Annotated in this window: 50 protein-coding genes, 2 tRNA genes, 3 pseudogenes and 1 riboswitch; of the genes and pseudogenes, 30 read left to right on the top strand and 25 right to left on the bottom strand. The window is 71.8% G+C overall.

The genetic code is table 11. The features are described from left to right. A partial coding sequence (locus tag AB0383_RS30335) for a hypothetical protein (RefSeq protein WP_366189176.1) occupies positions 1-180 on the bottom strand: 180 nt, incomplete at its 3' end. 183 nt (positions 181-363) lie between these two features. Then, positions 364-1,272 (bottom strand): ROK family protein, encoded by a 909-nt coding sequence (locus tag AB0383_RS30330; RefSeq protein ID WP_366189175.1) that lies wholly within the window; start codon positions 1,270-1,272, stop codon positions 364-366. A 215-nt stretch (positions 1,273-1,487) separates the two neighbouring features. On the opposite strand from AB0383_RS30330, the gene AB0383_RS30325 reads away from it, so the two are divergent. Together AB0383_RS30325 and AB0383_RS30320 are read left to right on the top strand one after the other, a co-directional pair. Further along, positions 1,488-1,703 (top strand): CbtB-domain containing protein, encoded by a 216-nt coding sequence (locus tag AB0383_RS30325; RefSeq protein WP_255638318.1) that lies wholly within the window; start codon positions 1,488-1,490, stop codon positions 1,701-1,703. Positions 1,704-1,718: 15 nt separating this feature from the next. Further along, positions 1,719-2,507 (top strand): CbtA family protein, encoded by a 789-nt coding sequence (locus tag AB0383_RS30320; RefSeq protein WP_366189174.1) that lies wholly within the window; start codon positions 1,719-1,721, stop codon positions 2,505-2,507. Positions 2,508-2,688: 181 nt separating this feature from the next. Here the strand turns inward: AB0383_RS30320 and AB0383_RS30315 are convergent, their stop codons facing one another. Beyond that, positions 2,689-4,155: a M1 family metallopeptidase gene (locus AB0383_RS30315; protein ID WP_366189173.1), complete on the bottom strand. Its 1,467-nt coding sequence runs from the start codon at positions 4,153-4,155 to the stop codon at positions 2,689-2,691. 77 nt (positions 4,156-4,232) lie between these two features. On the opposite strand from AB0383_RS30315, the gene AB0383_RS30310 reads away from it, so the two are divergent. From AB0383_RS30310 to AB0383_RS30300, 3 genes are all read left to right on the top strand, one after another. Further along, positions 4,233-5,333: a histidine kinase gene (locus AB0383_RS30310; protein ID WP_366189172.1), complete on the top strand. Its 1,101-nt coding sequence runs from the start codon at positions 4,233-4,235 to the stop codon at positions 5,331-5,333. An 18-nt stretch (positions 5,334-5,351) separates the two neighbouring features. Further along, the gene (locus tag AB0383_RS30305) at positions 5,352-5,993 is read left to right on the top strand and encodes a response regulator transcription factor (RefSeq protein ID WP_366189171.1); all 642 of its coding nucleotides are present in this window, start codon (positions 5,352-5,354) and stop codon (positions 5,991-5,993) included. An 84-nt stretch (positions 5,994-6,077) separates the two neighbouring features. After that, positions 6,078-6,767 (top strand): DUF4190 domain-containing protein, encoded by a 690-nt coding sequence (locus AB0383_RS30300; protein WP_366189170.1) that lies wholly within the window; start codon positions 6,078-6,080, stop codon positions 6,765-6,767. A 4-nt stretch (positions 6,768-6,771) separates the two neighbouring features. Here the strand turns inward: AB0383_RS30300 and AB0383_RS30295 are convergent, their stop codons facing one another. Together AB0383_RS30295 and AB0383_RS30290 are read right to left on the bottom strand one after the other, a co-directional pair. Then, a complete protein-coding gene (locus tag AB0383_RS30295; RefSeq protein WP_366189169.1) occupies positions 6,772-8,253 on the bottom strand; it encodes a cobyric acid synthase in 1,482 nt (493 codons plus the stop codon). Continuing rightward, positions 8,250-9,188, bottom strand: coding sequence for a cobalamin biosynthesis protein (locus AB0383_RS30290; protein WP_366189168.1), 939 nt, complete (start codon positions 9,186-9,188; stop codon positions 8,250-8,252). Before AB0383_RS30290 ends, AB0383_RS30295 begins: the two co-directional genes overlap by 4 nt. A gap of 36 nt (positions 9,189-9,224) precedes the next feature. Here AB0383_RS30290 and AB0383_RS30285 point away from each other — a divergent pair, with 36 nt between their 5' ends. The 3 genes from AB0383_RS30285 (at position 9,225) to AB0383_RS30275 (ending at position 11,761) form a co-directional block, all read left to right on the top strand. Then, complete coding sequence (locus tag AB0383_RS30285) at positions 9,225-9,830, top strand: bifunctional adenosylcobinamide kinase/adenosylcobinamide-phosphate guanylyltransferase (RefSeq protein WP_354876980.1); 606 nt, start codon at positions 9,225-9,227, stop codon at positions 9,828-9,830. A gap of 10 nt (positions 9,831-9,840) precedes the next feature. Further along, positions 9,841-10,860 (top strand): nicotinate-nucleotide--dimethylbenzimidazole phosphoribosyltransferase, encoded by a 1,020-nt coding sequence (cobT, locus tag AB0383_RS30280; protein ID WP_366189167.1) that lies wholly within the window; start codon positions 9,841-9,843, stop codon positions 10,858-10,860. Between the two features lie 145 nt (positions 10,861-11,005). Further along, positions 11,006-11,761, top strand: coding sequence for an adenosylcobinamide-GDP ribazoletransferase (locus AB0383_RS30275; protein ID WP_366189166.1), 756 nt, complete (start codon positions 11,006-11,008; stop codon positions 11,759-11,761). A gap of 32 nt (positions 11,762-11,793) precedes the next feature. Here the strand turns inward: AB0383_RS30275 and AB0383_RS30270 are convergent, their stop codons facing one another. The 6 genes from AB0383_RS30270 to AB0383_RS30245 form a co-directional block, all read right to left on the bottom strand. Continuing rightward, positions 11,794-12,744 carry a redoxin family protein gene (locus AB0383_RS30270; RefSeq protein ID WP_364178564.1) on the bottom strand — a complete coding sequence of 317 codons (951 nt, stop codon included), beginning with the start codon at positions 12,742-12,744 and terminating at the stop codon, positions 11,794-11,796. Continuing rightward, positions 12,745-13,950, bottom strand: coding sequence for an epoxide hydrolase family protein (locus AB0383_RS30265; RefSeq protein WP_366189165.1), 1,206 nt, complete (start codon positions 13,948-13,950; stop codon positions 12,745-12,747). Between the two features lie 138 nt (positions 13,951-14,088). After that, positions 14,089-15,114: an Rv2231c family pyridoxal phosphate-dependent protein CobC gene (cobC, locus tag AB0383_RS30260; RefSeq protein WP_366189164.1), complete on the bottom strand. Its 1,026-nt coding sequence runs from the start codon at positions 15,112-15,114 to the stop codon at positions 14,089-14,091. Then, positions 15,107-16,447 (bottom strand): cobyrinate a,c-diamide synthase, encoded by a 1,341-nt coding sequence (locus AB0383_RS30255; protein ID WP_364178556.1) that lies wholly within the window; start codon positions 16,445-16,447, stop codon positions 15,107-15,109. The genes cobC and AB0383_RS30255 overlap by 8 nt, the downstream gene beginning before the upstream one ends. A gap of 5 nt (positions 16,448-16,452) precedes the next feature. Continuing rightward, on the bottom strand, positions 16,453-17,067 hold the full coding sequence (gene cobO / locus AB0383_RS30250; RefSeq protein ID WP_364178554.1) for a cob(I)yrinic acid a,c-diamide adenosyltransferase: 615 nt from the start codon (positions 17,065-17,067) through the stop codon (positions 16,453-16,455). Beyond that, the gene (locus AB0383_RS30245; protein ID WP_366189163.1) at positions 17,067-19,052 is read right to left on the bottom strand and encodes a putative cobaltochelatase; all 1,986 of its coding nucleotides are present in this window, start codon (positions 19,050-19,052) and stop codon (positions 17,067-17,069) included. The genes cobO and AB0383_RS30245 overlap by 1 nt, the downstream gene beginning before the upstream one ends. 92 nt (positions 19,053-19,144) lie before the next feature. Here AB0383_RS30245 and cbiE point away from each other — a divergent pair, with 92 nt between their 5' ends. From cbiE to AB0383_RS30215, 6 genes are read left to right on the top strand one after another with little or no spacing between them, the layout of a single operon-like run. Then, positions 19,145-20,272 (top strand): precorrin-6y C5,15-methyltransferase (decarboxylating) subunit CbiE, encoded by a 1,128-nt coding sequence (gene cbiE / locus AB0383_RS30240; RefSeq protein ID WP_366189162.1) that lies wholly within the window; start codon positions 19,145-19,147, stop codon positions 20,270-20,272. Continuing rightward, the gene (gene cobM, locus AB0383_RS30235; RefSeq protein ID WP_366189161.1) at positions 20,269-21,030 is read left to right on the top strand and encodes a precorrin-4 C(11)-methyltransferase; all 762 of its coding nucleotides are present in this window, start codon (positions 20,269-20,271) and stop codon (positions 21,028-21,030) included. Before cbiE ends, cobM begins: the two co-directional genes overlap by 4 nt. Further along, positions 21,027-22,037: a Gfo/Idh/MocA family oxidoreductase gene (locus AB0383_RS30230; protein WP_364178543.1), complete on the top strand. Its 1,011-nt coding sequence runs from the start codon at positions 21,027-21,029 to the stop codon at positions 22,035-22,037. The genes cobM and AB0383_RS30230 overlap by 4 nt, the downstream gene beginning before the upstream one ends. Beyond that, positions 22,034-22,762, top strand: a complete 729-nt coding sequence (locus tag AB0383_RS30225; protein WP_366189160.1) for a cobalt-precorrin-6A reductase — start codon at positions 22,034-22,036, stop codon at positions 22,760-22,762. The genes AB0383_RS30230 and AB0383_RS30225 overlap by 4 nt, the downstream gene beginning before the upstream one ends. Further along, on the top strand, positions 22,759-23,403 hold the full coding sequence (gene bluB / locus AB0383_RS30220; RefSeq protein WP_366189159.1) for a 5,6-dimethylbenzimidazole synthase: 645 nt from the start codon (positions 22,759-22,761) through the stop codon (positions 23,401-23,403). The genes AB0383_RS30225 and bluB overlap by 4 nt, the downstream gene beginning before the upstream one ends. 30 nt (positions 23,404-23,433) lie before the next feature. Further along, a complete protein-coding gene (locus AB0383_RS30215) occupies positions 23,434-26,511 on the top strand; it encodes an arabinosyltransferase domain-containing protein (protein ID WP_366189158.1) in 3,078 nt (1,025 codons plus the stop codon). Positions 26,512-26,514: 3 nt separating this feature from the next. Here the strand turns inward: AB0383_RS30215 and AB0383_RS30210 are convergent, their stop codons facing one another. Both AB0383_RS30210 and AB0383_RS30205 read right to left on the bottom strand, forming a co-directional pair. Beyond that, a complete protein-coding gene (locus AB0383_RS30210) occupies positions 26,515-27,294 on the bottom strand; it encodes an MFS transporter (protein ID WP_366189156.1) in 780 nt (259 codons plus the stop codon). 171 nt (positions 27,295-27,465) lie between these two features. After that, positions 27,466-27,687: a hypothetical protein gene (locus AB0383_RS30205; RefSeq protein ID WP_364178528.1), complete on the bottom strand. Its 222-nt coding sequence runs from the start codon at positions 27,685-27,687 to the stop codon at positions 27,466-27,468. A 182-nt stretch (positions 27,688-27,869) separates the two neighbouring features. Between AB0383_RS30205 and AB0383_RS30200 the strand changes: the two genes are divergently transcribed. After that, positions 27,870-28,499 (top strand): AraC family transcriptional regulator, encoded by a 630-nt coding sequence (locus AB0383_RS30200; protein ID WP_366189155.1) that lies wholly within the window; start codon positions 27,870-27,872, stop codon positions 28,497-28,499. A gap of 42 nt (positions 28,500-28,541) precedes the next feature. Beyond that, a complete protein-coding gene (locus AB0383_RS30195) occupies positions 28,542-28,973 on the top strand; it encodes a heme-binding protein (protein ID WP_366189154.1) in 432 nt (143 codons plus the stop codon). 80 nt (positions 28,974-29,053) lie between these two features. Here AB0383_RS30195 and AB0383_RS30190 read toward each other — a convergent pair whose 3' ends face one another. Genes AB0383_RS30190 through AB0383_RS30180 form a run of 3 tightly spaced genes read right to left on the bottom strand, consistent with a single transcriptional unit; the run spans position 29,054 to position 32,330 of the window. Beyond that, positions 29,054-30,586, bottom strand: coding sequence for a precorrin-2 C(20)-methyltransferase (locus AB0383_RS30190; protein WP_366189153.1), 1,533 nt, complete (start codon positions 30,584-30,586; stop codon positions 29,054-29,056). Continuing rightward, positions 30,583-31,206 carry a precorrin-8X methylmutase gene (locus AB0383_RS30185; protein ID WP_220243175.1) on the bottom strand — a complete coding sequence of 208 codons (624 nt, stop codon included), beginning with the start codon at positions 31,204-31,206 and terminating at the stop codon, positions 30,583-30,585. Before AB0383_RS30185 ends, AB0383_RS30190 begins: the two co-directional genes overlap by 4 nt. Beyond that, the gene (locus AB0383_RS30180) at positions 31,203-32,330 is read right to left on the bottom strand and encodes a precorrin-3B synthase (RefSeq protein ID WP_366189152.1); all 1,128 of its coding nucleotides are present in this window, start codon (positions 32,328-32,330) and stop codon (positions 31,203-31,205) included. Before AB0383_RS30180 ends, AB0383_RS30185 begins: the two co-directional genes overlap by 4 nt. Before the next feature lie 143 nt (positions 32,331-32,473). Between AB0383_RS30180 and AB0383_RS30175 the strand changes: the two are divergent. The 7 genes and pseudogenes from AB0383_RS30175 (at position 32,474) to AB0383_RS30145 (ending at position 41,520) form a co-directional block, all read left to right on the top strand. After that, a pseudogene (locus tag AB0383_RS30175) lies at positions 32,474-33,332 on the top strand (ABC transporter ATP-binding protein). Further along, a complete protein-coding gene (locus AB0383_RS30170) occupies positions 33,332-34,213 on the top strand; it encodes an ABC transporter permease (protein ID WP_366189151.1) in 882 nt (293 codons plus the stop codon). Before AB0383_RS30175 ends, AB0383_RS30170 begins: the two are co-directional and overlap by 1 nt. A gap of 6 nt (positions 34,214-34,219) precedes the next feature. After that, a complete protein-coding gene (locus AB0383_RS30165; protein ID WP_364178509.1) occupies positions 34,220-34,453 on the top strand; it encodes a helix-turn-helix transcriptional regulator in 234 nt (77 codons plus the stop codon). Between the two features lie 10 nt (positions 34,454-34,463). Further along, positions 34,464-35,081: a hypothetical protein gene (locus AB0383_RS30160; RefSeq protein WP_364178507.1), complete on the top strand. Its 618-nt coding sequence runs from the start codon at positions 34,464-34,466 to the stop codon at positions 35,079-35,081. A 65-nt stretch (positions 35,082-35,146) separates the two neighbouring features. Beyond that, positions 35,147-35,216: riboswitch (cobalamin riboswitch) on the top strand. Between the two features lie 54 nt (positions 35,217-35,270). Then, on the top strand, positions 35,271-38,879 hold the full coding sequence (gene cobN / locus AB0383_RS30155; RefSeq protein WP_366189236.1) for a cobaltochelatase subunit CobN: 3,609 nt from the start codon (positions 35,271-35,273) through the stop codon (positions 38,877-38,879). A 279-nt stretch (positions 38,880-39,158) separates the two neighbouring features. Beyond that, positions 39,159-39,929, top strand: coding sequence for an alpha/beta hydrolase (locus AB0383_RS30150; RefSeq protein ID WP_366189150.1), 771 nt, complete (start codon positions 39,159-39,161; stop codon positions 39,927-39,929). Between the two features lie 382 nt (positions 39,930-40,311). Further along, positions 40,312-41,520 (top strand): chitinase, encoded by a 1,209-nt coding sequence (locus AB0383_RS30145; protein WP_366189149.1) that lies wholly within the window; start codon positions 40,312-40,314, stop codon positions 41,518-41,520. 84 nt (positions 41,521-41,604) lie between these two features. Here AB0383_RS30145 and AB0383_RS30140 read toward each other — a convergent pair whose 3' ends face one another. The 4 genes from AB0383_RS30140 to AB0383_RS30125 all read right to left on the bottom strand — a co-directional run bounded on the left by AB0383_RS30140 (position 41,605) and on the right by AB0383_RS30125 (position 46,665). Further along, a complete protein-coding gene (locus tag AB0383_RS30140) occupies positions 41,605-42,711 on the bottom strand; it encodes a dihydrofolate reductase family protein (protein ID WP_366189148.1) in 1,107 nt (368 codons plus the stop codon). After that, a complete protein-coding gene (locus AB0383_RS30135; RefSeq protein ID WP_366189147.1) occupies positions 42,708-43,940 on the bottom strand; it encodes an aldehyde dehydrogenase family protein in 1,233 nt (410 codons plus the stop codon). The genes AB0383_RS30140 and AB0383_RS30135 overlap by 4 nt, the downstream gene beginning before the upstream one ends. Positions 43,941-44,029: 89 nt before the next feature. Further along, positions 44,030-44,686, bottom strand: coding sequence for a M50 family metallopeptidase (locus AB0383_RS30130; protein WP_366189235.1), 657 nt, complete (start codon positions 44,684-44,686; stop codon positions 44,030-44,032). Between the two features lie 959 nt (positions 44,687-45,645). Further along, on the bottom strand, positions 45,646-46,665 hold the full coding sequence (locus tag AB0383_RS30125) for a hypothetical protein (protein WP_366189146.1): 1,020 nt from the start codon (positions 46,663-46,665) through the stop codon (positions 45,646-45,648). Positions 46,666-46,838: 173 nt separating this feature from the next. On the opposite strand from AB0383_RS30125, the gene AB0383_RS30120 reads away from it, so the two are divergent. The 3 genes from AB0383_RS30120 to AB0383_RS30110 all read left to right on the top strand — a co-directional run bounded on the left by AB0383_RS30120 (position 46,839) and on the right by AB0383_RS30110 (position 50,122). Beyond that, entirely contained in the window at positions 46,839-47,606 is a 768-nt protein-coding gene (locus AB0383_RS30120) for a methyltransferase domain-containing protein (protein WP_366189145.1), read from the top strand. 35 nt (positions 47,607-47,641) lie between these two features. Beyond that, positions 47,642-48,964, top strand: a complete 1,323-nt coding sequence (locus tag AB0383_RS30115; protein ID WP_366189144.1) for a M20 family metallopeptidase — start codon at positions 47,642-47,644, stop codon at positions 48,962-48,964. A gap of 111 nt (positions 48,965-49,075) precedes the next feature. Beyond that, entirely contained in the window at positions 49,076-50,122 is a 1,047-nt protein-coding gene (locus tag AB0383_RS30110) for a trypsin-like peptidase domain-containing protein (protein ID WP_366189143.1), read from the top strand. A gap of 122 nt (positions 50,123-50,244) precedes the next feature. Here the strand turns inward: AB0383_RS30110 and AB0383_RS30105 are convergent, their stop codons facing one another. Beyond that, a complete protein-coding gene (locus AB0383_RS30105) occupies positions 50,245-50,631 on the bottom strand; it encodes a DUF3224 domain-containing protein (RefSeq protein ID WP_366189142.1) in 387 nt (128 codons plus the stop codon). A 68-nt stretch (positions 50,632-50,699) separates the two neighbouring features. Continuing rightward, the gene (locus AB0383_RS30100; protein WP_366189141.1) at positions 50,700-52,247 is read right to left on the bottom strand and encodes a helicase HerA-like domain-containing protein; all 1,548 of its coding nucleotides are present in this window, start codon (positions 52,245-52,247) and stop codon (positions 50,700-50,702) included. 117 nt (positions 52,248-52,364) lie between these two features. Here AB0383_RS30100 and orn point away from each other — a divergent pair, with 117 nt between their 5' ends. Beyond that, the gene (orn, locus tag AB0383_RS30095) at positions 52,365-52,973 is read left to right on the top strand and encodes an oligoribonuclease (RefSeq protein ID WP_220243189.1); all 609 of its coding nucleotides are present in this window, start codon (positions 52,365-52,367) and stop codon (positions 52,971-52,973) included. Between the two features lie 74 nt (positions 52,974-53,047). Next, a tRNA-His gene (locus tag AB0383_RS30090) sits at positions 53,048-53,123 on the top strand. 263 nt (positions 53,124-53,386) lie between these two features. Here AB0383_RS30090 and AB0383_RS30085 read toward each other — a convergent pair. Beyond that, positions 53,387-54,628: an NADH:flavin oxidoreductase/NADH oxidase family protein gene (locus tag AB0383_RS30085; protein WP_366189140.1), complete on the bottom strand. Its 1,242-nt coding sequence runs from the start codon at positions 54,626-54,628 to the stop codon at positions 53,387-53,389. Between the two features lie 232 nt (positions 54,629-54,860). On the opposite strand from AB0383_RS30085, the gene AB0383_RS30080 reads away from it, so the two are divergent. Then, positions 54,861-54,933: transfer RNA gene (locus AB0383_RS30080), tRNA-Lys, on the top strand. A gap of 194 nt (positions 54,934-55,127) precedes the next feature. Here the strand turns inward: AB0383_RS30080 and AB0383_RS30075 are convergent. Then, a pseudogene (locus tag AB0383_RS30075) lies at positions 55,128-55,628 on the bottom strand (tyrosine-type recombinase/integrase); the annotation flags it as partial. Positions 55,629-55,973: 345 nt separating this feature from the next. On the opposite strand from AB0383_RS30075, the gene AB0383_RS30070 reads away from it, so the two are divergent. Continuing rightward, a complete protein-coding gene (locus AB0383_RS30070) occupies positions 55,974-56,495 on the top strand; it encodes a hypothetical protein (RefSeq protein ID WP_366189139.1) in 522 nt (173 codons plus the stop codon). A gap of 9 nt (positions 56,496-56,504) precedes the next feature. Here AB0383_RS30070 and AB0383_RS30065 read toward each other — a convergent pair. Continuing rightward, positions 56,505-56,613, bottom strand: a pseudogene (locus AB0383_RS30065) (IS5/IS1182 family transposase); the annotation flags it as partial.

The following is a 56,613-nucleotide window of genomic DNA, read 5'->3' as shown; positions in this document are numbered from 1 at the left end:
CGAGGTGTCCGCCCGGCCCGAGGTGTCCGCCCGGCCCGAGGTGTCCGCCCGGCCCGAGGTGTCCGCCCGGCCCGAGGTGTCCGCCCGGCCCGAGGTGTCCGCCCGGCCCGAGGTACGCGCGCAGGCGTTGTGCGCGCCTTGGCGAAGCGCGCCAGGCAATCCCCTTACCTGGCTGGGCAAACCCCCACCCTCCCGAGGGGGGCGTCCCGGCTCCAGTCTATCGACTACCCCCGACAAAACCCGTGGCCAAGCCGAAAACGGGCCGAGCTGTCCACAACTCGGTATGCCTGTGGACAAGCCGCGCAAACGTGTGCGCCGGCCTGAACCACGCCGAGCCCCGCGCCGGGAAGCCCGCCCGCGAAATCACCGGCCACGCAACAGATCCAACGCCAGCAACCCCGCACCGAGCCGCCCTGCTTCATCACCCAGCGAGGCCACCCGAAGTTCCGGCATCCGCTGGAAAGTCAGCGCCGAAGCCAGGTAGTCGCGCACCGGATCGAGCACGTAGTCGGCCGCGGTGAACAGCCCGCCGCCCAGCACGATCACCTCCGGCGCCAGCAACGTCAGCAGCGTCCGCAAGCCGTGGCCGAGGCCGTCGAGCGCGTCGGACACCACGGCGACTGCGGCTTCGTCGCCGTGGCGCGCGGCGTCGACCACGGGCTGCGCACCGTCGGCGGGGCGGCCGGTCCGTTCGGTGTAGCGACGTGCGATGGCCGAGGCCGACGAGATCGCCTCGAGGCAGCCCGTGGCGCCGCAGCCGCAGACGTTGCGGTGGCCCACGTCGATGTGGCCGATCTCGCCGGCCAGCCCGTGGGCCCGGTAGAGGCGCCCGTCGAGCAGCATCGCGGCCGCGATCCCCGTGCCCACGGCGATGAACGCCGCGTCGGTGCAGCCCTTCCCCGCGCCCACGCGGAACTCCGCCAGCCCACCGGCGCTCACGTCGTGGCCGAACGCCACCGGCAGCCCCAGCCGGTTCTCCAGCAGGTCGCCGAACGGCACGTCGCGCCAGTCGAGGTTGGCCGAGAACCGGGCGACGCGCGCCTGTTCGTCGACGATGCCCGGCACCACGACGCCGACCGCGCCCGGCGAGCCCGTGCCGGCCTGCGCCGCGAGCGAAGAGACGACATCGGCCACCTGCTCGGCCAGCGCCGTTCCGTCCGCGCTCTTCGCCGTGGGCACCCGGGCCGTCGCGAGCGCGTTGAGTTCCGCGTCGAGCAGGGCCGCCTTCACGGTCGTGCCGCCCACGTCCAATGCCGCCACCAATTCAGCCATACCGTGATTCTCACATCGGGCACCTCACATCGATGTGACATTGACGGGCGGTAGCACAGCAACCTACGCTCGGTCAGCCAGACGACGAGTTCCGGAACGCGGTGAGAATCCGCGCGGTCGCGCCACTGTGACCCCTCGACGAATTTCGAGGGGAAGCCAGACCCGGACCCGTCGTGTCGCTCCCGATGAGGCCGCGAAAAGCCCGAGGAGGCACAGTGACCACCCCCGCAGCACCCGCCGTCGCCACACCGATCCCCGTCCGGATCCCCGTCCGCCAGATCGTTCCGTGGGCAGTGCTGGTGGGCCTGCTCGCCCTCATCGCCCTCTACTTCGTGAGCGCCGAACAGGGCGCCACCGCGGTGTTCGCCAACATGTATGTGCACGAGTTCGTGCACGACGGTCGGCACCTGCTCGCGTTCCCCTGCCACTGAGGCGGGCGAACCACCGTGATGAGGCCCCTGCTGGTCCGCGGCATGCTCGCGGGCCTGATCGCCGGCGTGCTCGCGTTCGTCTTCGCCTACCTGTTCGGCGAGCCGTCGGTCAACAGTGCCATCGGCATCGAGGAGGCCGGCTCCGCCGCGCACTCCCACACTCACGACCCGGCCGCCGGCCAGGGCACTGGCGAGGCTGCCCAGCCGGCCGAGGAGCCCGAAGAAGAGCTGGTGCCGCGCGACATCCAGAGCACCGTCGGCCTGCTGACCGGCGTGCTCGTCTACGGCGTCGCGATCGGCGGGCTGTTCTCGCTGGCCTTCGCGTTCGTCTACGGCCGCATCGGCTCACTGCGCCCCCGCGTGACCACGGCGTTGCTCTCCGCGGGTGCGTTCGGCGTGGTGTTCTTCGTGCCGTTCCTCAAGTACCCGGCCAACCCGCCCGCGGTGGGCCAGCCGGGCACCATCGGGGAACGCACCGAGCTGTACTTCGGCTTCGTCGCCGTCTCCCTGCTCGCGGGCATCCTCGCCACGGTGTTCGGCCGCAAGCTCGCCGGCCGCCTCGGCGCGTGGCGCGGCGGCCTGCTGGCCTGCGCCGGTTACGTCGTGGTGGTGGCCGTGGTCGCGTGGCTGATGCCGGTGATCGACGAGGTGCCGCCGACGTTCCCGGCGTCCACGCTGTGGAGCTTCCGCACCGCGTCCGTCGGCACGCAGGTGACGCTGTGGCTCACCCTCGGCCTGTGCTTCGGCTTCTTCGCGGAGAAGGTACTGAAGCCCTCCCCGAAGGCCGTCGCGGCCGCCGTTTGAGGGCCCGGGTCACCAGTCGGGGTCGCCGGTCATTTCACGCCTTCCAGTGTCTTTTGCCTCGGCTCCGCCGAGGCGGCGAGATCGCCGAGGAGCCGGCGTCTCGATCAGACGGTCAGATCGGCCAGGGCCGATCGCACCGCCCGATCGAGACGCCGGCGCGATCTCGCGGTCGCCGGTCATTTCACGCCGTCCAGTCGGGGTGGTTCGGCATCGCCGGGGTGGTGGAGCCGTACAGCCAGTCGTGGAAGAACGCGCCCAGGTCGCGGCCGGAGACGCGTTCGGCCACGGCGACATAGTCCTGCGTCGCGGCCGGGCGGCCTTGGAACTCGTCGAAGAAGGTGCGTTCGATGCGGTCGAAGGTCGCCGGGCCGACGAGGCTGCGCAGCGCGTACAGCGTGAGCTTGCCGCCGAGGTCGGTGCCGAACATGACGCCCGTGGCGGAGCTCTGCTGGGCGACCGGGCCGTTCTGCTTCAGGATCTCGTTGTTCTGCGAGTAGCCGGACTTGGCCTTCTCGTCGAACGGTTTGCCGCCGTGCTCGGAGTCGTAGAGGTCCTGGTAGAAGGTGGCGTGGCCCTCGCTGAGCCACATGTCGTCCCAGTGCCGCACCGGCACGGCGTCACCGAAGTACTCGTGCGTCAGCTCGTGCGCCATGGTCGAGACCTCGCTGGGGTATTCGAGAGCCAGGGCGCTGTAGGTCGGCATCGCCGCGGTCTCCAGCGCGACACCGCCACCGTAGAGGCGGTTGACGCCGAGGGCGCCGGCGCTCGCGTACGGGTACGGGCGGCCCAGGCGCTGCTCCAGCCACGCGATGATCTCCGGGGTCTTGCGAGCGGTGTCGAGCGCGGCCGGTTTCGCCGCCGTGGTCACGTAGCTGCGCACCGGCAGGCCGTGCGGGCCCACCTGGTCGACCTCGGTGAAGTGGCCGGCCGCGAGCTGCACGACGTCGGTGGCCGTGGGCCGGTCGACGCGGAACACCGAGGTCACCCGGTCGCCCGCACGGTGCTTTCCGACGAGCGTGCCGCTGCCGACGCCCTGGACGTCGGCCGGTGTCGTGATCCGCAGGGTGTAGGTGGCCGGGTCGCCCGGCACGTCGTCGGACGGGAACACCGCGTGCTCACGGTCGGTCTGCCCCATCACCGCGAAGCCGTCCGGGGTGTTCTGCCAGACGCCCACGGCCTCGGCGAGGTCGGGCGGCAGCGGGAACTTCACCGTGGGCGAGGCCGGGCTCTTCGCGCGGTCCGCGATGTAGCCGATCCGCACGGTGAACGGCACGCCCTTGCGCAGCGCCCGCGCGGGCGTGACCACCAGCTTTTCGCCCTGCACAACGAACTTCGCGGCCGCGCCGTCGACCTCGACCGTCCGGATCTCGCCCACGGCCGAGTCGAGCCCGAAGGAAGACAGCGACTGCGTGGCGACGGCCCGCATCGTCACCGCCGCGTCCATCGTGGTCACCCCCGGCCGATAGTCGAGGGAGACGTCGTAGTCGCGGGCGTCGTAGCCGCCGTTGCCGAGCCCTGGGAACAGCCGCTCGCCCGCGCTCAGCGCGCCGGGAGACGCGGGATCAGCCGTGGCAGCGGTCGCGGTGCCGGCGGCCAGCACCGCGGCGAGCCCTGCCACCGCTGCGGTTTTCACGATCGTTTTCGCCATGCGGTCCACCTTGCCGAGGCCGCCGCCGTGCGCGCATCGGCCAGGCAGCTCGAACGGGCTAACCGGAAAGTCGTACGGTGATCGCCGTGCGACTGCTGCTGCTCGACGCCTGCCTGGCGATCGCGGTCGCGGGCGCGCTCGTGCTGGAGGCGCTCGCCGGCGTGACCCGGCCCCCGCTGTGGCAGCTCACGATCGTGGCCGTGCTGGTCCTGTTGGTGCTACGGCGTCGGTTCCCCCTGGTCACGATGCTCGCGTTGGCAGTGCTGGCCTGGTTCGAGCCGACGACGGAGATCGCCATGATCTTCACGCTCTACACGGTCGCCGCGCTTCGCGGGCCGAAGTGGCCGACGGCGGTCGCGGTGGGCGCCGACCTGGTACTGGCGCTGGCCACCTACCGGCCCGACGACCTCCAGGGCTGGGAGATCGTGGGCTTCGTCCTGGCCCTGACGCTGCTCCTGCCGCTGCTCGCGGGCCTGTGGATGCACCAGCGCGCCGTGCTGGTCGACGCCCTGCACGACCGCGCGGACCAGGCCGAACGAACTCGCGACCTGCTCGCTGAGCGCGCCGTGACGGCCGAGCGCAGGCGGATCGCGCGCGAGATGCACGACGTGGTGGCCCACCGCGTGAGCATCGTCGCGTTGCAGGCCGGAGCGTTGTCCGTGCGCGCGCCGAACGACGAGACCGCCCGGCTCGCCGAGGTGATCCGCGAGTCGAGCGCCGCCGCACTCACCGAACTGCGCGACATCCTGCGGGTGCTGCGCGAGGACGAGACCGAGCCGAAAGCACTGCCGAGCCCCACGCTCGACGGCGTCGCGCAGCTGGCCGGCGACCTCGCCGCGGCCGGCGCGGACGTCGACGCCGAGGTGCCCGATCCCCTGCCGCAGGTGCCGGAAAAGGTGGGCCGGGCGGCGTACCGGATCGTGCAGGAGTCGCTGACCAACGCGGCGAAACACGCACCGGGCGCGCCGATCCGCGTCCGGCTGTCGCTGGACAGCGGCAAGCTCGTGGTCGAGGTGGCCAACGCCCTCGGCGCCTCGGCGGGCCTGCCCGGCGCGGGCTACGGCGTGATCGGCATGCGCGAGCGCGTGACGCTGGCCGGAGGCGCGCTGCGCGTCGGTCCCGACGGTTCGGGTGACTACGTGGTGCGCGCGGTGTTCCCGCTCGCCGGCGGCGCGTGAGATGAGGAGGACGCTGCGGTGATCAAGGTCGTGCTGCTGGACGACGAGGTGCTCGTGCGCAGCGGCATCCGGATGATCCTCGAGTCGGATCCGGAGATCCGCGTGGTCGCGGAGGCGGGCGACGGTGCGGGCGTCGCCGAGCTCGTGGCGCAACATCAGCCTGACGTCGTGCTCACCGACATCCAGATGCCCGGCGTCGACGGCCTCGAGGTGACCCGCGTGGTCACGGCGCTGCCCGAGGCGCCGGCGGTGGTCGTGCTGACCACGTTCGACCTCGACGAGTACGTGCACACCGCATTGCGCCGCGGCGCCACCGGGTTCCTGCTCAAGGACACGCCACCGCGCGACCTGGTGAGCGCCGTGCACGTGGTGCGCCGCGGCGAGGCGATGCTGTCGCCGGCCATCACGCGGCGGCTGCTCGGCGAGTTCGCCTCAGGCGGGGCCACGGAGAGCGCGAAGGCGCGGCTGACCGCGTTGACCTCGCGCGAGCGGGAGGTCGCGGTGGCTGTGGCGGAGGGCTGGAGCAACGCGGTGATCGCCACCCATCTCGGTGTGAGCGAGGCCACGGTGAAGGTGCACCTGGGGCGGATCATGTCCAAAGTGGAGGCCGCCAACCGCACCCAGGTGGCCATCCTGGTGCACGACGCCGGTCTTGCCTGAATTGTTGTGGTGCAGGCGGTCTCGCACCGGTTAGGATTCTTGACGGGTCGGGGGATTCCACAGAGAAAGTTCAGGGGACCCCTCATGTCCGAATCTGTCCTGCCGCCCAAGCCGACGGGTCCGAGTTACCAGGACGCACCGCTGCCGCCACCGCCGCCGCGCGCGGCCGGCAACACCAACGGCTTCGCCATCGCCTCGCTGGTGCTGGCGTTCCTGCCGGCCACCCTGTGGCTGAGCGTGATCTTCGGGATCCTCGCGTTGGTCCAGATCCGGCGCAAGGGCCAGCGTGGCCGCGGCCTGGCGATCGCGGGGCTGTCCATCAGCGGCGCGTGGGTGCTCCTTATCGCCGCGGCCATCGCGATCGGCGTCGCGACCGGTGGCTTCGCGCCCGCCGCCGACAACGCCGCCGCGTCCGTCAGGGACAACAGCGTCTTCGCGGCGAAGAAGGGCGAGTGCTTCACCACCTACGACGAACGGACCAGCAACATCGAAAAGGTCCCGTGCGACAAGCCGCACCACTCCGAGATCTACGGGCTGGTCGTGCTGCCGGGCGACGACACGGACGCCTACCCCGGCGACGCGACGCTGTCGGCACAGGCCCGTCAGTACTGCGAGGCCGAGCAGAGGAACTTCTTCGCGACCACCGCGCCGCCTTCGGACCTGGTCATGGCCGTGTACTACCCGGATGAAGGGTCGTGGCAGCACCGCGGGCACTCGGCGGTCTGCACCTTCGAGTCCAAGTCGGGCACGCTGACGGCCCCGGTGGTGCACTAGCGGTTCAGGGCGCGCCGGGCGGGACGAACGGCAACCCGTCCGGCGCGCCGCTTTCCAGCAGTTGCAACAGTTTACCTGTGTCCACTTCGGACTCCACGGCGTCGGCCAGGCGTTCCAGCATGTCCTCGCGCAGCGAAGCGAACCCCGGCGCGCCCTCGACCGGCGCCCAGTCGACGCCGGCCTGAGCCGCCACCTCCGCGAGCCAGGCGCGGCGGAAGCCGTCGTTTTCGAACGCGCCGTGCCACGTCGTGCCCCAGACCGAGCCGGTGCGGTGACCGTCCAGAAAGGACTCCGCGGCGGCGCTCGACGCGGTGCCGTGGTGGATTTCGTACGCCTCGACCCGGTGCCCGCGCCACTCGCCGACCGGGCGGCCGAGCGCCTTCTCCCCCGCGAACGTCACGGTGGTGGGCAGGAGACCGAGGCCGTCGACGGTGCCGGCACGTGACTCGACGTCGTCGTGGATGGTGGCGGCGAGCATCTGGTAACCGCCGCAGATGCCGAGCACGGGCCGGCCGGCGCCGGCGCGCGCGGTCACCGCGTCCGCGAGGCCACGCTCGCGCAGCCAGCGCAGATCGTCCACGGTGGCCCGCGATCCGGGCAGCACCACGAGATCCGCCGCGGCGACCGTGTCCGGGTCGGCCGTGAGGCTCACTGTCACGCCGGGTTCGGCCGCGAGGGCATCGACGTCGGTGGCGTTCGAGGTACGCGGGAAGCGCACCACGGCCACGCGCAGCCCGCCGCCCCGCGGGGCTTCGTGCCGCCAGCCCGCCACGGCCAGCGCGTCTTCGGAGTCGATCCACACGCGGTCGAGCCAAGGCAGCACCCCGAGCACGGGCCGGCCGGTCACGTCTTCGAGGCTCTTCAGCCCCGGGCGAAGCAGGCCGACGTCGCCGCGGAACTTGTTGATCACCCAGCCCGCGACCAGCGCCTGGTCCTCCGGCGACAGCAGCGCGAGCGTGCCGAACATCGCGGCCAGCACCCCGCCACGGTCGATGTCGCCGACCACCACCACCGGCAGCGAGAACCGCCGCGCCAAACCCAGGTTCACGTAGTCGCCGCCACGCAGGTTGATCTCCGCGGGGCTGCCCGCGCCCTCGCACACGACCACGTCGAAGCGGGAGCTCAGGTCCTCGAACGCGCCGAACGCGATCTCCGCCAGCCCAGCGCGGCCGGTCGCGTACTCGCCGGCTTCCAGCGTGCCGAACGGTTTCCCGAGCGCGATCACGTGGCTGCGCCGGTCGCTGCCCGGCTTGAGCAGCACGGGGTTCATCGCCGCTTCGGGCTCGACGCGCGCGGCGCGGGCCTGCAGCCACTGCGCGCGGCCGATCTCGGCACCGTCGGCGCAGACCATCGAATTGTTCGACATGTTCTGCGACTTGAACGGCGCCACCCGCACGCCGCGGCGCGCCAGCCAGCGGCAGATCCCGGCCGTGACCAGGCTCTTGCCGGCGTCGGACGTCGTGCCCGCGACCAACAGCCCGCTCATCGCGCCACCGCCACCGCTGCTGCCACCAGGGCCGCGGCCGCGCCGACCACGCGCGACAACCGCACCGCGCGGCGCAGGTCGACGGGCTGCGGCGCGCGGCCGTCACCGAGCGTGCCGCGGTCCTCGATCTCGCCGCCGTAGCTGTTGGTGCCGCCGAGGCGCAGGCCGAGCGCGCCGGCGAACGCCGCCTCGACCTGGCCGGCGTTGGGGCTCGGGTGGTGCGAGCCGTAGCGCCGCCACGCCCGAAACGACGCCCGGACCTGCCCACCCGCGAGCGGCGCGGACACCGCCGTGAGCACGGCGCCGGCCCGCGACGGGACGAGGTTGACGAAGTCGTCGAGGCGTGCCGCCGCCCAGCCGAAGTTGCGGTGACGCGGCGAGCGGTAGCCGACCATCGCGTCGAGCGTGTTCAGCGCGCGGTAACCGAGCAGGCCGGGGATTCCGGCGACGGCACCCCACAGCAGCGGTGCGACCACGGCGTCGGACGTGTTCTCCGCGATCGACTCGGTGGCCGCGCGGGTGAGCTCGGCGGTTTCCAGCTCCGTCGCGTCACGCGCGCAGAGGTGCGACAGCCGGGCGCGCGCGCCGGGGACGTCGTGGGCGTCGAGCAGCCGCGCCATCTCACGGCCCTCCGCCGCGAGGCCGCGGCCGCCGAGCACCACCCACGTCGCGGCGGCGGTGAGGGCGAAGCGCGCGAAGGGGCGTCGGCGCGTGCTGAGCTGAGCGGCCACGCCCAGGCCCGTCGCGGCTCCCGCGCACACCGCCGCGTACGCCGCTCCGCGCGGCTTCGAGTCGGCCCACCAGCGGCGTTCCAGCGCGCCGGCCCAGCTGCCGAACACCGCGACCGGGTGCCCGCGGCGGGGGTCACCGAAGAGTGAGTCGGCCGTATATCCGGTGATCAGGCCGGCCGCTGTGACGGCTTGTCGGAGTGGCACGTGGCGAACGGTAGCGCGTGCACGAGAATGCCGGGTATGACCAAGCTGACGCACCGGCTCGCCGGGTATCTCGAGACCCTGGCGCGGACCCTCCGCCGGTACGGACGCGACGACGGCAAGGTGCTGGTCCTCGGCGGCGTCCGCTCGGGGAAGTCGAGGCACGCGGAGCGGATCGTCGCGCACCACACGCACCTCGTGTACGTGGCCCCCGGCCTCCCCCCGAGCGACGACGACCCCGAGTGGGCCGCCCGAGTCGCCGCGCACAAGGCCCGGCGCCCGCGCCACTGGACCACGGTGGAGACCACCGACCTGGCGACCGTGCTGCGCTCGGCGACGAGCCCGCTGCTCATCGACTGCCTCGGCACGTGGCTCTCGCGCGTGCTCGACGAGGTCGGCGCGTGGTCGGGCAAGCCGGGCTGGGAGCGCCGTCTCGACGACCGGCTCGAGGACTTCCTGGCCGCGTGGACCCAGGCACGCGTGCCCGTGGTGGCCGTGAGCAACGAGGTCGGCAGCGGTGTGGTGCCCGCTACGTCGTCCGGACGGCTGTTCCGTGATGTGCTGGGCGCACTCAACAACCGGGTGTCCGCCGAGTCCGACCGGAGTCTGCTGGTCGTCGCCGGGCGGGTGCTCGAACTGCCGTAAGGAGTCCGCCGTGCCGCGTTTCGACATTCCCGTGCCCGACGCCGCCGCTCGCGCCGCCGCGCAGGAGCGCCTCGACGGCCTGGTGAAGCCACTCGGCGCGCTGGGCCGGCTCGAGGAACTGGCCGCGTGGCTCAGCGCCGCCCACGGCGTGGTGCCACCGCGTCCGCTGGACGACGTGCGCGTGGTCGTTTTCGCGGGTGACCACGGGGTGTCGGCGCAGTCGGCCTACCCGCGTGAGGTCACGGCGGCGATGGTGCGGGTGTTCCTCGCCGGGCGCAGTGGCGTCACGGTGCTCGCCGCGCAGGTCGGCGCTCGCGTGCGGGTGGCGGACATCGCGGTCGATTGGGACGCTTCGGATGTTCCGGCTTCGGTGACCGCGCACAAGATCCGCCGCGGCTCGGGCGCCATCGACGTCGAGGACGCGCTCGCCCCGGGTGAGGCGCTCGCCGCGTTCGAGGCGGGGCGCGCCATCGCGGCGGAGGAGGCCGACGCGGATCTGCTCATCCCGGGCGACATGGGCATCGGCAACACCACGATGTGCGCGGCCCTGGTCGCGGCCACGCTGGGCCTGCCCGCGGCCGAGGTCGTCGGCACGGGCACCGGCGTGCCCGGGGCGGCGTTGGACGCGAAGACGGCCGTGGTCGAGGCCGCGGTGCAGCGCGCCGCGGGACGGGTCGCCGATCCGTTCGAGCGGCTGACGGCGTTGGGCAGCGCCTGCGTCGCGGCCACCGCGGGGTTCCTCGTGGAGGCCGCGGTGCGGGGCATCCCCGTGCTGCTCGACGGCATCTTCTCCGGCGCGGCCGCCCTGGTCGCCCGGGACATCGCGCCGGGTGCCGAGCAGTGGTGGCTCGCGGGGCACCGCTCGACGGAGCCTTCCCAGGCGTTCGCGTTGAAGGCGCTCGGGCTCACGCCGATCCTCGACCTGGGCCTGCGCCTCGGCGAAGGCAGCGGCGCTGTGCAGGCCGTTCCGACGCTGCGGGCGGCCCGGGCGATCATCGCGGACATGGGGTTGCTGGCGGACCTCGCGTGAGGGCTGCCCGCGAGGAGGTGAGGGCCGCCGGAGCTCGGCTCGAAGGATCCGGGTGGCCGTCAGCCGCGGCGCGGCGAGGCGCGGCGAGGCGGCCGGCGGCCGCTGTCAGGTGCCTCGATTCCGGAGGGCTGCGAGTGGGGCGCCGGTGAAGCTCGGCGACGCGCTGCGGCTGGCCGTCGGCACCCTGACCACCGTGCCCGTGCCCGCCCCGCGCGTCATCGATCGAGGGGTGGCCGGGGCGGCGATGGTCCTGGGCCCGGTCGCGGCGGTCCCCCTCGCGGCGGCCGCGGGCCTGGTCGTGGCCGGCGGCGTGGCCGTGGGACTGCCCGCGCTCGCCGTCGCCGCCCTCGCGCTGGGAGTGGTGGCTCTGGGCAGCCGCGGCCTGCACCTCGACGGGCTGGCCGATACCGCGGACGGGCTCGGCGCGTCGTACGACCGCACCAAAGCCCTCGACGTCATGCGCCGCGGCGACTCGGGCCCGACCGGGGTGGCGACGCTCGTCTTCGTGCTCCTGGTGCAGGTCGGTGCTTTGACCGGCGCCGTGTCGGCGGACCACGGCGTCGGGGCCGCCGTGGTCTCCGTGCTGGCGGGCCGGTGCACGCTGTCGATGTCGTGTGCGCGCGGCGTGCCGTCCGCCCGGCCGGAGGGGCTCGGAGCGACGGTGGCGGGGTCCGTGCCGCGGCTGGTCGCGGTGGCCGTCGGTCTGGTGGCCGCCGCGCTGGCCGCGCTGGCGCCCGGCTTGCCGTGGTGGCAAGGGGTGGCCGCGGTCGGCGCCGGGTACTTCGTCGCGGCTGCCTTGCTCGCCCGGTGCGTCCGGCGCCTCGGCGGAATCACCGGTGACGTCCTCGGCGCCGGAGTCGAAGTGGCGGTGGCGGCGACGCTGCTCACGCTCGCCGTCTGAGCCGCACCCGGTTCCGGTCGGCGACGGCGACGCTAGCCGAACGTGAACACGTACGCCTTGGCGCCGGGTTCGAGGAAGGTGATCTCCAGCGTCCGCTCGCGGACCTCGCCCTGCTGGCGCACGAGCTGGTAGAGGCGGGCGTCCCGGAGCAAGCCGTTCCCGTCCTCGTCGACGTCCACACCGTGTGCCGGGCCCGGAGCCGCGCCATCGAGGAACACGCGGAAGACAATCGGCTCTCCCGCACCGCGAGACAGCACGAGATGCGCGTCCCGCGCGTGGAACCGGTAGGAGATGCTCCCCCCGGCTCGGTCGAGCACGACGTTCTCGGGCCCGATCGTCCAATCTCCGGCGAGGGCCCAGTTGCCGAGGTGCAGGTGCGGCGGGACCCCGTAGGTGCGGCGTTCGTCGAACCCGACGCGGCCCGGCGACGCGAAGTGCTCACCACGCCCGTAGCCGAGATACGTCTCGGACGTCCGCAGGTGCTCCCAGTCGGCCTCGGCCTCCACGCCGCGCCCGGCGACGGAGACGAGCTCGCGCTCGACACCGAGCAGCCGCTGGATGAGGCGCTCCGACTGTTCGTAGCGTCCTTCACCGAAGTGGTGGTCGCGGATGACGCCGTGGGCGTCCACGAAGTAGAGCGCCGGCCAGTAGTGGTTGCCGAAGGCGCTCCAGATGGCGTAGTCGTTGTCGACCGTGACGGGGTAGTCGATTCCTCGTTCCATCGTCGCCTGCCGCACGCGGTCGATCTTGTGTTCGAAGGAGAACTCCGGCGTGTGGACTCCGACGACGACCAACCCGTCGTCGCGATAGGCCCGCGACCAAGCGCGGACGTAGGGCTCCTGGCGCAGCCAGTTGATGCAGGTCAGCGTCCAGAAGTTGACGACGACGACGCGGCCCTCCAGCTCGGCGGGGCCGAGGGGCCCGGAGTTGAGCCACTCGGCCCCGCCGAGTGCGGGCATCTGCACGCGTGCGGATACCGACATCTAGCGGACCGAACGCAATCCGGCGCGGACCTCGGAGGCGAACAGCTTCGGCTGCTCCCAGGCGGCGAAGTGCCCGCCCTTGTCCAGGCGGTTGTAGTGGACGAGGCGGGGATAGGCCTCCTCCGCCCAGCTCCGCGGCACCTGGTAGAGCTCGTCCGGGAAAACGCTCACCGCCACCGGGACGGAGACGCCCTTCGGGTCGAAGAAGCCGAGCTTGTTCTCCCGGTAGAGGCGTCCCGAGGAAACCCCCGTGTTCGTCAGCCAGTAGTGGGTGATGTTGTCGAGCACGTCGTCTCGGGTCAGGCCCTCGGCCTGCCCGTCGAAGACGCGTGCGATCAGCGCCAGACTGGCCGAGTCGTGGTCGAGCATCCAGGCGGCGAGGCCGACGGGTGAATCGGCGATCCCGTAGAGCGTCTGCGGGTGGGTCCCCATCTCGAGTGCGTAGGCCACGTCGGTCGCGAAGAAGTCCTTCAGCTTTTCGTAGAGGCGGGTTCCCTCGTCGGACAGATCGGGCGGCGCCGGGCCGCCGGACTGCACGGCCTGGGCGACGTCGGGTCGGACGGCGCCGGGGAAGTTGGTGTGGATGCCGATCAGGCCTCCCGGTGCCTGTGCACCCATCAGATCGACGATCTGCCCGCCCCAATCGCCGCCCGAGGCGACGTAGCGTTCGTATCCCAGGCGCTTCATCAGCACCGCCCAGGCGCGCGCGATGTGCTCGGGGCCCCAACCGGTGACGGCCGGCTTGCCCGAGAACCCGTAGCCGGGCATCGACGGGATCACCAGGTGGAACGCGTCCGCTTCGCTCGCGCCGTGGGCAGTGGGATCGGTGAGCGGATCGATGATCTTCAGCTGCTCGATGACCGAGCCGGGCCATCCGTGCGCGACGAGGAGCGGCAACGCGTCTTCGTGTTTCGAGCGAACATGGATGAAGTGGATGTCGAGGCCGTCGATCTCGGTGATGAAGTGCGGTAGAGCCTTCAGTCTCTCCTCGCACCTGCGCCAGTCGTACTCCGTCGCCCAATAGCGGGCGAGCGCCTGCATCGTCTCCAGCGGCACGCCCTGTGAGATGTCCGAGACGGGTTCCTTTTCCGGCCAGCGAGTGGCCAGAATGCGCGCACGCAGATCATCAAGATCCGCATCGGGCGTCTCGACCGTGAACGGCCGGATCGCTTGATCGTGCGCTGCTCCTTCAGTCGTGACAGACATGCGTCTCCTCGGTGGGCTGGGTGCGGTGGTCGATGGCGCGTTGCCGGACCAGACGCGAAACTCGGTACTGTGCCACCGGAGCACCGGCGGTTCCTCACCCGAAACGAGTGATACGCACGGTTTCGTCGTGCTCGCCGGCTAGAGCGAGCGGGCCAGCGCGGCGACGAACCCGTCGGTCACCTCGCGGGAACGGACCGCCAGGCGCAGGTGCCGGGGGCCCAAGCCGGGGAACGTATCGCCGCGGCGCACCGCGTACCCCGCGGAGCGCAGGCGAGAACGCAGGCCTTCGTCGGGACCCTCGATCAGCACGAACGGACCCCGCGGGTCACCCAGGACCGGAATGCCCAGTCCGCTCAGGCGGGAGACGAGGTAGTCACGGTCGGATTCGGCGGTGGCGGCCAGCTTTTCCGCTTCTTCCAGCGCGGTCGGGCGGCAGCAGGCGACGGTGGCGACCGCGGCCGGCGTCGACACGGACCACGGCGGCTGGACGGCCCGCAGCCGAGCCAGCTCTTGAGGCGGGCCGAGGACGTAACCCGCGCGCAAGCCCGCCAGCCCCCACGTCTTGGTCAGGCTGCGCAGCACGACCACACCGTCGAGCGACGAACCCGCCAGGCTCTCCGCTTCGCCGGGGATGGCGTCGAGGAAGGCTTCGTCCACCACGAGCAGGCGGCCGGGCTGTGCCAAGACACGAAGTACGTGAGCGGGGTGCAGCACCGAGGTCGGGTTCGTCGGGTTGCCGACGAACACCAGATCGGCCGACGCCGGGACGAGTCCGGGATCCAGCACGAAACCGTCCGACGACGGCAGGACCACACGCGACACGTCGTGACCCGCAGCGCGCAGGGCGGCCTCGGGTTCGGTGAACTGCGGGTGCACGACCACCGCGTGCCGCGGCGTCAAAGCCGAAGCCAGCAGGGTGAACGCCTCCGCCGCACCGGCCGTCACCAGCACTTCGTCCACCGGTCGGCCGTGCCGCGCGGCAACAGCTGCCTGTGCCGCCGACGGATCGGGGTACGCGGCGAGACTGTCCACAGCGGACACCAGCTCCCGCCGCAACCACTCGGGCGGGCGCGGCAGCCGGACATTCACGGCGAGGTCCACCAGCCCCGGCCCGACCTCGCGATCGCCGTGGTGGTGCAGGTCGTAGTCCGAGGTGTCAGCCACGCGAAGCCACCTGGGCAAAGGCGCGTACGTGGGTAGCGAACCGTTCCGCGAGCTCCGGGTACCCGGCCCAGTGCACATGCAGGTACGACGCGTGCAGCGAAGCCGAAGCGAACCCGTCCACTGTCCGCTCCCAGCCCCACGCCGGCGACGGACCGGCCCCAGGCGTGAGCTCCGTCCGGTGGAACTCGTGGCCGGTCACACGCTGGCCCGCGACCGCGAGCACGTTGTCCGCCAGCGAAACCGCCGTCCGATACCCCAGCTTTCCGCGCTTGGTCATCACCGCCGTCGCGTCGACGACACCGGCCATCGGCAGTCCGTCCAGCTCACGGCACAGGTAAAGCAGCCCCGCGCACTCCGCGCTCACCGGCATGCCGAGCCCGACCGCGTCCGCCACCGCCGTGAGCAACGGCTTGTTCGCCGACAGCTCCGCCGCGTGCACCTCCGGGAACCCGCCGCCGAAGTACAACCCGGCACAGCCCTCGGGCAGCTGCTCGTCCCGCAACGGATCCACGTCGACGACGTCCACGCCGAGCGAAGCCAGCTGCTCGATGTTCTCCGTGTACCGGAACGTGAACGCCGGCCCGGCCGCGGCGGCCACCACCGTCCGCGGTCCCTCGAAGTCACCAGGCGGTGTCCACACGGGACCAGTCAACGGCGGCGCCGCCCGCGCGACCCGGACCACGGCCTCGAGATCCACCCCGCCGGCCACCCACGACGCCAGCTCCGGCAGCACCCGCTGCGAGTCGGCAGCGCGCTCGGCCGCGGGCACCAGGCCGAGGTGGCGGCTCGGCGCGTGCACGTTCTCGTTGCGCCGCAACGCACCCAGCAGCGGCACGCCCGTGGCCTCCAACGCGGACGCGATCTCGTCCTCGTGGCGCTGCGAACCCAGCTTGTTCAGGATCACCCCGGCGAGACGCACGCGCGTGTCGTAATTCGCGAACCCGAGCACGGTCGCCGCGACGCTGCGCGAAGCGGCCGAAGCGTCGACCACCAGCACCACCGGCGCGTCGAGGACCCGGGCGACGTGAGCGGTCGACGCGTAACCCTCCGTGCCGAGGGCGCCGTCGAACAGTCCCATTACGCCTTCGATCACGGCGATGTCCGCGTCGGAGGAACCGTGCCGCAGCAGGGGAACCAGCCGGTCCTCACCCTGCAGGAACGGATCGAGGTTGCGGGCGGGACGGCCCGTGGCGAGCGCGTGGTAGCTCGGGTCGATGAAGTCGGGCCCGACCTTGTGGCCCGACACGCGGTGCCCGGCCGCGCGCAACGCCGCCATCAGCCCTGCGGCGATGGTGGTCTTGCCGTGCCCGGAACCGGGCGCGGCGATGACCACCCGCGCTACCACTCGATCCCCCGCTGCCCCTTCTGGCCCGCGTCCATGGGGTGCTTGACCTTCGTCATCTCGGCCACCAGGTCGGCGGCCTCGACGAGCTCCGGCGGCGCGTAGCGGCCGGTGATCACCACGTGCTGGTGCCCGGGCCGGGAGACCAAAGTGGACACCACGTCGTCGACCTCGAGCCAGCCCCACTTGAGCAGGTAGGAGAACTCGTCGAGCACGTAGAAGTCGTGCGTCTCGGCGGCGAGGCGGCGCTTGATCTCGGCCCAGCCCTCGCGCGCGTTGGCGGCGTGGTCGGAGTCGGTGCCGGACTTGCGCGTCCAGCTCCAGCCCTCGCCCATCTTGTGCCACTCGACGGGCCCGCCCTCACCCGTGTCGTCGTGCAGCTTCCCGAGCGCACGGAACGCGGCTTCCTCGCCGACGCGCCACTTCGCCGACTTCACGAACTGGAACACCCCGATCGACCAGCCCTGGTTCCACGCGCGCAGCGCCATGCCGAACGCGGCGGTCGACTTGCCCTTCATCTCGCCGGTGTGCACGGCGAGCAGCGGGCGGTTGCGCCGCTGGCGCGTGGTGAGCCCGTCCTGCGGGACGACGGCCGGTTTCCCTTGCGGCATCAGGCAGCCCTCCCGGTGTGTTCGCGGACGGCCGAGGCCAGCGTCTCGGCCGCGACCTCGGCGAGCGGCACGTGCTCGGCGCCGAGGTGCCCGGCCAGCTCCGCCGCCAGCCCGAGGCGCATACGGCCGCTCTCGCAGTCCATCACGATGGTGGTGACGCCGGCCAGCAACCCCGCCGCGGCCTGCGAGCGTGCGACGGCGTCGGCTCCGCTCGTGGCCCGCCCGTCCGTGACAAGAACCACCAGCGGACGCCGGCGTGGATCGCGGATCGCCTCCACTCGCAGCACGCGCGCCGCTTCCAGCAGCCCTTCCGCGAGCGGCGTGCGGCCGCCCGTCGGCAGTCCTTCCAGCCGCGCGGCCGCGGCCTCGACGCTGATCGTCGGCGGCAGCGCGAGCTCGGCCGAGTCACCACGGAAGGTGACGAGCCCGACCTTGTCACGCCGTTGGTAGGCGTCCAACAGCAGCGACAGCACCGCCGTCTTCACCTCCCGCATCCGCGTGCGCGCGCCCATGGAGCCCGACGCGTCCACACAGAACAACACGAGGTTGCCTTCGCGCCCTTCGCGCAGCGCGAACCGCAGATCCTGCGAACGCACCAGCAGTCCGGGACCGCTTCGGCCACGGGACCGTTGGTGCGGGGCGGCGGCACGCATCGTGGCGACGAGGTGCGGCCGGCCGTCGCGGACGCTCGGTGGCTGGACCCCGATCGTGCGGCCGGTGTCGGTGATGGCCCGCGACCGGCGGCCGCGCTCGCCTTCGCCGGTTCCCTTCACGCGGAACACGCGCGCCCGGAACGTCTCGCCGGAACCGACCGTGTTCTGTGGTCCGGAACCCGTCCCGTCGCCCGGTTGCTGCTGCGGTTGCTGCTGGGGCGGCGCCGGCTGGTCCCCCGGCGGCTGCTCACCTTCGGCGCTCGGGGACCCGGAACCCGAGCCGGGCCCGTCGTCCTCCGGGCCGGAACCGGGATCTTCGGACGGTTGCGCGTCCTGCAACGCCTGTTCCAGCTGCTCCTCGGAAATCCCCGGCGCGTCGAACGGGTTGCGGCGGCGCCGGTGCGGCAACGCGAGCCGCGCGGCCACGCGCACGTCCTCGGTGGTCACCTCGTTGCGCCCGGCCCACGCCGCGTGCGCGACGGCCGTGCGCGCCGTGACGATGTCGGCCCGCATCCCGTCCACCTCGAACGACGCGCACACCTCGGCGATCTGCCGCAGCGCGTCGTCGGGCAGCTTCACCGCGGGCAGAAGCCGTTGTGCCGCCTCGATGTCCGCGGCCAGGGCCGAGTCTTCGGCGGCGTACGCGGCCACGAACCCGTCGGGATCCGCCTCGTACGCGAGGCGCCGGCGGACCACCTCCACGCGCTGCTCGGGCTCCCGGCTCGACGCGACCTCGACGGTCAGCCCGAACCGGTCCAGCAGCTGCGGCCGCAGCTCGCCTTCCTCGGGGTTCATCGTGCCGATCAGCACGAACCGCGCCGCGTGCGACACGGACACGCCCTCGCGCTCCACGGTCGCGCGGCCCATCGCGGCGGCGTCGAGCAGGGTGTCGACGAGGTGGTCGTGCAGCAGGTTGACCTCGTCCACGTAGAGCAGGCCCCGGTTCGCCGCGGCCAGCAGACCCGGCTGGTAGTCCGTGACGCCCTCCGACAGCGCCTTCTCCAGGTTCAGCGACCCGACGACCCGGTCTTCCGCCGCGCCGACGGGCAGCTCCACCAGCCGCGCCGGCCGCCGGTGCGCGGGCGCGCCCGCCGGGTGCGGACCGTCCGGGCAGACGGGGTCGGGCGCGGCGGGATCGCACGAGAACCGGCAGCCGTCCACCACGTCGAGCTGGGGCAGCAGACCGGCGAGCGCACGCACCATCGTCGACTTCGCCGTGCCCTTCTCGCCCCGCACCAGCACGCCGCCCACGGCAGGTGAGATCGAGGACAGGATCAGCGCCAGGCGCAGGTCCGGCATCCCGACGACGGCGGTGAACGGGTACGGCTTCAAGAGCTCTCCTCGTGGTCGGCGTCCGGCCGATCATCGCACAGGAAACGCGTCGTCTAGCGTGGGTGAACGTGCGCGAAAAATCACCTCTCACAGTGGTCGGGATCGGGGCCGACGGCTGGGCGGGGCTGGGCGGAAAAGCGCGAAAAGCCGTGCTCGAAGCCGACGTCGTGCTGGGCGCGCCGCGGCAGCTCGCGATGCTGCCCGAAGGCGTCCGCACGCAGCCGTGGCCGAGCCCGCTGCTGCCCGGGCTCGACGACGTCCTCGCCGAGCACGCCGGACGCCGGATCTGTGTGCTGGCCAGCGGCGATCCTCTGCTCTCAGGCATCGGCACGACCCTGCGCGACCGCGGCCACGAGATCGACGTCTTGCCCGCGCTCTCGTCGGTGACGCTGGCCCGCGCGCGGCTCGGCTGGTCGTTCGAGGAGACCGAGGTGGTCACCGTGGTCGGGCGCGTCGTGGACCGCGTGGCCCGCGTGCTCGCGCCGCGCCGGAAGGTGCTGGTGCTGGGCGCGAACGCGGCCGACCTGCGGGAACTGCTCCGGACCCGCGGCTACGGCGAATCCACCCTGACCAGCCTCGAAAACCTCGGCGCCGAAGACGAGCACGTCGCCGACGGCTGGACGCACGAACCCGGCCCCCTCACCGTGTTCGCCCTGGTCTGCGCCGGCCCCGCGCTCCCGCTCACCGGCCTGCCCGACAGCGCGTTCGAGCACGACGGCCAGCTCACCAAACGCGACGTCCGCGCGTCCGCCCTCGCCCACCTCGCGCCCGTCCCCGGCGAGCTGCTCTGGGACGTCGGCGCGGGCGCGGGCAGCATCGGCATCGAATGGTCCCGCGCGCACCCCCTCAACCGCGCGATCGCCGTCGAACGCGACCCCGCGCGCGCCGAGCGCATCACCCGCAACGCCGCCACGCTCGGCGTCCCCGAGCTGCGAGTGGTCACCGGCCCGGCCCCCGACGCGCTGGCGACCCTCCCCGGGCCCGACGCCGTCTTCATCGGCGGCGGCCTCACCGTGCCCGGCCTGCTCGACGCGTGCCTCGCCACCGGTGCCCGCGTGGTCGCCCACGGTGTCACGCTGGAAGCAGAACAGATCCTGGCGAACGCCTACGCGAGCCGGGGTGGTGAGCTGACGAGGGTCACCGTCGACCACGCGCAGCCGCTCGGCGGGTTCACGGGGTGGACCCCGTCGCGCACCGTGACGTCCTGGAGTTCGAGATGACCGTTCACTTCATCGGCGCCGGCCCCGGCGCGGCCGACCTCATCACCGTCCGTGGCCGCGACCTGCTCGCGCGCTGCGGTGTGTGCCTGTACCCGGGCAGCATGACGCCGACCGATCTGCTCGCGTATTGCGCGCCCGAGACCGAGCGCGTCGACACGGCGAACCTGAGCCTCGACGAGATCGTCGAACGCCTGATCACGGCCCACCGCGCGGGCCACGACATCGCGCGGCTGGTGTCCGGCGACCCGTCGCTCTACAGCGCGGTGGCGGAAACCGTGCGCCGCCTCGACGCCGCCGGAGTGCCCTACGCCATCGTCCCCGGTGTGCCCGCGTTCGCCGCGTCGGCCGCCGTGCTGGGCCGTGAGCTGACCGTGCCCGGTATCGGGCAGAGCCTCGTGATCACGCGGGCGCAAGCGCGGTCGACGGCGTTGCCCGAGGGCGAGACGCTGGCGAACTTCGCCCGCAGCGGCACCACACTCGCGTTGCACCTGGCCATCAACCACATCGAGCGCGTCACCGAGGAGCTCGTGCCGTTCTACGGCGCCGACTGCCCCGCGGCCGTCGTGGCGCTGGCGAGCCAGCCGGGCGAGACCGTCGTGCGCGGCACGCTCACCGACATCGCCGCGCAGGCGCGCGAAGCCGGAATGACGCGCGCGGCCACCATCTTCGTCGGCCAGGTGCTCGCAGCCGGAGGATTCCCCGACAGCTTCCTGTATTCGAGCACCCGAGACCGCGCGAGCCAACCGGAGTCACTGTGACAGACCTACGCTGGGGCCTGCTGGCCGCCGGATCGATCGCCGCCGACTTCGCGACCGGCGTCGAGCTCAGCAAACACGGCACGCTGGAAGCCGTCGCCGCCCGCTCGGCCGACCGGGCGCGCGAGTTCGCCACCCGCTTCGACATCCCGAAGGCCTACGGCTCCTACGTCGACCTGCTCGCCGACCCGGACATCGACGCCGTCTACATCGCCACGCCGCACCCGATGCACGCGGAGTGGGCGATCCGCGCCGCCGAAGCCGGCAAGCACGTGCTGTGCGAGAAACCGCTCACGGTCACGGCGGCCGAGGCCGAGAAGGTGATCGACGCGGCGCGCCGCCACGACGTCTTCCTCATGGAGGCGTTTATGTACCGCCTGCACCCGCAGACGCGCCGGCTCGTCGAGCTGATCTCGTGCGGCGCGATCGGTGAGGTCCGGGCCGTCGACGTCTCGTTCAGCTTCGACACCGGCGCCAACGACGCCCCTCGGCTGGCCGACCCGGCGCTCGGCGGCGGCGGGATCCTCGACGTGGGCTGCTACTGCACGTCGCTCGCGCGGCTCGTTTCGCAGGCGGCGACCGGCATCGACGTCGTGGAGCCCACCACCGTCACCGGGATGGCGCGGCTGACCGACCGCGGCGTCGACGAGTTCGCGATGGGACTGCTGCGGTTGCCGGGCGACATCATCGCGCAGCTGTCCTGCGGCTACCGGCTCACGCAGGACGACCACATCCGGATCTACGGCACCACCGGGCAGATCCACGTGCCGAAACCGGCCTGGCTGCCGCAAATGCGCCGGGCGACGTCGTCGCAGATCGTGCTGACGCCGGGGGGCGGCGAGCCCGAGGTGATCGAGATCGAGGCGACGCAGAGTGTGTTCGCGCGCGAGGCCGACCACGTCGCCGCCCACGTGGACAACCGGCAGGCACCCGAGCTGACTTGGGCCGAGACGCTCGCGAACATGCGCACGCTCGACCGCTGGCGCGCGGCCGTGGGCTACGGCGGATGACCGTGCTGATCCTCGGCGGCACGGCCGAGGCGCGGGCGCTCGCGGCCGAACTGCACTCGCGCGGGGTCGCCCTGGTGTCGTCGCTCGCCGGGCGGGTCGCCCGGCCACGGCTGCCCGTCGGCGAGGTGCGGGTCGGGGGTTTCGGTGGTGTCGAAGGGCTGTCCGCGTGGCTTCGTGAGCACGAGGTGGCGGCGGTTGTCGACGCGACCCATCCGTTCGCGGAACGCATCGGTACCAACGCTTTCGCCGCCACGTCGGCCATCGGCGTGCCGCTGCTGCGGCTCGCCCGGCCCGGTTGGCAACCCGCCGAAGGCGACCGCTGGCACTGGGCCGACGACCTCGGCGCCGCCGCCGAACTGCTGCCCGGCCTCGGCTCCCGCGTCTTCCTGACCAGCGGACGACAGGGGCTCGCCGCGTTCGCCGAGCTCGACGCGTTGTGGTTCCTCATCCGCTGCGTCGACCCGCCCGAGCCGCCGTTGCCGAGGCAGCACGAGGTCCTGCTGAATCGCGGACCGTACGAAGTGGACGGAGAGCGCGCGCTGCTGGCCGAGCACCGCATCGACGTTCTCGTCACCAAGGACAGCGGCGGCCCGATGACCGCTGCGAAGCTCACCGCCGCCCGCGAGCGGGGCCTGCCGGTGGTCGTCGTGCGCCGCCCGCCGCGCCCGGCCACCGCCGAGGTCGCGGGGGTCGCCGAAGCCGTGGAATGGGTGCTGCGCCGATGATCGACGAGTTCTACGAAGTACTTCGCCGCCGCCGCGACGTCCGCGGCGAGTTCACCGGCGAGCCGATCGACGACGCCGTGCTCATCCGCGTGCTCGAAGCCGCGCACGCCGCGCCGAGCGTCGGTCTGAGCCAGCCGTGGGACTTCGTGCTCGTGCGCGATTCCGCCACGCGCGAGTCCTTCGCCCAGCACGTGCACGACGAGCGCGACGTGTTCGCGGCCGAGCTGGCCGGCGAACGCGCCGACACGTTCTCCCGCATCAAGATCGAGGGCATCCGCGAGTCGACCCTCGGCATCGTCGTCACCTACGACGCCGAACGCGGCGCGCCCGCCGTGCTGGGCCGGCACGCGATCGCCGACGCCGGGCTGTACTCGGTCTGCCTCGCCATCCAGAACCTGTGGCTGGCCGCGACCGCCGAGGGCCTCGGTGTCGGCTGGGTGAGCTTCTACCGCGAGCCGTTCCTCGCGTCGTTGCTCGGCATCCCGACCGGAATCCGGCCCGTGGCCTGGCTCTGCGTCGGCCCCGTGACCGCGCTGGCCGAGGTCCCGGACCTCGAACGCCACGGCTGGCGCACCCGCGCGCCGTTGGCCAACGCCGTGCACCACGAGCGATTCACGCCCCGCAGTGAGGGGCCTTCGTAGCCCCTGCGGCGCACCGGATAACTTCTCCCGATGCGTCCGATTGCCGTAGCGCTGGGGTTGCTTTCGGCGCTGTGCGCCCTGGCCTATCCGTTCCTGCCCGTCGTGCAGGACACCGCGTTGGTCGGCTGGCCGACCGGCTCCGACACCCGGTCCGTCAACGCGCCCTTGACCGGGTACTGGGCCCAGGACCTCGAGGCCGAGATTCCGTGCGCCACGGTCAAGTCGCTCGACGCGCGCACGAACGGTCCCGCGCTGCTGTTCGCGACGGTGCCGGACGGGCGCACCGACCCGCGCGCCGGCAACGGCGTCGGATTGCAGCTGCGCGTGGACAACGGCGTGCTGCTCGCGTCCAGCCAGGGCCAGCAGATCACGCAGCAGCCACTGCCGCCGGCCGGCTGCACAGTGACGCTGAAGTCGGACGCCACGCAGATGACGCTCGCCGTCGCGGGCACGACGGTGTTCCACACGACCGGCGACGTCCGCCCGCGCGTGGTCGGCATCTACTCCTCGATCAGCTCCGCGAAGGACCCGATCGCGGGCCTGCGCGTGACGGTCGTGCCGGACACCCGCTACCAGACTTCGCCGACGGCGTTGAAGATCGGCGTCGGCATCCTCGGCGTGCTCGCGTTCGTCGCCTGCCTGATCGCCGTGTGGCGTATGGACTCCGGGTTCGCCCGGCGCGCGCCGCGTTGGGCTCCCGTGGGCTGGTGGCGCCTGACCGGCCGCGACGCGACGGTGATCCTCGCGCTCGGCGCGTGGGTGTTCATCGGACCGGTGACCTCGGACGACGGCTACATCCTCACGATGGCCAGAGTCACGGAGTCCACGGGCTTCCTGACCAACTACCACCGCTGGTTCGGCGTCGCGGAGGCGCCGTTCGGCTGGTTCTACCACCTCTACGAGCTGATGACGCACGTCAGCACGGTGCCGCCGTGGATCCGGCTGCCCTCGTACCTGGTGGGCGTGATCAGCTGGCTGCTCATCAGTCGCGAGGTGATGCCCCGGCTGGGCACGCAGGTGCGCGGCAGCCGCGCGGCCGGCTGGGCCGCGGCGGCCGTGTTCCTCGTCTGGTGGATGCCCTACAACAACGGCGTGCGGCCGGAACCCGTGGCCGCGCTGGGTTCGCTGCTCGCGATCTGCGCCGTGGAACGCGCGTTGGTGACGCGCCGCCTGCTGCCGCTGTGCCTCGGCCTCACCGCGGCCGCGTTCACGCTCGCCGCGACGCCGACGGGGCTGATCGCGGTGGCGCCGTTCCTGGTCGCCGCGCGGCCGTTGTTCAAGCTCGTGCGCCAGCGCGCGGCCGGTGGCTGGCTCCCGATCCTCGCGCCGATCGCCGCGTCCGGGCTGCTCGTGCTCGTGGTGGTGTTCGCGGACCAGACGTTCGCGACCGTGCAGGAAGCCACGCGCATCCGCACGCAGGTGGGGCCGAACCTGTCGTGGTTCCAGGAGCTCGCGCGCTACCAGCTGCTGTTCGAGAACCTGCCCGACGGGTCCGCGCCACGACGGTTCCCGGTGCTGCTGGTGGTCCTGTGCACGGTGACGTGCCTGGTCGTGCTGCTGCGGCGCGGCCGGATCCCGGGCGCGGCACTCGGGCCGAGCCGGCGGCTGATCGGCACCACCGCGTTGTTCTTCCTGCTGCTGGCCCTCACGCCGACGAAGTGGACGCACCACTTCGGCGCGTTCGCGGCCGTCGGGGCGTCGATGGCGGCGTTGACCGCGTTGGCGACGAGTTCCACCGTGCTGCGCTCGAACCGCAACCGGGCCACGTTCCTGGCGGGGCTGCTCGTGGTCGGCGCGCTCGCCGCGACGGGACCCAACACGTACTGGTTCGTTTCGCGCCTGGGCGTGCCGTGGACCGGGCTGGCGCCGTCGATCGCCGGGATCCCGCTGTCGACGATCCTGCTGGTGGCCGCGGCGATCGCGGGGATCTACGCGTTCGTGGAGAACATCCGCGCCCACCGCCCGGGCGCGCCCGCGCCGCAGGAAAAACGCGGCCGGTCGCTGCGGCTGGGTTCGCTGTCGCTCGTGGTGGTCTGCGGCTTGGTCGCGGCCGGCGAGTTCTACACGATGGCGGCGGCGATCTACATCCAGCGGGGCAGCTACAGCCTGGGCGCCGCCGACTTCGGGCACCTGTTCGGCAAGAGCTGCAACCTGTCCGACCACGTGATGGTGGAGACCGACGCGGCGAAAAGTGTCCTGCACCCGCAGCCCGAGCAGCGGACCGTGCCGGCGAAACAGGAGGAGTCGCCGCTGCCGAACCCGGATCAGGGCAACGGCCAGGTGCAGACCGGCTTCCACCCGCGTCCCACCGAAGAGGACGACCCGCTTTCCGAGCCCCCGCACGGCTTCACGCCCGACACCGTGCCGATGTGGAGCAGCTACTTCGAGCAGAACCGCGCGGGCCGGCTGCGCAGCGAGTGGTACGCGCTGGCCGACAAACCCGCCGACGGCCAGATCGTGATCGCGACGGCGGGCCAGCCGCGGCGTCCCGCGTCGGTCAGCCTCGACTACGGCGTGGTGACGGCCGACGGCGTCAAGGTGCTGCGCAGCCAGTTCGCCCTTCCGCCGGGCGCCGGCACCGGCGGCTGGAACGACACCCGCATCAACCTGCGCGACCTGCCGCCGCAGACCACGTCGGTGCGCGTGGACATCGTCGACAACGACCTCACCGAGGACGGCTGGATCGCCGCGTCCGCCCCGCGCGTGCCGACCTTCACGACGCTGACGGACAAACTCGTGGGCAAGTCCGTGTACATCGATTGGCCCGCATCGTTCGTCTACCCGTGCGCGAATCCCGTGACCTCCCACGACGGCATCTCGCAGGTCCCCGACTACCGCATCACGGCCGGCGCCCTGGCCGACGAGGCGCAATGGGCGTCGGCCACCAACGGCGGGCCGATCGGCTGGCTCGAGGAGGTGGCGAAGGAACCCGAGGTGCCCAGCTACCTGATCGGCCAGCCGAGCCAGTCGTGGGGCCAGCTGCTGCAGGTGGAGCCGTTCAGCGAAGGCATCGCGCCCACGGTGCAGCACGGCCGGAAAACGGTGTGGGGCTGGTGGTCTCCGGGACCGGGGCCGGCACAGCCGAACGGGAAGGACCCGACGCGCTGACCCTCACGCCTTGACCGTCTCCTGTGGACGGTCCTCGTGGTGCGGTTCGGTCAGCCCGCGGGCCGCGACCGCGGCGAGCACCGGCAGCACGGTCAGCGACAGCAGCGCCCACTGCAGGCCCGCCGCGTTCGCGAGCCCGCCGACCGCGGGCGCGGCCAGGCCGCCGACGCTCACCGCCAGGCCGAGGGTGACGCCGCTGGCCGTGCCGTGGCGGTGGGGCAGGTAGTCCTGGCCGAGGGTGACGTGCAGGGAGAACGGGACGTAAGTGGCCACGGCGGTCAGCGCCACCAGCGCGTACACCGCGGGTCCGGGCACGAGCGCGACGCCGGCGACGGCGGGAATCGCGACCAGGTACGCCACACGCAGGGTGCGGATGCGGCCCCAGCGTTCGGCCAGCACTCCGCCGAGCAGGGTGCTCGCCGCGCCGGCGCCGAACAGCACGACCAGCGCGGCCCCACCCGCCGTCGGACCACCGCCGACCCGTTGCGCGACCCAGATCGCGAGGAACGTGTTCAGCCCGAACGTCACCATCGAGCGAGCGACGACCACGATCGTCAGCCGGGCGAACTGGCGCCAGTCGTCGCGCCCGGCCGCGGCGGCGTGGCTCGCGGCGGCGAGGGGACCCTGCAGCTTCCGCAGCACGGCGACGGTGAGCAGGCCCGCGGCGAGCGCCGGGACCGCCAGCAGCGGGGTCGCGCCGAGCCCGCCGAGGTGGAGCACGGGCGTGACGAGGATCGGGCCGAGCGCGAAACCGACGTTGCCGCCCAAGGAGAACCAGCTCATGCCGACGTGCCCGCGCCGCGCGACCCGGCGGGCCAGCCGCGCCGATTCGGGGGTGGTACGCGGCGACGCCGAGCCCGGACAACGCGATGGCCAGCCACGTGAGCGCACACGAGTTCCCGAGACCGGACAACCCGTGCCGGCACCGGCGACCGTCATGCCGGCCGGGACGAGCTACGGCAGCGCCCGCCGGTCGGTCAGCACACCGAACAGCGGCTGCACGACCGACGACAGCAGCGTCGCGGCCAGCGTGATGCGGGAAGCGGCGAGGTAACCGTAGGAGCGCTCGGCCACGAGGAACGGGACGAGGGCCGGCACGGCGCCCTGGTAGCGGTCGTCGACCGCGTGGCCGACGACGAGCATCACCATCGGCCACCGGGAGTTCGTTGAAGTCATTCGGGGATCGTCGCACCGGCCGAGGTGGTCCCGATTCCGTTATTCTGCCGACCTATATCGATTTCTCGCCATTTGCCCGCGGCGCCCACCTTCGAGCCGCGAGCTCCAGACCACTGAGGCGGTCGCGGCGCACTGGCACGACGAGAACCAGGTCGTCTACGCGAGCCGCGGCGTGCTCGCGGGTGCACACGGCAACCTCGCGGTGGATCACGCCGGCCCACCGCGCGCTGTGGGTCCCGGCGGGCACCGTGCACGCCCGCCGCGCATACGGCGTCACGCGGATCCACCTGGTCGGCCTCGCCCGCGCGCTCAACCCGCTGGGCCTGGTCGAGCCGACTGCACTGGAGGTCTCCCCGTTGCTGCGAGAACTCCTCGTCGCCTACACCGCGCTCGCCGACGATCGCGACAGCCCGGTCGGGCGGCGGATGCGCGCGGTGCTGCTCGACCAGCTCGCCGCCGCCGAGGAGCGGCCGGTACGCGTGCCGGAAGCCCGGGATCCACGCCTGGCCGCGGTCTGCCGGCTGCTGGAGGCCGACCCGTCGGACTCGCGCGGGCTCGACGCGCTGGGCCGCCAGGCGGGGGCGAGCGGCCGCACGTTGACGCGGCTGTTCCGGCAGGACACCGGCATGACGTTCCCGCAGTGGCGCACCCTGCTGCGGCTCTACCACGCGCTGCGGCTGCTCGCCGAGGACACGCCCGTGACGACCGTCGCACGCGAGTGCGGCTTCGCGACGGCGAGCGCGTTCATCGATGTGTTCCGGCGGTCGCTCGGGCACATCCCCGGGTTCTACCTCCGCGGCGGCGACGGCTGAGCCGCTTTGACGCTACCGACGACCGTGGCTAGGTTCGTTGTCGTGGCTGATAAACCTCGACTTCCCGGATTGACGTTGGCCGACGCCGATGAGCTGGTGCGGACGGCGCTGGCCGTCGGCGCTGAGCGGGGTTTCCCGCCGCTGGCAGTGGCCGTGATCGACGTGGCCGGTGAGGTGATCGTGCTGCGCCGTTCCGACGGTGGCATGCCGATCACCAGCCGCGTCGCCGTGGCCAAGGCGCGCACCGCCCTGCGGATGCTGCAGCCCTCCGGTGAGATCTCCCTGCCCGGCGAGATCGTCGAAAGCATCCAGCACCTGTACTCCGGCGACTTCGTGCCGCGAGCCGGCGGCGTGCTGGTGACCGAGGGCGACGTGATCGTCGGTGCCGCGGGCGCGTCCGGTGCGCACGGTTCCGAGGACGAGGAAGCCGTGCGCACCGCCGTCGCGCGGTGGCAGGAGAAGCGTCAGGCGTAGCTCTGCTGCTGGTTATCGACCCGACCACAGTCACGGCGGGAATGGTTGTCCAACAAGGTAACGTCCTGCTGGGTGCCCGCCTACTTCTGGTCGGATGGGTAACTGCGCGGCGTCCAGACGACCGTCGTGCCGTCCAGGCCCTCCTGCGCCACCGTTTTCGACGAGCCCACAATGAGCAGGCACCGCATGTCCACAGTGGACGGGTCCAGCTCGCCCAGGGTGGTCACCGTGATCCGCTCCTCCGGCCCGCCCACGTCACGCGCCACGACGACCGGAGTGGCCGGTTCACGGTGGCGCAGCAGGACTTCCCGCGTGGTGGCCAGCTGGGTCGTGCGAGTGCGCGAAGCCGGGTTGTACAGCGCCAGCACCAGGTCGGCCGCGCCCGCGGCGTCCAGGCGGCGTTCGATGACGTCCCACGGCTTGAGGCGGTCCGAAAGGGACAGCACGCAGTAGTCGTGACCCAGCGGCGCACCGACACGGGAAGCGGCTGCCTGCGCGGCCGTCACCCCGGGGACGATGCGCACGCGCACGCCGGCACCGCGGCCGGCGGCGACCTGTTCCAACACGGCGGAGGCCATGGCGAACACGCCCGGGTCCCCTGAGGAAACCACCGCAACCCGCGCCCCGGAAGCCGCCAGCTCCAGCGCTTCCACCGCACGGTCGGCCTCGACGCGGTTGCCCGACGCGTGCCGCTCCTGGCCGGCACGCTGGGGCACGCGGGCGACGTACGGGCCGTAGCCCACGATGTGTTCCGCCGCGGCCAGCTCGGCCGACGCTTCGGGCGTCAGCCACTCCGGTCCCGCCGGGCCGAGGCCGACAACCACGACCTCGCCGGTGCCGGAAACCGGCTTCGCCGCCTGAGGAACCACCGCCGGCTCACCGTCCACCCTGGACGCATACGCCGGGCTCGGCAGCAACGCCAGCGAGAAGTACGGCACCGTCGACGGATCGACGTCGGCGAGCGGCTCGATCCGCTGCTCACCCCACGTGGCGCGCTCGACGTACCACGCGTCGTCCAGCTTGCCCGCCTCCGCGAACGCCTCGCGGACGGCGCCGAAGGTGCGCCCCAGCTTCAGCACGGCCGCGGCCTGCGTGTCGGCCAGCCGGCGCGCCAGCTCGGGCGCCGGCAACGTGCCCGGCAGGACCGTGAACACCTCGTCGCGCTGCACCAGCGGACGGCTCAGCACCGACGACGCCGCGCTCACCGACGTCACGCCCGGCACGACCTCGGCCTCGAAGCGACCGGCGAGGCGCTCGTGCATGTACATGTAGGAGCCGTAGAAGAACGGGTCGCCCTCGCACAGCACGACCACGTCGCGTCCCGCATCGAGGTGCTCGGCCAGCTTTTTCGCGCTCAGCTCGTAGAAATCGGCGATCGCGCCCTCGTAGCCGCCGGGGTGGTCGGTGGTCTCCGTGGTGACCGGGTAGACCAGTGGCTCCTCCGGCTGCCCCTCGCGCAGGTACGGCGCGGCCACCGAACGCGCGATGCTGCGGCCGTGGCGCGCGCTGTGGTAGGCGATCACGTCGGCCTCGCCGATCAGCCGCGCGGCCTTCACCGTCATCAGTTCCGGGTCGCCGGGGCCGAGCCCGACGCCGTAGAGCCGGCCGGTCATTCGACCACGCTCGCGATCGCGTTGACGGCCGCCACGGCCATCGCGCTGCCACCCCGGCGCCCCTGCACCACCAGGTACGGCGCCGGAGCACGCTTCGCCAGTTCCACTTTGGACTCGGCCGCGCCGACGAAACCCACCGGCACGCCGATGATCGCGGCCGGCGCCCCGACACCTTCCTCGAGCAGCTCCAGCAAGCGGAACAACGCCGTCGGCGCGTTGCCGATCGCCACGACCGAACCCGGCAGCCGGTCGCGCCACAGCTCCAGCGCCGCGGCCGACCGCGTCGTGCCCATCCGCTCGGCCAGCCCCGGCACGCTCGGGTCGTCGAGGGTGCAGACGATGTCGTTGGCCGCGGGCAGCCGCTTGCGGGTGATGCCGCTGGCGATCATCTTCGCGTCGCACAGCACCGGCGCGCCCGCCTCGAGCGCCGCCCGGCCCGCCTCGACGACGTCGAGGGAGTAGCGGAGGTCGTCGACCAGGTCGACCATGCCGCAGGAGTGGATCATCCGCACCGCGACGCCGGCGACGTCGTCCGGCAGAATCGCCAGGTCCGCCTCCTCGCGGATCGTGGCGAACGAGTGCCGGTAGATCTCGGCACCGTCGGCCAGGTAGTCGATCACGGGTTTTCCTTCCTCACCAAGGAGTCCGCCAGGCGGGACGCCGCCAGCAGGCGTCCGCCGACACGGTAGCCGCCGGCTTCGGCGACCACGTCGAGGTGGGGGCCCGACGGCCGCCCGCAGCGCCGTGCACAGCCCGCCACGTGGGCGCGGACCCCGGCCGGGACCAGGCGCGCGGCGTCGGCGCGCACGTCGGCCAGCGACTTCGCGCAGCCGGGGCGGCCGATGCAGGCCGTGATCTCCAGCGCGGCGGGGTCGGTGCCCAGGCCGGCCGCGTGCAGGCGCGCGACGGCGTCCGGCGCGGCGTCCGGCAGCACGATCGACCGCCACGGTGTGACGACGGCGAGGTCGGCGAGATCGGCGAGAATCCGCAGCTGCGCGGCCGTGAGCTGCCCGAACCGGGGCAAGACACCGACGCCGTGGTCGCCGAGCGGCCCGACGGTCGGGTCTACGCGCACCGGGCGCTCCACGGGCTCAGCCCGCGATCCCCGGGGCAGCAGCACGGTGGGATCAGGCAGCTCCGCGATCCGCCAAGCCGTCCCCCGCTGCGCGGCGAACTCGCGCGCGACAGCCAGCAACGCGGCCACAGCTTCGTCACGCGGCACGGACCAGCCGGTGTCCACGCCCGCGAGCAGTACCGTGCCCGCGTCGGACGTCACCGCGCGCCAGCACACATCGGCGCCTTCACCCGCGACGTCACCCCGGCCGTCGTCGAACGCGAACAGGAACCGCCCCGGCAGCTCGGCCAGCTCCGGCTCGGCGCACAAGGCCACGTCCAGCTCCCCCGCCAGCCCGCGGACGTCAGCGGTCCCGCCGTGCACCCCGCTCAACGGCGAGGCCAGCACGTTGCGTACCCGCTCGTGCGTCGGCGAAGGCAACAACCCGGCAGCCATGAGCCTCGACGCGAGGCCGGGCCGCCGCACCCCACGCAGCTGGACGTTGCCCCGCGAGGTGAGGTGCACGTCGCCGTCACCGAAGTCTTCGGCGCAGGAAGCCAGCACCCGCAATCGCTCCGCGGAGACGACCCCGCCGGGCAGGCGCACGCGGGCGAGCGGTCCGTCCGCCGCGTCGTGCGTGGCGAAGACGCCGGGGCAGGCGTCGGCGCGTACGCGGGCAGGGCTGGACATGCCGCTCACTGTAGCTGGCTGCGGATTGAGCAGGATTGCGATCGTACGTAGTAGGTATGCTACATTTCGTCGCACACAAACGATGGGGGTGGATTCGGTTGAGGAATCCAGAGGAAGTCGTGCTGCGGGTCGAGGGCTTGCGCATGAGATACGGCACCAACGACGTGCTCCACGGCGTCGACTTCAAGGCCTACCGCGGCGAAGTGCTCTGCCTGCTCGGGCCCAACGGCGCCGGCAAGACGACCACGATCGATCCTCGAGGGTTTCCGGATGCGGTCGGCGGGCGACGTCGAGGTGCTCGGCACCGATCCCGCGCGCGGCGGTGAGGACTGGCGGGCACGGCTGGGGGTCGTGCTCCAGTCCTGGCGAGACCACGGGAAATGGCGCGTGCGCGAACTGCTGACGCACCTCGGCGAGTACTACGCGCCCTACTCGACCGACACGATCCGCCGCCCGTGGGACACGCGCGAGCTGATCGACGCCGTCGGGCTCACCCCGCACGCGGACAAGAAGATCCGGCAGCTCTCCGGCGGGCAGCGGCGCCGCCTCGACGTCGCGATCGGCATCGTCGGCCGGCCCGAACTGCTCTTCCTCGACGAACCGACAGCGGGCTTCGACCCCGAGGCGCGGCGCGAGTTCCACGACCTCGTGCACCGCCTGACCGACGACGAGGACACCACGATCCTGCTCACCACCCACGACCTCGACGAGGCCGAGAAGCTGGCCGACCGGATCCTCATTCTCAACGGCGGCCGGATCGTCGCCGACGGTTCCGCCGACGAGCTCAGCCGCCGGATCTCCGGCGAGGCCGAGGTGCGCTGGTCCGTCGACGGGCAGCACTTCGTGCACTCCACCACGGAGGCCACGAAGTACGTATTCGAGCTCTTCAAGCAGCACGGCGAGGCCGTGGCCGACCTGGAAGTCCGCCGCGCGTCCCTGGAGGACACCTACATGACCCTGGTGCACCGCGCCGAGGCCGGACTCGTGGAAGCGGGTGTGTGATGACTGCGATGACCACGCCGATGGCGTTCGCCGCGGCCGCGAAGCGAAGGGCCCTGCGCACCGGGTTGCGCCGCGGGCTGACCGAGTTCCGCCAGCAGTGGACCAACCGCGACGACGTGCTCGGCCAGGTGGTCTGGCTGGTCCTGATCCTGACCACGCTGTTCTTCATGCGCAACGCGCACCTGCCCGGCACGTCGTTCTCGCTGGGCACCGCGACCGTGCCGAGCGTGCTCGGCGCCGGGATCGTGTTCAACGGCCTCTCGGGCGCGGCCGGCCAGCTCGTGATCGACCGCGAGGACGGCACGCTGCTGCGCGCCAAGGCCACGCCCAACGGCATGCTCGGCTACCTCCTCGGCAAGATCGTGTCGCTCTCGCTCATGCAGGTGGCCGGCCTGGTCGTGGTGCTGGTGCCGTGCCTGTTCCTGTTCTCCGGGCTGGCCGCGGACGGCGTGTGGTCGTGGCTCGACCTGATCTGGGTCTTGGTGCTCAGGCTCCTGGCCACGCTGCCGCTGGGCGCCGCGATCGGCTCGCTCATCCGCGACCCGCGGGCGATGGCCCTGGTCATGCTGCCGGTCACGGGCCTGACCGCGATCTCCGGCATCTTCTACCCGATCACGGCCCTGCCGGTCTGGGTGCAGGGCATCGCCCAGGTGTTCCCGATGTACTGGCTCGGCCTCGGCATGCGCTCGGCGCTGCTGCCGGACTCGGCCGTGGCGGTGGAGATCGGGCAGTCGTGGCGGCCCTGGTGGACCCTCGGCGTGCTGGTCGTGTGGGCCGTGATCGGATTGGCGCTGGCCCCGGTGCTGCTGCGGCGCATGGCGCGGCGGGAATCCGGGTCGTCGGTGGCCGAACGACGGGAGAGGGCACTGCAGCGTGTGTGATCCGCGGTGAGCGAGAACGTCTACAACCGCATCGCGGTGCTGCGCGCCGAACGCGGGATCTCGCGCCGGCAGCTGGCCGACGCGCTCGGCGTGCACTACCAGACGATCGGGTACCTGGAACGCGGCGAGTACAGCCCGAGCCTCCACCTGGCCCTGCGCATCGCGGAGTTCTTCGAGGTGGCCGTGGAGGTGCTCTTCTCCACCGAGCCGTTCCCGCGGATCGGCGACCGGTCGGCGTAGAACGGATGGGGTGACCGCCCACCTGCACGCCGCCGAGGACTTCATCGACCGCCTCTCGCCGGAGGCCAACCGTTACAAGGCCTCCGGCGAGCCCGACGTCGTGAGCTGGACTCGGCCGCGGCGCAACCACACGCAGTGCGCCTCGTTCCAGACCCAGCTGCTCAAGCACGTCTACGACTGGGCCGACGACGAGTTCTTCACCACCCACTTCCGCTCGGTGAGCCCGCCTTCGCGCACGTACCGGTGGGTCTTCGAACAGCAGCAGGTGCCGCACTTCGCACGCGTGGACGCCGTCGCCGATCTGCGCCCCGGCGATCTCGTGGTGATCGACTACGGGCACCGCCGGCCGACGAACACGGGGCACATCGCGCTGGTGCGGGGCACTCCCGTCGTGGACGAGGACAAGTCGTACGTCGTGCCCGTGGCCGATTGCACCGCCGACCCGCACGGCACGTCACCGGACTTCCCCGACAGCCGCTCCCCCACAGGTCAGGGCGCCGGTTACGGGCACCTGGTCTTGCACGCGTCGCCGGATACGGGCGGGTTCGCGGGTTACGCGTGGAGCGTCACGGCCCAGCGGTCCCACCGCGTGGCCGAGCGGCCGATCGTGGCCGTGCGCGTGGTCTGAGACGTCACCTTGACGCGGGCTCGCACGCCCGTGAGAGTGAGTGGCGAACCACGCGTCGGCAGGTGGAGGAACCCGGTGAGAGTCCGGGACGGTCCCGCCACTGTGACCCGGAGTGATCCGGGGAGCCAGGAACTCCCGCCGGCGCGCGACCGACGACCCGGGGCGCGGACACCCCGAGTGAGGAACGCCGTGATCCTGCTGCTGTCCACTTCGGACACCGATCTGCTCAGCGCCCGGGCTTCACAGGGTGAGTTCCGGCTCGCGAACCCGGCCCGGCTCGACGTCTCGGACCTGCCGGGGCTGCTGGACGGCGCGCCGATCGTCGTGGTCCGAATCCTGGGCACGCCGCGGTCGTGGCAGGAGGGCCTGGACACGCTGCGTGCCTCGGGCTCGCACGTGGTGGTGCTGGGCGGTGAGCAGACGCCGGACGCGGAGCTGATGAAGCTCTCCACCGTGCCGGCGGGCATCGCGGCCGAGGCGCACGCGTACCTCGCGCAGGGCGGGCCGGAGAACCTCACGCAGTTGCACCGGTTCCTGTCCGACACGCTGCTGCTGACCGGCGACGGCTTCGAGCCGCCCGCGCAGCTGCCGTCGTGGGGGGTGCTGGAGCGCGCTTCTTCGGGTCCGGCGGACGGCCCGGTCGTCGGGATCCTCTACTACCGCGCGCACCACCTGTCCGGGAACACCGGGTTCGTCCACGCGCTGGCCGACGCGATCGAGGCCGCGGGCGGGCGCGCGCTGCCGATCCACTGCGCGTCGCTGCGCAACCGCGAGCCGGAGATGATGGCCGAGCTGGGTCGTGCCGACGCGCTGCTGGTCACGGTGCTGGCGGCGGGCGGCACGCGGCCCTCGGAGGCCGGCGCGGGGGGCGACGACGAGGCGTGGGACGTCGCCGAGATGGCGGGGCTCGACATCCCGATCCTGCAGGCGCTGTGCCTCACCAGCGACCGCGCGACGTGGTCGTCGAGCGACGAGGGCCTGTCGCCGCTGGACGCGGGCAACCAGATGGCCGTGCCGGAGTTCGACGGCCGGCTGATCACGGTGCCGTTCTCCTTCAAGGAGTTCGACGAAGACGGCCTGCCGCGCTATGTCGCCGACGCCGAGCGCGCTTCGCGGGTGGCCGGGATCGCGCTGGCGCACGCGCGGCTGCGCCACACGCCTCCCGCGTCGCGGCGCATCGCGCTGATGCTCTCGGCGTACCCGACGAAGCACTCGCGGGTGGGCAACGCCGTGGGGCTGGACACGCCGGCGTCGGCGATCAAGCTGCTGCGGCTCATGCGTTCGCAGGGTTACGACCTGGGCGCCGACGCGTTCCCCGGCGTCGAGCCGACGGGCACCGACCAGCCGGACGGCGACGCGTTGATCCACGCGCTGATCGCCGCCGGCGGGCAGGACCCGGAGTGGCTGACGGAGGAACAGCTCTCGGGCAACCCGATCCGGGTCCCCGCGGCGCGGTACCGCTCGTGGTTCACCGAGTTGCCCGCGGAGCTGCGCGAGGCGATGGAGCAGCACTGGGGTCCGGCACCGGGCTCGCTCTATGTCGACACATCGGCAAATCCCGAGGGCGACATCGTCCTGGCGTCGCTCCAGTCGGGCAACGTCGTGATCATGATCCAGCCGCCGCGCGGGTTCGGCGAAAACCCCGTGGCGATCTACCACAACCCGGACCTGCCGCCGAGCCACCACTACCTCGCCGCGTACCGCTGGCTGGAGGAGGAGTTCGGCGCGCACGCCGTGGTGCACCTGGGCAAACACGGTTCGCTGGAGTGGCTGCCGGGCAAGACGGCGGGCCTGTCGGCGTCCTGCGCGCCCGACGCCGTTTTGGGCAACCTGCCGCTGATCTACCCGTTCCTCATCAACGACCCGGGCGAGGGCGCGCAGGCGAAACGGCGGGCGCACGCCACGATCGTCGACCACCTGATCCCGCCGATGGCGCGGGCCGAGTCCTACGGTGACCTCGCGCGGCTCGAGCAGCTGATGGACGAGCACGCGAACATCGCCGCGATGGACCCGGCCAAACTGCCGGCCATCCGCGCCCAGATCTGGACGCTGATCCAGGCGGCGAAGCTCGACCACGACCTGGGTGTCGCCGAGCGCCCGCACGACGTGGAGTTCGACGACTTCCTGCTGCACATCGACGGCTGGCTCTGCGAGGTGAAGGACGCGCAGATCCGCGACGGCCTGCACATCCTCGGTGAGGCCCCCGTCGGCGAGGCGCGCGTGAACCTCGTGCTGGCGATGCTGCGGGCCCAGCAGATGTGGGGCGGCAAACAGGGGGCGGTGCCGGGGCTGCGTTCGGCGTTGGGGCTGAAGGAGAACTCCGACGCCTCGCTGTCCGAAGTGGACGCGATCGAGACCACGGCGCGGTCGCTGGTGGTGGCGATGGAAACGCGTTCGTGGGCTGCGTCGGCCGCGCCCGCCGTGGTCTCTGAAGTTCTGGGCACCGCGGACGCGGAAGTTTCGCGGGTGCTGACGTTCGCGGCTTCCGAGATCGTCCCCCGGCTGGCGGGTACCTCGGGCGAGATTTCCGCGGTGCTGCACGCTCTCGACGGCGGTTACATCCCCGCGGGGCCCAGTGGTTCGCCGTTGCGCGGCTTGGTGAACGTGCTGCCGACCGGGCGGAACTTCTACACCGTCGACCCGAAGGCCATCCCGAGCCGCCTGGCGTGGGAGACCGGCCAGGCGCTGGCCGACTCGCTGCTGCGCCGCTACCGCGAGGACACCGGCTCGTGGCCGACGTCGGTGGGACTTTCGGTGTGGGGCACCTCGGCGATGCGCACCTCCGGCGACGACGCCGCGGAAGTGCTGGCGCTGCTGGGCGTGCAGCCGGTGTGGGACGAGGCTTCGCGGCGCGTCACCGGCCTGGAGGCCATTCCACTGGCCGAGCTGAGCCGCCCGCGCATCGACGTCACGGTGCGCATCAGCGGCTTCTTCCGCGACGCTTTCCCCCACGTGATCACTTTGCTGGACGACGCCGTCCGCCTGGTCGCGGGCTTGGCCGAGCCGGCTTCGGAGAACTTCGTCCGCGCCCACGTCTCCGCCGACTTGGCCACACACGGTGATGCCCGCCGCGCCACCACCCGCATCTTCGGCTCGAAACCCGGCGCCTACGGTGCCGGCCTGCTGCCCCTGATGGACTCCGGCAACTGGCGCGACGACAAGGACCTGGCGGAGGTGTACGCGGTGTGGGGTGGCTTCGCCTACGGCCGCGACCTCGACGGCCGCCCCGCGCGCGAGGACATGGAGCAGTCCTACCGGCGCATCGTCGTAGCCGCCAAGAACACCGACACGCGCGAACACGACATCGCCGACTCCGACGACTACTTCCAGTACCACGGCGGCATGATCGCCACCGTTCGCGCGCTGACGGGTTCCGCGCCCGCGTCGTACATCGGCGACAGCACCACCCCGGACGCCGTCCGCACCCGAACACTCGGAGAAGAGACGGCCCGCGTGTTCCGCGCCCGCGTGGTCAACCCGCGCTGGCTCTCGGCCATGCGCCGCCACGGCTACAAGGGCGCCTTCGAACTCGCCGCCACGGTCGATTATCTCTTCGGCTTCGACGCCACCGCCGGCGTCGTCGGCGACTGGATGTACGAGAAGCTGTCCGAGTCGTACGTGCTGGACGCCGAAAACCAGGACTTCCTGCGCCAGGCCAACCCGTGGGCCCTGCGCGGCATCATCGAGCGACTCACCGAAGCCGCCGACCGCGGCCTCTGGTCCGACCCGGACCCCGACCTGATGGCCCAGTTGCGCGACGTCTACCTCACCCTGGAAGGCGACCTCGAAGGCGAGTGACCACCCTCCCCCTCCCGGCGGCCCTCACCTACCGCGCCGCCGGGTCGGGCCGCCCCCGTGGTCCGCTGAGTAGCGTTAGATTCTCAGGGTGTCCGGCACCCCGCACAATCCTGTCGGCGACGCCGCTGTTCTGCGCGCCCTCCGCCAGATCGTGCCCGCAATGACCGATTCCAGGCATTCCTCGCGCTCGCGCCGCACTTTCCCCAGGCGTGCCCACATGACCGAACCCGTGCACCGCGGCCGCCGCGCTCCTGCGCTTTTCCCCGGAGGCGAAGCGACATGACCGAAACCGCACAGGTCTTCCACTACCCCGGCCGCGACGGCGCCGTTCTTGCCTGCCGCTCGCTGGGCGAGGGCCGTCCGCTGGTGCTGCTGCACGGATTCACGGCGACGGGTTCCCAGTGGCTCAACCAGGGCCCGGCGGCCTCACTGGCGGCGCGCGGCCACCGCGTCCTGGTGCCCGGCCTGCGCGGCCACGGCGCGAGCGCCCACCCGACCACCCCGGCGGCCTACCCGCCCGACGTCCTCACCGACGACATCTTCGCCCTGCTCGACACGCTTTCCCTCACCGACTACGACCTCGGCGGCTACTCCCTCGGCGCCCGCATCGTCGTGCGTCTCCTCGCCCGCGGCGCCCGGCCGGGCCGCGCCATCGTGGCGGCCCAAGGCCTGTCCGTCATCACGCGCACTGAGGCCGGCGACCAGAGCCGCCACATCCTCACCGCTCTGGCGAACGGCGAGCCCCTCGAGCCCGGCACCCCGGACGCCCGGGCCGCCCGCTGGATCACCGCCCTCGCCAATGACCCCCAGGCCCTGCTCCGCGTCCTGGACACCCACGTCCCGACTCCCGCCGCGGACCTGCCGCACATCCCCACCCCGACCCTGGTCACCGCCGGCGCCGACGACCCGCGCCGCGCCTCGGCCGAGGATCTCGCCGCCGTCTTGCCCCACGCCGAGTTCACCCTTGTGCCCGGCAACCACATCACCGCGCTCGGCACCCCGGAGTTCGCTGCCGCGCTCACGTCATTCCTCGCCCGACCGATCGCCTAGTCCCGGCGGGGTCCGGACCTGGCCCGGCGACCGCTTCCGCCGTGGCCTCAGCCGGTTGTCAGCAGCTTTCGCCACAGCCGGCAGCCCAAGCCCGCGCTGCGGCTTTCGACTTGCGTTTGCGGCCTTGCTCCCCGGGCAAACCGCTCCGTCTCCCCCGCGTGGCCAAGGCAGTCACCCGCGCAATGGCGCGCTGTCCGCGGTGGACCAACGGGGCGGTTGGTCCGCGTCCGGTCGGGGCGGCGCGTTGGGCCGCCAGGGTGAACACCGGGGGCCGATACCGACATTTCGCCCGTCGCGGCCCGCCGATCGTCGGGTGGCGGGTTGACTTCGTATTGGTCTAGTCCAATGCTGTAGCGCACCCCGCTCGTCAGCTGGAGGACAGATGCAACGAAGCAGACTGGCCGCCGTCGGGCTCGCCGCCGCCGCCGTGCTCGGGACAGCCGCGACCCTGGCCGCCACGGCCGACGCCCAGCCCGCGGCCGCCGCGGCCCTGAGCAACAACTGGTACGCCTCGGCGCCGTACCTCATGCCCGTGAGCAACAACCCGCCCGACCCGGTCACGGTGATGAACGCGACCGGGCAGAAGGCGTTCCAGCTGGCCTTCATCCTCGCCCCCGACGGCGGCGGCTGCAGCCCGACGTGGGACGGCAAGTCGGCGGTCTCGTCCGACACCGCGGTCGCCGGGGTCGTGAACCGCATCCGCGGCAACGGCGGCGACGTCTCGGTGTCCGTCGGCGGCTACGGCGGCACGAAGCTGGGCCAGACGTGCGGCACCGTCGACGCGACCGCCGCCGCCTACCAGCAGGTGGTGACGAAGTACGGCCTCAAGGCCATCGACTTCGACCTGGAAGAGCCCGAGTACGAGAACACCGCGGCGATCGCCAACGAGCTCGGCGCCGCGAAGAAGCTGCAGGCCGACAACCCGGGCCTGTTCGTGTCCGTCACGATGCCCGGCACGTCGGCCGGCACGGGCTGGTTCGGCACGCAGCTGCTCGACCAGGCCAAGTCCATCGGCTTCACACCCGACAACTTCTCGATCATGCCCTTCGACGGCGGCTTCAACGGCTCCTCGGCGCAAGTCTCCGCACTCGAGAACTTCCACGGCCTGCTGGAAAGCCACCTCGGCTGGGACAGCGCCACCGCGTACTCGCACGAGGGCTTCTCGGGCATGAACGGCCGCTCCGACAACGCGGAGATCTTCACCCTCGCCGACTTCCAGACCGTCTACGACTATGCGACCAGTCACCACCTCGGCCGCTTCACGTACTGGGCTGTCAACCGCGACCGCCCGTGCACCACCACGACCGACAACGCCGTGTGTTCCAACGTCACCCAGAACGACTGGGACTTCACCAAGTTCACCACCCGCTTCGCCGGCGCGACGCCGCCGCAGACCGGCCCGCCGACGACCCCGCCCACCAATCCGCCGGGCACCTGCACCGCGCCCGAGTGGCAGAAAGCCTCGGTCTACGTCGGTGGCAACTCCGTCTCCCACAACGCCCACAAGTGGACCGCCAAGTGGTGGACCCAGGGTGAAGAGCCCGGCGCAGGCGGCCCCGACGGGGTCTGGTCGGACAACGGCCCCTGCTGAGCGCTTTCCCGGTCCCCCCGGCTGCCGGGTGGTCCACGGTGAATCCACTGTGGACCACTCGGTGTTCCACGTTCGGCGGCAGGCTCAGGGGCGGATGCCGGGCAGGTGGGTGTTGGCGCGGCGGACCTCGGAGGCCAGCGCGGGCACCTCGACGACCTTGCGGCCCGCCGCGGCGAGGAGTTCGACGCCCTCGGCCTCGACGAACAGAGACGGCTCGCGCCAGGCGATGACGACGCGCGGGATGGGCGTTTCGAGGATCAGCTGCGTGCAGCTCTTCGGGTGGGACGCGCGGGAGCTGCACGGCTCGAGCGAGCTGTACATGGTCGCCGTGGCCAGGCTGGGGTCGTCGGCGCGGAGCTTGGCCAGGGCGGCTTCCTCGGCGTGGTTGTGCGGCTCGCCTTCGCCGGAGTGACCGGTGGCGAGCACGGTGCCGTCGGGCGCGGCGATGACGGCGCCGACGCGGAACGTCGAGCTGGGCGGGCATTCGTCCGCCAGCGCGATCGCCTGGCGCAGGCGCAGGACGTCGATCGGGGTGGGCTCGGCGGCCGCGCGGTAGTGGAGGACGGCGACGTTGCCGAGTTGACGCAGTTCGGCCAGCTCCAGCGGGCGCGGGAACGCGCCGGGGCCGAGAAAGCGCGGCGCGCGCGGGTCGCCGACCACCAGGGGCGCGATGGCGAGGCGCAGCTCGTCGGCGAGGCCGGCTTCGAGGAACTGCGTGTGGACGGCGCCGCCACCCTCCACCAGGAGCCGGCGGACGCCGCGTTCGCCGAGGTCGTCGAGGATGCGCTCGAGCCGGGGCGGGGTGCCGGCGTCGATGATCGTGGCGACGTCGCGCAGGCCGTCGACCGCGGCCGGCGGCGCGTAGACGAGCTTCGGCGCTTCGCCGACTGTGAAGAAGCGCGACGCCGGATCGAGCTTGCCGGTGCTCGTCACCGTCACCTTGATCGGCTGCTCCGGCCGCCCCGCCGCGACGCGCTCGCTGCGCAGCTCCGCCGAACGCACGAGCAGCCGCGGGTTGTCCGCGCGTACCGTGTTGGCGCCGACGAGGATCGCGTCGGCGTCGGCGCGCAGGCGGTCGACCTCGGCGAAATCGTCCTCATTGGACAGGATCAGCCGGGTGGTGCTCGCGTCGTCGAGATAGCCGTCCAGCGACTGGGCGGCGGACAACACGACATGGGGACGGCTGCTCATGCGGGTTGGACCGCGTACTGGCGGACGTACAGGTCGGTGTAGGTCACCGGCCCGCGCGGCCCGGGCACGCGGTCGAGGTTGATCCCGGTCTCGGGCACGGCCAGCAGCTTGAAGCCGTCGAGCAGCCGCGTCGGCGCGTTCCAGAAGACGCCCGTGCCGGTGTAGCCGTCGAAGAACGCGCCGGCCGCCGCCTCGTCCTCGGTGGCGATGCCCGCCGCGAGGCCCGACGTCCGCTCGTTGGCGATCTCCACGGCCTCGTCGAGCCCGCTCACGCGCTCGACCGTGACGGTCGCCTCGCGGTCGGAGTCCAGCGCCCACTCGTAGCCGATGGCGTGTTCGTGCGGCGCCAGCGACGGCGTCACCCCGCGCTCGGCCAGCGCGGCGGTGATCGACGGCCACACGGCGTCGTGCACGTCGTCGTGGACGAGCAGCAGGTTGAGCCGGTTGCACACGCCGAGCCGGTCGAGGCTCGCGGACACGAGGTCGCGCACCTTGCCGGCGTCGGCCGCCGCATCGACGTACAGCACGCCGCCGCCGTCCGCGTGGGCCAGCGTGCGCACGCCGTGCACGGCCGCCTCGGTGGCCAGCGCGCGCGTGCTGTCGCCGCTGCCGCGCAGGATCACCAGCGGCACCAGCCCGGGCAGCCGCACCAGCGCCGACGCGGCCTCCCGCTCGACGCGCGGCACCAGCTGCACCACGCTCGGGTCGATCCCGGCCTCGGCCAGCGCCGGCGCGATCACCGTGTCACGCAGCCGCTGGGCCGAGCCCAACGCCGCCGACCCGGTGCGCAGCACCCCGGCGTTGCGCGACTTCACCAGCTGCGACGCCACGTCGACCGTCACGTTCGGCCGCGCCTCGTAGTTCGCGCCGATGACGCCCACAGGACGGCGCCGCTCGATCAGCCGCAGCCCACCGTCCAATGTGGACACCTCGACGGACCGCTCCTGATGCGGCGCGCCGGCCAGCAGCCGCAGCTGCTCGGCCATGCCGTCGAGGCGCTCGGGCGTGATGGTGAGCCGGTCGAGCAGACCCGCGCTCATCCCGTCCTCGCGCGCCTTGGCGACGTCGGCCCGGTTGGCGTCGAGCACCTCCTCGCGGTGCGTCTGCAGGCGTTCGGCCATGCCTCGCAGCGCCGCGTCCACGGCCTCCTCGGTGGCCCTGGCCAGCGACGGCGCGGCCAGCTTCGCCGCTCGCGCGCACTCCTCGACGGCCTTCGCGACCTCGTCCATCGTCGTCTCCCTCCGCGCGTTCGGCAGAGGACCAGTTTGCCGCACCGCCCACATCCGGGGACGACTGGCTCAGCCCTCGGGACGCACCCTCACGCGACGACCGGCTCCAGGAGCCACAGCGCACCGGCCAGCAGGCAGCTCACCGTGAGCACCACGAACACCAGCACCCACAGCACGGCGGGCACCGCGGTGAGGCGGCTGAGCTGGTCGGCGTCAGAGTCGCGCGCCTGGCCGCGGTGGCGCTTGACCTGCAGCTCCACCACTGGCCGGACGCCCCCGAACAGCAGGAACCACGTCAGCAGGTACGCGAACGGCGCCTGCACCACGGGCGGCGCGACCAGCGCCACGAGCCCCAGCACGACCGCGCTCGCGACCACGGTGAACACGCCATAGGCGTTGCGCACCATGATCAGCACACCCAGCAGCAGCAACGCCACCAGCACCAGCACGGCCGTGATCAGGTCCTGCCCGACCAGGCTCGCGAACAGCAGACCCAGCACCGACGGCGCGACGTACCCGGCCAGCGCCGTGAACGCCATGCCCGGCCCCTCCGGCTTCCCGCGCGACACCGTGACGCCCGAGGTGTCCGAGTGCAGCTTGATCGAGCGCAACCGACGCCCGACCAGCACCGCGGCCAGCGCGTGGCCCGCCTCGTGCACGATGGTCACCACGTTGCGCGCGAACCGCCACGGCGTGCCGCCCGCCAGCACCACCAGCAACGCGACACCACCGGTGACCAGCGTGATCGCCGCCGGGGTGTTCGCCTGCGTGAGCGCCGCCTCGACGGCACCGGGCGCGCCGGCCGCACGCTCCCACCCACCAGCCACGGCTTGGCTGGTGACCACGGACGAGACGTCGAGCACACGCGAAATCACGCGCACACCTCACCACAAGCGACATCTGGCCACTGTTAGTGCCCGTCGCGCGGTGGGCCGACTGAGGTCGGTATGGGGTGGGTCACTTCATGGGGTCTCCCTTCTTCGTCTTCGACATCTGCTGGTTGGGGCGCAGGCCTCTACGGCGCCGTTGACCACCTCCTTCACTTGCCCGCCCACTCCTCGGCCAGGACCGAAGCTTGCGGCTCCGGCTCCGGCCCTGCTCCGGCTGCGGTTGCGGCTGCGGCTCCGGCTGCGGTTGCGGTTGAGGCTGCGGTTGCGGTTGCAGCTCCGGCTCCGGCTCCGGTCGCGGCTGCAGCTCCGGCTCCGGTTGCGCCTGCGGCTCCGGCTCCAGCTGCGGTTGGGCCTCCGGCTCCGGCTCCGGCTCCAGCTCCGGCTCCGGTTGCGCCTCCGGCTCCGGTTGCGGTTGCGGCTGCGGCTGCGGTTGCGCCCGCGGCTCCAGCTCCGGCTCCGGTTGCGCCTCCGGCTCCGGTTGCGGCTGCGGCTGCGGCTGCGGCTGCGGCTGCGACGCCCACCATCGCCCCCTGCCCGGCACCGGTCGCGCGGCAGGCTATGCCCGCAGAACGTGCCCGTAGGCAATCCCTGCGCCCGCACACCTTCGTCCGCTCGACTCAGCGCCCGCACGCCTTCCTCTCCCCCACTCAGCGTCCGCACACCTTCCTGCCCGGACTCAGCACGCACCGTTGGACCGCAACCGACGGGTCCCAGCCGACCGCGAGGAGCCAAGCCACCGCCGAGGCCGGCTCGGTAGTCACTGCCCTGAAGGGCGGCACCACCGCGGCCGGAGCGGCGCGTCCACGCGAGCCATTTCACAAGCCGCGGTCAGCCGGGTGAGCGCGGCGCCGGCGCGGGCGTCGCCGTGCGGCCGAGCCTGCGACCACCTCCTCGGTCGAGGAAGTCGCGTCGGGCTCTGGCGGGACGGCGTCGAGGGTGCCGCGGAACAGCAAGGCGATCCAGCTGCGGTAGGGGCGCCAGTCGTCAGCCAGGGGGATGAGTTCGGAGGCCGGGGTGGTGGCCGGGAGGCCGTACTCGTCGCGCATGGCTTCGTGGAGGCGGCCGTCGGCGCGGGGAAAGAGGTCGGGGTGCCCCGCGCCGCGCAAGAGGATCTGTTCGGCGGAGAAGGCGCCGATGCCGGGGATGGCGCGCAGGTGCGCGAGGGCGTCGGGAATGGGGAGCGCGCGCAGCTCGGCAGGGTCGAGGCGGCCGTCGGCGGTGGCTTGGGCGATGGAGCGCAGGCGGGCGACGCGGAAGTCGGCCAGGCCGTCCTCCGAGGCCAGCTCGGCCAGGACCGCGGGTGCGGGGAACGAGACCACTTGGTATTCGCCGACGTCGATGATGGCGCCGTAGCGTTCGGCGAGCTCCCGGCGTCGCCGGATGGCCGTGGTGAAGCGCATGCCTTGGGAGAGCACGGACCAGCAGGCGACTTCGTAGGGCGAGGAGAACAGCACGGGGCGCAAGCCCGGATGGGCGGCGCGCAAGCGGGCGGCGACGGAGTCGCGCAGGTCGATGTCGGGCAGGCCGGAGGCGTCGATGTCGAGGGAGAGCACGCGGCTCACCTGGCCCATCACGCGCGCGGCCAGGTCGATCGGCGCGGAGACCTCGACCTCCACCGTGCCGGGCGATCTCTGGCGGATGGCGGCGCCGGCGTGGGTCCAGACGCCGTCCACAGGAAAGGCCAACCGCAGCACGCCCGGCTCCGAGGCGGCGTCGGGCCGGACGGCCGGGCCGAAACCGGCCAGGTAGTGGCTCGCGGCGGACAGGTCGAACGGTCCGCGCACGGCGATCTCGCCGGTCGGCACGTCGATGGGCAGCAGGATCGGTGCGGTCATCGGGGGGTCCCTCCTCCGCGGGCTCCGGGGGTCGGAGAACCGTGGAAGCGACGTTAGGAAGGGAGGCCGACAATCCGGGGCCTCGAACGCCTGATCGGCGAGATCTTCACTCGATCGTGGAAGACAGGGCTTTGGCATACTGCCGGTATCCGAACCAGAAGGGAGCGAAACCGGTGGTAGAGCACCCAAAAGCGCAGGACCGTCTCGCCGATCTGCTCGACGCTCCGGCCAAGACCACGGACGCGGGCTACCTCGACGTCCTCGGCGACGCGCCCCAAGCCGGGCCCACCACGGGAATCACCCAACGCGTGATGCGAACCGCGCTGCTCCCCCAGGTCTACGAACGCTACTGGCGCCCCACGTTCGGCCGGCTGTTCAAGGGCCCGTTCGGCCCCAGCATGGCCGGCGAAGTCCGCCTCGCCACGGAACTCCTCGCGCTCGGGCCAGGTCGGGTCGTGCTCGACGTCGCCTGCGGCACCGGCCGGTTCACCCGCGCTTTCGGGGCAGCCGTGGGAAAAGAGGGCCTGGCCATCGGCCTCGACGGTGCGCCCTCGATGCTCACCCGCGCCGTCACCGAGACCGACGAAGACGGAGTCGCCTACCTCCGCGCCGACGCCGTCGAACCGCCCTTCGCACCCTCCACAGTGGACGCCATCTGCTGCTTCGCCGCCCTGCACATGTTCGCCGAGCCCGAACACGCGCTGGACTCGTTCGCGCGGATCCTGCGCCCCGGCGGCCGCGTCGTGCTGCTCACGAGCGCGCGCCGCGACTGGCAACCCGCGCGAGTCGTCGACACGGCGGGCGGGATCCTCAGCGGACAGCGGATGTTCGACCGCGGCGAGATCGCCGCCGCCTTGCGCGCCCGGGGTTTCCGCATCGTCGCCGAGCGGTTCGCGGGCGTCACCCAGATCGTCGCCGGCGAGCTGCCCGAGGCGAACTGATCCACTTTGTCGGTGCTCGGGGATAGCATCCCCGCATGACCGACGCCGCTCCCGTCCCACCCGACGACTCCCATCTGCGCGCCCTGGTCGAAGCCACGGCCGAAGCCGTCGCGGCCGCCGAACCCCTCGGCTCCGACCACACCGGAGCCGAGTCCGGCGTGCGGGCGGCCGTGGACCGAGAAGTGCGGGCTCGCGCCGACGAACTCGTTGCGCTGAGCCAAGACCTGCACGCCCACCCCGAGGAGGGCTTCACCGAACACCGCTCCGTCGGTGCGCTGGCGGAGCTCCTGCGCGCCCACGGCCACGAGGTCACCGTCGGCCTCGGCGGCCTCGACACCGCCCTGCGCGCGAGCACCCCGGACAACGGTGGCCCGCACATCGCCGTGCTGTCGGAGTACGACGCGCTACCCGGGCTCGGGCACGCGTGCGGGCACAACGTCATCTGCACCGCCGGCGCCGGCGGGTTCCTCGGCGCCGCGGCCGTGGCCGAGCAGGTCGGCGGACGCGTGTCCCTGATCGGCACGCCCGCCGAGGAAGGCGGCGGCGGCAAGGAGACGCTCGCGCGCGCCGGGGTGTTCGACGACGTCGACGCCGTGATCATGCTCCACCCGTTCAGCCACGACATCGCGCTGCACCCGTTCCTCGGCCGGCGGCAGCTGGAGATGGTGTTCCACGGCGTCGGGGCCCACGCGTCGGCGCAGCCGTTCATGGGGCGCAACGCGCTCGACGCCGCGGTGGCGGCCTACCAGGGCGTGTCGATGCTGCGCCAGCAACTGCCTTCGACCGACCGCGTGCACGGCGTCTTCACCGACGGCGGCGCCCGGCCCAACGTGATCCCCGAACGCGCCGCGCTCCTGTTCTACCTCCGCTCGGCCGACCCCGAGACGTTGCGCGACCTCGCGAAGCGGATGACCGCGATGGCCCACGGCGCCGCCGAAATGACGGGGTGCGGCGTGGAGCTCACGTGGGACTCGCAGCCGGCGTACCTGCCGATCCGCTTCAACACCACGCTCGCCGGGCGCTGGTCGGCGAACCAGGCCGACACGGGCCGCAAACCGCTGCCGCCGGGCATCGTGCCGGAGTTCCTCACCGGGTCCACGGATCTGGGCAATTTGTCGTACCGGATGCCCGCACTGCACCCCATGATCGCCGTCTCCGGACCGACGGTTGCCTTGCACACCAAGGAGTTCGCCGAAGCCGCCGGCTCACCTTCGGGCGACAAGGCCGTGGTCGACGGCGCGCTCGGCCTCGCGCTCACGGCCGCCGACTACCTCGCCGACGCGACGCTGCGCCAAGCCGTGCACGACGAATTCGAAGCCTCGGGAGGTGCGCTCGACGTCCCGAAGTTCTTCGACTGAAAGCCACCGAACCAGGCTGAGGAACGCCTGAGGATTCTCAGCTGATTCTTCTCAGCAAAGCCGAAGGGATTTCCACAGGGTTCTCACAACCACGGCCGCGAACCTGGTGTCATGACCGAGAACGAGAGTCGGCCCGGCCCCGCCTCACCCGGTGGGCACCAGCCGCACCAGACCTACCCGATCGCTGCTCAGCAGAACGCCCAGCAGCACACCCCGCCGCAGTACGGCCCGTACGCCCAGTACGGGCAGTACCGCCACCAGCAGCAGGCCGCGCCGAACCCGCTCTTCACGCAGCAGCCGCAGGCTCAGCCGGCCACGCAGCCGAAGCGACGGGGCGGCAGGCTCGCCGCCGTCGTCGGCGCGACCGCGCTCGCCGCGGCGCTCGTCGGCGGTGGCGCCGGTGCGGCGATCGTCGGGCTGACCACCACGTCGGTGGCCTCGCCCGCGTCGTCCTCCGCGGTCGCCGGGCAGACGGTCAGCAACACGACCTCCACCGGCGACGTCAGCACCGTCGCGGCGAAGGTCCTGCCGAGCGTCGTGCAGGTCAACGTGGACACCGGCCAGGGCGAGGCCATCGGCTCGGGCGTCATCCTGACCTCCGACGGCCGGATCCTCACCAACGCCCACGTGGTCGACGGCGCGGTCGGCGAAGTCACGATCACGACGTCCGACGGCAAGAAGTACCAGGCCAGCGTGGTCGGCGCCGACACCAAGGGCGACATCGCGGTGCTCCAGGCCAAGGGCGCCAGCGGCCTGACCGCCGCCACCCTCGGCGATTCGAGCAAGCTCGTGGTCGGCCAGGAAGTGATCGCCATCGGCTCGCCGGGCGGGCTGCAGAACACCGTGACCACCGGCATCGTCAGCGCGCTGAACCGGCCGCTGTCCGACGTCGGCGGGGGCGAGCAGCAGCAGCAGTCGCCGTTCAGCCGTACGTCCAACCAGGCGGACAACGGCCCCAGCTACACCGCGATCCAGACCGACGCCTCGATCAACCAGGGCAACTCCGGCGGCGCGCTCGTCGACGCCCAGGGCCAGGTCATCGGCATCAACTCCGCCCTCTACAGCCCGTCGGCCAACTCCGCGGGCAGCGTCGGGATCGGCTTCGCGATCCCGGTCAACGACGCCAAGACGATCGTCGACCAGATCGTCAACGGCTGACGCAGTCGCGGACGGACCGCGGTCGGGGCGGCCCGTCCGATTTCCTCGCTCGAATCGCCGGCAGCGGGGAACCACGGTGAAAGCCGCTCTCCCAGGGTTTCGGGGCCTTGGGAGAGCGGCTTTCACGCTGCCGGGAGCTCGTAGGTCAGCGTGAACGCGTGGTTGCCGGCCTCATCCTGCGCGATCGCGGCGAAGCCGGAGATGCCGGTGAGCTCTCCTGATCCGGAGCCCGCGAGGATCAGCAGCGACAGGCATTCGTCACCAGCCGCGTGGCGCAGTACGAACGAACCCTTGTTCCCGTCGACGGACACCGACAGCCGCTCGAAGGCGACATATGCGCGCGAAGTGGCGTTCGAGGCCGTCAGCATCTCGACGGTGCTGGTGCCCTCCACCGCACCCGCGAACGTCTTGGCGATGGTCACCCGCGCGAACTCGGTGCCACCCGTCTCGTCCTGGGCTTGCGGCTCCCACTTGTCGAGCTCGAACGTGGCGGTCGCGGTGCTGGTCATGGCTGGATCCTTCCGATCGTGAGCCCTCAGCCTGCCCGCCATACCTGCCAGGTTGTGTCAGGTATTTTTCATCGCCGGCGGTTGCCGAACAGCCCCCGCGTGATCTCGCGCCCCAACGCGGACGCGGCCGAGCGCATGAAGGACTTCACCGCCGGGTTGCTCATCGCCTGCGAGATCAGCCCGGGGTCCTCCTTCTCGGCTTTCCCAGCAGGAGCCGGTGCAGGGGCCGGGGTCTCGGCGACAGGCGGCGCGTCCGCCGGCGCCGCGACCCGAGCCGCCAGCTTCTCGTACGCCGACTCGCGGTCGATCGTCTCCGAGTACTTCGCGTGCAGGTCCGACGACGCCACCGCCGCGGCCACCGCCCCGTCCCCGACCGAGCCCATCTTCGACCGCGGCGCCCGCAGCCGCGTCCACGCGACCGGTGTCGGCGCGCCCCGCTCGGACAGCACCGTGACGACCGCTTCCCCGATCCCGAGTGACGTCAGCGCCGTCTCGAGGTCGTAGTACGGCGTCTTCGGGTACGTCTTCACCGTCCTGGCCAGGGCTTTCTGGTCGTCCGGCGTGAACGCCCGCAGCGCGTGCTGCACCCGCGCGCCCAGCTGCGACAGCACCGCGTTGGGGATGTCCGTGGGCAGCTGCGTGCAGAAGAACACGCCGACGCCCTTCGACCGGATCAGTTTCACCGTCTGCTCGATGCGCTCCAGGAACGCCTTCGACGCGTCGTCGAACAACAGGTGCGCTTCGTCGAAGAAGAACACCAGCTTCGGCTTGTCGAGGTCGCCCTCCTCGGGCAGCTCCTCGAACAGCTCGGCCAGCAGCCACATCAGGAACGTCGAGAACAACGCCGGCTTCGACTGCAGGTCGTCCAGCTCCAGCAGCGTCACCACGCCTTTGCCGTCGGCCTGGAGCATGAGGTCGTGGACGTCGAGCTCGGGCTCGCCGAAGAAGTCCTCGCCGCCCTGGGCCTCCAGATTGGACAGTGCGCGCAGGATCACCCCGGCCGTCGCCGCGGAGACCCCGCCGATGCCCTTGAGGTCGGCCTTGCCCTCGTCGCTGGTCAGGTGCGTGATCACCGATCGCAGGTCCTTCGTGTCGAGCAGCGCCAGTCCTCGCTGGTCGGCCCAGTGGAAGATCAGGCCGAGCGTCGACTCCTGCGTCTCGTTCAAGCCCAGCACCTTGGACAGCAGCACCGGGCCGAAGCTCGTGATCGTGGCCCGGATCGGCGAGCCCTTCCCGCCGGTACCCAGCGAGAGGAATTGCACCGGGCTCGCGGCCGGCGCCCAGTCGTCACCCAGCTCCTGCGCGCGTTTCGTGAGCTTGTCGTTGGCTTCACCCGCCGCCGACAGGCCCGAAAGGTCGCCCTTCACGTCGGCCAGCACCACCGGCACGCCGGCGGCGGAGAGCTGCTCCGAGATCAGCTGCAACGTCTTCGTCTTGCCGGCGCCGGTCGCACCCGCCACCAGACCGTGGCGGTTCAGCGTGGCCAGCGGCAGCCGCACGGCCGCGGCCGCCTCGGTCCGTCCGTCGATCACCACGGCACCCAGCTCCACCGCGGCGCCCTCACTCACGTAACCCTGCGCGATCTCCGCCGCAGGCCCCGACCCCTGCTCGGCCACTGGCTGCACCCCGTTCCGAGTCCGAAATCACACTCTTTCACCTGGCTGCCCGAGCGTAACGCGCCGAATGCGCAGGTAACCCGGCTGACATCCCCGTGTCGGGTTAGGGTTGTCCGGGTGACCGACCACCTAGTCTGGATCGACTGCGAGATGACGGGGCTCGACCTCGGCAAAGACGCGTTGATCGAAATAGCCGCCCTCGTGACCGACGCCGACCTCAACGTCCTCGGTGAGGGAGTCGACATCGTCATCCACACCGACGACACCACGCTCGACGGCATGCCGCAGGTGGTCCACGACATGCACGCCAAGTCCGGGCTCACCGAAGAGGTCCGCGCCTCCGCGGTGACGCTCGCCGAAGCCGAGCAACGCGTGCTCGACTACATCCGCGAGCACGTCCCCGACCCCGGCACGGCCCCGCTGGCAGGCAACTCCATCGCCACCGACCGCGGCTTCATCTCCCGCGACATGCCGGCGCTCGACAGCCACCTGCACTACCGCATGGTCGACGTCTCGTCGGTAAAGGAACTCGTCCGGCGCTGGTACCCGCGGATCTACTACGCGAAGCCGGAGAAGGGCCTCGCCCACCGCGCCCTCGCCGACATCAAGGAATCCATCGGCGAGCTCGACTACTACCGCAACGTCGCCTTCGTCCCGCAACCCGGGCCGACCAGCGAACAAGCCAAAGCCGCGGCCGCCGAAGTGCAGGAACGCCACCAAAGCTGACCCGGTGAAAACTCGTCGCGAGGGCACGCTACGATATTCCGCAGCAAGGTGATCGCGACGATCCCTCGCAGATGGTGGGCGTAGCTCAGCTGGTAGAGCACCTGGTTGTGGTCCAGGAGGTCGCGGGTTCGAAACCCGTCGCTCACCCCATTACCCCAGTTTGGTCGGTCCTGGTGGGACCTTCCCCGGACTGGGGTTTCGCCTTTTTTCTGGGGGTCGAACCCCCAGACCCCCGCCGGGGGACACCCCGGACCCCCATCCGGCGTGGTCGCCTCGGATCCCCCGGGTTGCTGTCCCGCCTGGTTTCCGGGATCCCTGTCCGATGTGGTTGCCCGGGTTGCTGTCCCGTTTGGGTGCCGGTGGGCACGGTGAGGGGTTTCTTGGTCGGAGGCCCGGGGGTCCTTTGTGGAGGGTCAGGAGTAGAGGAGGGCGTCGCGGAGGGTGGTCAGGAGGGCGAGCAGGAGGGCGGTTGGGGGGCGGCGGGCGGGGCGGGTGCCGGCGCCGCGACCCAGGCGGGCGAGTTGTTGTTGGTGCCAGGAGGAGTTGAGCAGGTCGTCGAGGAGTTTGTGGCCGACTTTGGGGGTGGGGGCAGCGCTGTGGGTGGCGGGGTCGGTCAGGAGACGGTGGGGGAAGGTCGGGTCGTGGGTGATCGGGCGGGCCAGGCCGACGAGGTCCACGGAGCCGGAGGTGACGGCCTCGGCCATGGCGGCGTGGGAGCGGAAGCCTCCGGTGAGCATGAGGGGGATCGTGAGCTCGCGGGCGAAGTGGTCGGCGAAGTCGTGGAAGTAGGCCTCGCGGGCGCGGGTTGAGGCGCGTTCGGGCGTGCCGTCGACGACGGCGATGCTTTCGTAGGTGCCACCTGAGACTTCGAGGAGGTCGACGCCTTCCTGTTCCAGGGCTTGGGCGACCACGAGGGCGTCCTCGGGGGCGAATCCGCCGCGTTGGAAGTCGGCGGAGTTGAGCTTGACCGACAGGATGAACGACGGCGGCGCGCCGGCGCGGATCGCGCGGACGACCTGCAGAAGGAAGCGCATCCGGTTCTCCAGCGGACCGCCCCAGCGGTCGTCGCGGCGGTTGACGAGCGGGGACAGGAACTGGTTGAGCAGATAGCCATGCGCGGCATGGAGCTGCACGCCGGCGAAGCCCGCTTCGGCCGCGACGTGGGCGGCGGTCGCGAAGCGCTGGACGAGCGCGACGACTTCCACGTCCGACAGCGCTCGCGGTCGCCGAAACAGCCACTTGCCCAGGTCCAAAGGCACAGCTGACGGGGCGACGACGTCCTGCTGCCGCCCGGCGAGTTTGAGGCCGCGCATCGACTGCCGGCCGGCGTGCGAGAGCTGCAGCAGCAACTTGGCCTCGGTGCCGACGGTCGCGGCGGCCCATCGGCGCAGCTCGGGGAGGTGGCGGGCGTCTTCGATCACGACATTGCGCTGAGCCTCCAGCGCCGAGCCGTCGACCATGACGTTTCCGCTGATCAACAGGCCGGCACCGGAGTGCGCGAGCCGCCGGTAGGCCTCCGTGAGCTGCCGCGACGGCGCGCCGCGCCGGTCGGCCAGGTGCTCACTGGTCGCGGCCTTCGCGAGCCGATTGGCCAGGACGGCGCCGTTGGGCAGCGTGAGCGGGGTGGCGAGGATGTTCTCCTGTACGTCGTACATGAGACCAGAGTGACCTGTACGACGTACAGTTGTCAACGGCCGGTTCACCACGTTGGCGGCCCCACAACGGCCCCCGATCTGTCAGACTGACCCGAACGCGCAGCTAGGAGCCCTCCGGCCGCCGCGGCGGCTAGCCGCGCGCGGTTAACGGGACCCCCCTGAAACGCGGCTTGAACAGCCTGCTAATCTTTTCCACGTCGCCGAGGGAAACCAAAGCGGCGGGCAGCACCAAGCGCCATTAGCTCAATTGGCAGAGCAGCTGGCTCTTAACCAGCGGGTTCGGGGTTCGAGTCCCTGATGGCGCACCCTCACTCCCCAGGTTCGGACCACTTCCGACCTGGGGATTTGTGTTATGCGGAAGAGGTTCTTCCATTTCTCCACCGTCCTTTATGGTCAGTTGCGAGCCCGAGGCGAGCCCGAGACTGCGAGCCGACTGTCGAGGGATGATCGCGGCCGTCGCTTCGGCTGCTGCGAAGGCCACCTGAGGCAGCACACTGGTGTAGGTGTCAGAGGTGATGGTGATCGACGAGTGCCGCAGCATGTGCTGGACAACCTTCATTTCCACGCCCGCTGCCAGGGCCAGCGTCGCCGCCCCGTGCCGAAGGTCATGCAGCCGGATCGGTGGCAGCCCGGCCCGTGCGACGAGCTCGTAGAACGCTTCTGTCACCTCCGCCGGGTGCAACGGACTGCCATCCGGTCGGGTGAATGTGAGATCGTGCTCGTGCCAATCGCTCCCGAGCCGTGCCTTGTCCGCGTCCTGGATCGCCAGGTGCCGCTGGAGCACCAGCACCGAGTCCGCGTCCAAAGCGACAACACCCTCGGAACTGGTCGTCTTCGGCTTGGTCTGAGCCGTCTCCCAGCCCCACTGCACGATCTGATTCGTCACGTTCAGCGTGCCGGCCACCAAGTCGGTCTCCGAGCGCCGCTGCCCACACGCCTCGCCGCGCCGGAGCCCCACGTGCGCAATCACGTGGAGCAAGGGATACAGCGGATGGTTCATCGCGAAGTCCAGGAAGCACCCGGTCTGCTCCGGAGTCCACACCATCACCGGCCCAGGCTTCGCCCCGGTGCGTCGCCACAGCGCAACTCGCTCCGGAGTCCACACCAGAGGCTTCGGCCGCGCCAACGCCGGAAGTTCGACGAGCTTGGCCACGTTCACCAGTAGCAGGCCCTCTTTGACCGCAGGACTCAGCACCGTCTTCAACGTCCCGTTGATCTTGTTGATCGACGTCGGTCCCACCGGCCGCTGCCACTTCACCGCTGCGATCTTCGCTGGGTCGCCGCTCTGCCGGAACTCGGCGATCCGCTCGTTGTGTTCCAGGATCGCTTCGTACATCGAATCCAAGTGCCTTACCCGCAGTTTGCGATGCTTGATCCGGCCCAGATGCGGACGCAGGTAGAGCCGGTCGTGCGATTCGTAGGACCGGTAGGTGTTCCGCGCCAACTTGCCGAGACTTACGGCCGTCTGCTTCGCCGCCAGGAACGCCACCAGAACCTCCGCCATGAGCGGATCGTCGGCGACGTCGGCACCGATCTTGACCAACCGCTTCGTCTCTTCGACGTCCGGCAGCTTGGTCTTTCTCGCGATCGCCTCGGCGATCGAGTCGCCGATCTTCCGGCGAGTCTCCTCGTCGTCTTCTTCCGGGAGCGCCAGAAGATCACGGACCCGATCCAGCTGGTCCTGTGCCTTGGTGGCGGTTTCGAATCCGGTGCGACGACGCGGTCGGCGGGTGCCGTTCTCGTCCGGGGGCAGTTCGATCCGGAAGGCCCATTGCCCGTGTCGACTGTTCTTCAGCTTGGGGCAAGCTGCCCCACGCTCCCGCCCCGTTTCGTCTCGGCACGAGCATCGCCGGTACGTGCTTCCTAGGGCGTGTCCTCAAAGCCAGAGGAGCAGGGTGGCAAGGTCGATCATGCCTCGGTAGGAAAGGGCGGTCTTGTCGAAGCGGGTGGCGATGGCACGGAACTGCTTGAGACGGTTGAAGCAG

Origin of the sequence: Amycolatopsis sp. NPDC051373 (genome assembly GCF_040689465.1) — a bacterium.
GTDB lineage: Bacteria > Actinomycetota > Actinomycetes > Mycobacteriales > Pseudonocardiaceae > Amycolatopsis.
The sequence above is the reverse complement of the archived record's forward strand: the minus strand, read 5'-3'. Positions and strand labels throughout refer to the sequence as shown.

Excerpts from the sequence above, each read along its gene's own strand:
- AB0383_RS30330 (WP_366189175.1), bottom strand. The coding sequence starts at position 1,272 with ATGGCTGAATTGGTGGCGGCATTGGACGTGGGCGGCACGACCGTGAAG.
- AB0383_RS30315 (WP_366189173.1), bottom strand. The coding sequence starts at position 4,155 with ATGGCGAAAACGATCGTGAAAACCGCAGCGGTGGCAGGGCTCGCCGCG.
- AB0383_RS30300 (WP_366189170.1), top strand. The coding sequence starts at position 6,078 with ATGTCCGAATCTGTCCTGCCGCCCAAGCCGACGGGTCCGAGTTACCAG.
- AB0383_RS30295 (WP_366189169.1), bottom strand. The coding sequence starts at position 8,253 with ATGAGCGGGCTGTTGGTCGCGGGCACGACGTCCGACGCCGGCAAGAGC.
- AB0383_RS30285 (WP_354876980.1), top strand. The coding sequence starts at position 9,225 with ATGACCAAGCTGACGCACCGGCTCGCCGGGTATCTCGAGACCCTGGCG.
- AB0383_RS30270 (WP_364178564.1), bottom strand. The coding sequence starts at position 12,744 with ATGTCGGTATCCGCACGCGTGCAGATGCCCGCACTCGGCGGGGCCGAG.
- AB0383_RS30265 (WP_366189165.1), bottom strand. The coding sequence starts at position 13,950 with ATGTCTGTCACGACTGAAGGAGCAGCGCACGATCAAGCGATCCGGCCG.
- cobO (WP_364178554.1), bottom strand. The coding sequence starts at position 17,067 with ATGCCGCAAGGGAAACCGGCCGTCGTCCCGCAGGACGGGCTCACCACG.
- cobM (WP_366189161.1), top strand. The coding sequence starts at position 20,269 with ATGACCGTTCACTTCATCGGCGCCGGCCCCGGCGCGGCCGACCTCATC.
- AB0383_RS30225 (WP_366189160.1), top strand. The coding sequence starts at position 22,034 with ATGACCGTGCTGATCCTCGGCGGCACGGCCGAGGCGCGGGCGCTCGCG.
- bluB (WP_366189159.1), top strand. The coding sequence starts at position 22,759 with ATGATCGACGAGTTCTACGAAGTACTTCGCCGCCGCCGCGACGTCCGC.
- AB0383_RS30215 (WP_366189158.1), top strand. The coding sequence starts at position 23,434 with ATGCGTCCGATTGCCGTAGCGCTGGGGTTGCTTTCGGCGCTGTGCGCC.
- AB0383_RS30210 (WP_366189156.1), bottom strand. The coding sequence starts at position 27,294 with ATGAGCTGGTTCTCCTTGGGCGGCAACGTCGGTTTCGCGCTCGGCCCG.
- AB0383_RS30205 (WP_364178528.1), bottom strand. The coding sequence starts at position 27,687 with ATGACTTCAACGAACTCCCGGTGGCCGATGGTGATGCTCGTCGTCGGC.
- AB0383_RS30190 (WP_366189153.1), bottom strand. The coding sequence starts at position 30,586 with ATGACCGGCCGGCTCTACGGCGTCGGGCTCGGCCCCGGCGACCCGGAA.
- AB0383_RS30180 (WP_366189152.1), bottom strand. The coding sequence starts at position 32,330 with ATGTCCAGCCCTGCCCGCGTACGCGCCGACGCCTGCCCCGGCGTCTTC.
- AB0383_RS30170 (WP_366189151.1), top strand. The coding sequence starts at position 33,332 with ATGACTGCGATGACCACGCCGATGGCGTTCGCCGCGGCCGCGAAGCGA.
- AB0383_RS30150 (WP_366189150.1), top strand. The coding sequence starts at position 39,159 with ATGACCGAAACCGCACAGGTCTTCCACTACCCCGGCCGCGACGGCGCC.
- AB0383_RS30145 (WP_366189149.1), top strand. The coding sequence starts at position 40,312 with ATGCAACGAAGCAGACTGGCCGCCGTCGGGCTCGCCGCCGCCGCCGTG.
- AB0383_RS30140 (WP_366189148.1), bottom strand. The coding sequence starts at position 42,711 with ATGAGCAGCCGTCCCCATGTCGTGTTGTCCGCCGCCCAGTCGCTGGAC.
- AB0383_RS30135 (WP_366189147.1), bottom strand. The coding sequence starts at position 43,940 with ATGGACGAGGTCGCGAAGGCCGTCGAGGAGTGCGCGCGAGCGGCGAAG.
- AB0383_RS30125 (WP_366189146.1), bottom strand. The coding sequence starts at position 46,665 with ATGACCGCACCGATCCTGCTGCCCATCGACGTGCCGACCGGCGAGATC.
- AB0383_RS30115 (WP_366189144.1), top strand. The coding sequence starts at position 47,642 with ATGACCGACGCCGCTCCCGTCCCACCCGACGACTCCCATCTGCGCGCC.
- AB0383_RS30110 (WP_366189143.1), top strand. The coding sequence starts at position 49,076 with ATGACCGAGAACGAGAGTCGGCCCGGCCCCGCCTCACCCGGTGGGCAC.
- AB0383_RS30105 (WP_366189142.1), bottom strand. The coding sequence starts at position 50,631 with ATGACCAGCACCGCGACCGCCACGTTCGAGCTCGACAAGTGGGAGCCG.
- AB0383_RS30085 (WP_366189140.1), bottom strand. The coding sequence starts at position 54,628 with ATGTACGACGTACAGGAGAACATCCTCGCCACCCCGCTCACGCTGCCC.